The sequence below is a fragment of the Enterovibrio gelatinilyticus genome, from assembly GCF_028683095.1.
In the GTDB taxonomy this organism is placed as follows: domain Bacteria; phylum Pseudomonadota; class Gammaproteobacteria; order Enterobacterales; family Vibrionaceae; genus Enterovibrio; species Enterovibrio gelatinilyticus.
Map to the genome: position 1 here is coordinate 1 of NZ_JAJUBC010000041.1, position 42,105 is coordinate 42,105.

Sequence of the window (42,105 nt, forward strand, 5' to 3'; positions counted from 1 at the left end):
GTTGCAGGCTTTTTTCGTTAGCTTCGCCGTCAGGTAGGCAACTTAAATCTATTTATGAGTGTGCTTTCTCGCACCTCAGAAAGATGAAGTTGGGGTTGTTTTTTAAATGGTTATACGTAGATTCCGATATGGCTTTGGCGCTTTCTTCAACGTTTCCCTCAGAGATATGGGAAATAACTAATCCTGCCGAGGTTACCGCGCTGCAAATCTCAGTAAGAGAGCGTCGATAAAAATGAACCTTAACTGGCACACCAACCGTGTTCCATTCTTCTTCTATCTGTTCACGGCTGAAATAATTACCTGACGGAGAGCACTCAAAATCGGCAAACGGGTGATGGGTTGAAAACACCATATAGCCGCCTCGCTTTAATACGCGAAATACCGCTTCAAACACAGGCACTAAATCTTCCACGTAGTGCAACACCAGCGGACATACGATTACATCTGCGCTCTCATCCGACTCCAAAGGCAAGCCTAGCGAGATGTCTTGAGTATAGGCGCGCATTTGATCGCCGAACCTATTGTTAACCAGCGCAACCATCTCTTCCGATAAATCCGTGCAGACAAGGCTCTTTACAGATTGTTGTAAAAACCATTCTGCATAGGCACCGGGGCCGCAACCAATATCAATAACATTCTTACCCTTTACGCAGTCTAATAAGGCCAACGTTGATGGTCGTTCCAGCATCGCATTGTAAATATTGTTTTTTACCGCTTCTGCATACTTCGTTGCATGCTTTGTGTACATTTCAGACATCACTTTTACCGATTACTGTTTTACTCAAATGCACAGGGGCATTCCGCATGCATTACTTCACCACTTACTGGATGTTCGAAGAACAAATCACTCGCATGAAGTTGAAGCCGATCTGCCAACTGTTCACTCTGCCCGTTTTTATATAAATCACAGCCAAGAATCGGATGCCCTATGCTTTGGCTGTGAATGCGCAACTGATGAGTGCGTCCGGTGACTGGTGTATACAGCACCAAAGTTCGGCGTGGGTTATCCAATCGCTTTATCACTTTATAATGGCTGGTTGCCGATTTTCCTGTTTCATAGCAAACCTTCACACACGGAAAAAGCAGTTTGTCTTTGGCAATTGGCGCAGTCACTTCGCCCTGATCATCGGATACCCAGCCTTCTAACATGGCAACATAACGTTTTTGGATCGTTCTCGCCTGGAACTGCCTGTTAAGGTGCTGGCCAGACGCTGCATTTAAGCCAACAACCATGACACCTGATGTGCCGAAATCTAATCGATGCGGCAGAATGGCATGGGGAAAAGCAGGTGTATGCCCCTCTTGTCCATTCACTAAACGGTAATGCACTGAATCCCAGTTCAACGGATTTTTCCCTGAAAGACTGAACAAACCGCTCGGTTTATTTATCAGTAAGATATCCGCATCTTGATAAAGAATGTCGACGACACCCTCGCAGGCGGGTGCAATAAAATTATCCACGATGGTATGCATTTGTGAGTCTTCTTGGGGCATTTACTCATTTCCGAGGGTGAGATAAGCACAGCATAAACATGTTATTCGAAGCGGCGATAATAACTGTTCCATAAAAGCATCGCATCCAATTCGACGTATTAATTAACCCGTTCACAAGTCACTGCTTTTCGTTGTTGTCTATTTCAACACACCAAGGATGATTTATGCGTTAAATTCACTAAAAACAAAGAAAAGCCCAACATCCCTTTAATGTGTTTGTTATAAATAAGGGTATTCACGTAGTAAGGATCATAACGATGAGCGCAAAACAACGAGACATAACATTACGCTTTCTTGCAGAGCCGAGTGATGTAAATTTTGGCGGCAAAGTACACGGCGGGGCGGCGATGAAGTGGATCGACCTTGCAGCCTACGCGTGTGCCGCAGGTTGGAGCGGAAAGTACTGTATTACTGCCTACGCAGGTGGTATTCGCTTTGTTGCGCCAATCCATGTTGGTAATTTGGTCGAAGTGAGTGCAAAAGTTATTTATACCGGTAATTCCTCCATGCACATTGCCATTGATGTACAAGCGAGTGACCCGAAAGAACTAAAGAACCGCCTCACTACACACTGTATTGTCATCATGGTTGCTGTCGATGAAAACGGCAAAACAACACCCATTCCAAAATGGGTACCCGAAACCGATGAAGACAAAGAATTAGAGCAATCAGCGATTCGCTTGATGAACATGCGAAAACAGATTGGCGAAGAAATGGAAGCGCATGTGAAATTGTATAAATAACCCCAGCGCGATGCCAAAACTCAAAAGGCCGCGGATGCGGCCTTTATTCTTTGTCGTCGATTCAACTCAACACTCAAACAGCATCGCGCTATTTAAAAACAGAGAATGCCAGCTTGAGCACATCTCTCACCTTTTCTGGTGCATCTCCTCTCGCTCGCTGCGCCAACGCTGCGGTGAGTTGAGCATCAATATAAACAGCCGCAAGCTGATTCGACATCGTGCTTGGCATCTCGCCAACTTGTCTGGCTTGCTCCACGCGCTGTTCAATAAAACCTAGAAATTGCTGATGCGCTTGTTCAAGTGCTAATTGCGTGCTCTCACCTAGTAAATGCTTCACCTCATTCATTTTTACCATCATGCAACCAGCAGGCAATTCACATCGCTCTTCAACGGCAAACTCAGCAAGATCATCAAGCACGTCTTTGAAAACTGGTTTATGGCCTAACTCTTTTAGCATTGGCAAAAGCAATGTCTCCAAGTAGACCTTTAGCGCTGCTTTCATCAATCCATCTTCGTTATCAAACTCTCGATATAGACCCGGTTTAGAGACTTGCGCCAATTTACAGATTTCATTGATAGAAACGCCTTTTGCTCCCTGCCTCCAGTAAGCAGACATGGCTACATCAAGGATATGGTCGCGATTAAGGGTTTTTGGTCGTCCTCTTGACGCTTTCACAGTGGTTTGATTTTTCATTTGATACCGCTTGGTATTTTATTGTTGACACACTAACTCGAGACAATTAATGTACCACTTAGTATTTAATTAAACAATCAAGGATGTATACCATGACGGAAGAAACGCGTGGGTTAGTCTTATTAACCGGTGTATCGGGTTTTATCGGGCTTCATTGTGCAAAAGAGATGCTGGAACAGGGTTATAAAGTAAGAGGCTCTGTTCGAAGCAAAGAGAAAGAAGACGAAGTTCTGGCGACACTTAACGCCGCATCCGTTAATACTGCGCATTTGAGCTTTGTCCGTTTAGATCTGACCTCAGACAGTGGTTGGGCGCAAGCGGCAGAAGACTGTGATTTCATCATGCACGTCGCTTCTCCGTTCACGATTGCAAACCCCAAAACAGAAGATGAGATGATTGCTCCTGCGGTTCAGGGCTCTCTTCGGGCGTTAAAAGCAGGCAAAGACGCGGGCGTTAAGCGTGTGGTTTTAACGAGTTCTATCTTATCAATGATGGGGTCAATGAAAACAGGTACATTTGGGCCTGAAGATTGGACAGACACACAATCAAAAGCCATCAACACTTATACCAAAAGTAAAACTCTGGCTGAGCGTGCAGCTTGGGAGTTCATGGCAAGCCAATCTGATAAGAATGAAATGGAACTGGTGGTTGTTAACCCTGGCGCGGTATTTGGTCCGTCATTAGGCAAAAATATGACGGGTCAAACCATGACACTATTCAAGCAAATGTTGCAAGGTAAAATCCCCCTAGTTCCGAACTTCGCCTTTCCAATGGTTGATGTTCGCGATGTCGCCAAACTTCACGTTGAAGCACTGACCAACACTGAGGCAAACGGAAAACGCATTATTGCTGCCACCGCAGAGCCGCACAGCTTTATCGAGATCGCTAAGATCCTCAAAAATGAAGGTTACAAAGGACCAAGCACCAGAAAAGCCCCTGATTTTCTATTGCGTCTTACATCCATTTTTGACCGTGAAGCGAAAGGAATGCTTGGAATGTTAGGGATGAATCTGCATTCAAATAACACTGAAACCCGAACTCTGTTCAACTGGACGCCTCGAACAATGAAAGAGTCAGTGCTAGACACAGCGAAGTCCATTAAAGCCACTGAAAGTTAACATGTTCAAACCAGCTTTAGCTTTAACTTCACTCGACGCTTAGCGTCACTGCTTTTTCTGGTTAGTAACAAAAAGGCCGCAGATGCGGCCTTTTTGCTCTACAACACACGGTCGTTGATACACAATCTGCGCATTAGCCCATGGTCGGCATCGTAAAGTGGCTTGCGTGGGTTTCCAAACGCACACTGGCAGGCCAGCGAGTGGTCACGGTTTTCATGCGGGTATAAAAGCGCACGCCATCGTTGCCGTGAACATTCAGTGGGCCAAAGATGGAACGCTTCCAACCGCCGAAGCTATGAAATGCCATAGGAACTGGAATGGGTACATTCACGCCAACCATACCCGCCAGCACATCTTCACTAAACTGACGTGCGGTTTCGCCGTCACGCGTAAAGATGGCGGAACCATTGCCATATTCATGTTGATTGATGAGTTCGAGCGCTGTTTGATAGTCCGGTACACGAACAACCGACAAAACAGGGCCGAAAATCTCTTCTTGGTAAATGCTCATGTCAGGGGTGACATCATCAAACAAGGTTGGCCCTACATAGAAACCATTGTCGTGACCCTCGACTTGGCATTCTCGCCCATCAACCACCAACGTTGCACCTTGCGCTTCGCCGGCATTGATATAACCAATAATTTTCTCTTTGTGCTGCGCGGAAATCACAGGACCCATGTCGTTTTCGGGGCCTTCTACAATGCCCGGACCAACACGCATTTTGGCTATGCTTTCTGACAGAGACGCAATCAAAGTATCCGCGGTTTCATCACCCACTGCGACAACAACCGACAATGCCATGCAACGCTCCCCTGCTGCTCCAAACCCCGCTCCCATAATCGCACCACTTGCCATATCCATGTCAGCATCTGGCATCAAAATGCAGTGATTTTTCGCACCGCCAAGGGCCTGACAACGCTTTCCATGAGCCGAAGCAGTGGAATAAATGTATTCAGCAATAGGTGTGGAACCGACGAAACTCACGGCCTGAACGCGTGGATCTGTAAGCAATACATCCACCGCTTCTTTGTCACCATTCACCACATTGAACACGCCGTCGGGCAATCCCGCTTCTTTGAGCAATTCAGCCAAAACCAAGCCCAATGACGGGTCTTTCTCTGACGGCTTAAGTATGAAAGTGTTACCGGTAGCAAGGGCAATGGGAAACATCCACATGGGTACCATAGCGGGGAAGTTGAACGGTGTAATCCCTGCACAAACACCCAATGGCTGCATAAGCGAATGACTATCTACCCCGGAACCAACATTGGCTGAACTCTCACCTTTTTGCAGGTGAGGAATGCCGCACGCAAACTCCACCACTTCTAGGCCGCGAGTTAACTCACCCACGGCGTCTGAGTATACTTTGCCGTGCTCGTTACTAATCAAACGCGCAAGCTTATCTTGATTCGCTTCCAGCAAAGCTTTGAACTTGAACATGACGCGAGCTCGGCGCAAAGCAGGCGTCTTCGCCCACTTAGGAAATGCCGCTTGAGCGGCAGCAATGGCTTGCTCCACTTCTTGCGCTTTACTCAAAACAACTTGGCGAGTTTGCTCTCCCGTTGCAGGGTTAAAGATCGCGCCAAAACGGTCTGTGGCGCTATCGACTATCTCGCCATTAATAAAATTATGAACGGTTTCCATGTCTTGGGTCTCCATGCTTAAATTCTGGGTACGTAGATCCTGATTACTTAAAATCTGGCCGCATTACATCTGAATTCATAAGTCAAAATAGGCCAGCCCTGCATCGCGCGCAAATGCCGACCAATTACTATAACCGAGTGTGGCATACGTCAGCAGAGCAGCGATAAAATAGTCTTTCCCTGCCTCAATTGCCTCAATAGCCATAGATTCCTTCCTAGCGTTGACGCCATGTTTCGATAAGCTCAAGGTAGTTCGCTTTAACCGCATCAACAAAGTGCTCGTTATCCAGTTCACCCCTCATCCACTGACGGCTTGGTTCTCCAAATATGGTTCTTCCTACCGCAAACCCTTTCACCGTTTTCGCTTTAGCAGACGCTGAGAAACCAGCTTTAAGTTCGTCGGCTGGCGCATCAAGACCTAACAACACCACCCCACGACAATGCGTGTCACGATCAAGGATTAAGGCATCAACTTCTTGCCAACCATTTGCCGTGAGCGGAGGTAGCTTCCACCAATCAGGTTTGATCCCAAGGTTATAAAGTCGCTTCATAACGCGAAGATAAAGTTCATCCTCCACATCAGCACTTACGGCTTCCCCGTCACGGGGCAATATGACTTCCACCAACAGTTCATTACCGGTGGCACAACATGCTTGGTAAACCTCAAGCAAGGTTTGCTCTTGCTCCAATTGCAGTTCACGTTGGTCGTCCGGGTGATAGAACATCAAACACTTCACAACTTGCTCTCTTGGCCAATTGGCGAGCTGAGTGCCAATGTTGCCATGCTCTAAACGAAGAGGGCGAGAACCCGGCAGTTCAATCGGTCGTCCCACCCAATAACGCTCTCCCACCGAATCACCAAATCCCGTTGCTGCGTTGAGAACTTCCGTTCCAAAAGTAGAGTCACACAATATGCCGGCTTTTCCTTGCAAGCCCGCACTCTCAGCGACTTCTTGCGCCGCGCGCCAAATAAGCTTTTTCAGATAGGGAATGTGGTCGATATCAATGCCTGCTTGTTGCGCCATTTCAACAAATTGAGAACGATGGTCAAAGGCTAACACACACAGTTCTGGCCACTCTTTTTCGCGGGTTGTCACGCGATGTAAGTGATTGAGGTTATGGTCTCTGTCTGGACGTGGAATCTCATGTTCATGAAGAAGATAATAATCGAGTTCTTCTTTGGTTGGCATGGCAGGCGAACAACCGTGACGAGACACAACCAAAGCACCACAGGCATTGGCATAACGGCAACATTGTTCCCAAGGCTCGTCATTCAGATAACCACGAAGTAAACCAGACATAAATGCATCGCCCGCGCCGAGCACATTCAGTACTTCCACGCGTACGCCTTTTACTGTAATCCCATCATCAAGATGGTTACCGATATCATCAGTAAAAACGCTGCATCCAAGAGGACCACGCTTGCACACTAAAGTCGCATCGGTAAGGCCACGCACGACTTTCAGTGCTTGAATGGAATCTTCTGATCCACCAGCAATGTGAAACTCTTCTTCGGTGCCCACAATCAAGTCGAACAAACCAAGCACTTCTTGAAGCTGGTTGGTGACATCCTCAGAGGCGATAAAGCGTGTTTCACCGTCACCCAACGACGTCAACCCCCATAACACGGGGCGGAAATCCACATCCAGCGCCGTACGCACTCCATGCTTTCGCGCATAATTGAGCGCTGTAATAACCGCTTCTCGCGAGCTTGGGTTAGATAAATGGGTACCCGTGATTGCCAGACACTTCGCCGAGGCGATGTAATCTTCGCTAATGTCATCTGGCGTAATGGCTTTGTCTGCACAATTGTCACGATAGAAAATCAGCGGAAAAGTGTCTTCGTCTTTAATGCCTAGCAAGACCAACGCTGTCAGGCGCTCTTTGTCTGTGATGATGTGGCTCGTATCAACACCCACACGCTCAAGTTCTTCACACACAAAACGCCCCATGTGCTCATCACCCACACGAGCCAACATGCCAGATTTAAGCCCTTGTCGTGCCGTTCCATGTGCGACATTACCCGATGAACCACCTAGATATTTCGCAAATGTACGCATGTCTTCCAACCTTGCACCCACCTGCTCGCCATAAAGATCGACGGCGACCCGCCCTAGGCAAATAACATCCAATGTCCTTTCCTGCGTTGTCATGTCTCGCTCCTATCCGATCGTGTGCTTTGTCTCCACAAACACAAAATGAAACATTCATTTCATTTAATGGTAATTGCGAAACGTATTCAGCGCAACCCATGAAACAAACATTTCATTAACGCCCGTCCACATTTTTCATTCATTTCAAACTAGACGACTGGTCTAATCTCTTGTAAGGTTGCGCTCATGAATACAGAATCACACTCTACTCGTCAGCACATCCTTGATGTGGGCTACCAGTTAATTGCAGAAAAGGGCTTCTCTAATGTTGGCCTGTCGCAACTGCTTGCTCAAGCTGGTGTGCCAAAAGGCTCCTTCTATCACTACTTCAAATCTAAAGAAAAATTTGGAGAAGCGCTGATTGAAGACTATTTCGCTGGCTATCGTTCTCGGCTTGACGTTTTATTCAGTGACCCGTCCCTGAATGGATTCGACAAGATGATGACCTATTGGGGCAAATGGATAGAAGCCAGTAACAACAAAAGCGCCAACCAACCGTGCTCGAACCAACGCTGCTTAGTGATAAAACTCAGCGCCGAAGTCTCCGATCTTTCTGATGCTATGCGCGTATCACTACTCAATGGTGCTAATACCGTTATTGATATGCTGGCAAATTGCATTCAGCAAGGTGTAGACGATGGCTCAATTTCTGTGGCCAACAGTCAAAAGGCTGCAGAACAGCTCTATCACATGTGGATTGGCGCAGGCCTGATGAGCAAATTGAATCAAAACACTGAATGCTTATCGCAAGCATTGAACACCACTGAACGTTTACTGAAAGGTGACGTTGCTTTTTAATCTGTCACGTGACAATGCATTACCGATTAACTCGGGAATAAACCTATCTGTGATTGGAAATACCGCCATAATTTGTTGGCGGATTTTTTTACCCAAACACTAGACGACTGGTCTAATTTAAGGAAATAACAATGTCTTCAACCATGGAAAACACGAAAATCGTTCTTGCCTCTCGCCCTGTCGGCGCACCTGTTACCGATAACTTCCGTTTGGAGACGTCAGCGGTTCCAGCCTTAAATGCAGGTCAAGTGCTGCTTCGCACCATTTACCTCTCGCTTGACCCTTACATGCGCGGTCGCATGAGCGATGCCAAGTCCTACGCAGATCCAGTCGAGATTGATGATGTCATGGTGGGTGCAACTGTTTGTCAGGTAGAAGATTCTCAACACACTGACTTTGAAAAAGGTGAATGGGTATTGGCATACACTGGCTGGCAAGGTTACGCCGTGTCTGACGGTGAAGGTCTACTCAAGTTGGGTAAGAATCCTTCACACCCGTCTTTTGCGCTCGGCATCATGGGTATGCCCGGCTTTACCGCATACATGGGCTTGCTAGACATTGGTCAACCTAAGGAAGGTGACACGATCGTGGTTGCCGCGGCTACTGGCCCAGTCGGCGCAACAGTTGGTCAAATTGGCAAGCTGAAAGGCTGCCGGGTTATCGGTATTGCAGGTGGTGAAGAGAAATGTCGTTATGCTGTCGAAACATTAGGGTTTGATGTTTGTATCGACCACAAAGCCGACGATTTCGCGCAACAGCTGGCTGCGGCATGCGACAAGGGCATCGACGTATATTATGAAAACGTTGGCGGCAAAGTATTTGACGCTGTCATGCCATTGCTTAACACCGGAGCACGTATTCCTGTGTGTGGCATGATTTCCCAATACAATGCGACAGCGCTTCCAGAAGGCCCAGACCGCATGGGAATGCTGATGGCAACCCTCCTGATTAAGCGTATCAAGATGCAAGGCTTTATCATTTTTGATGACTACGGACACCGCTATAACGAGTTTGCCGCAGACATGACCAAATGGTTAACCGAAGGGAAAATGCAATATAAAGAACAGGTTGTTGACGGTCTTGCTAGCGCGCCAGAAGCGTTTATGGGTCTCCTTGACGGTAAAAACTTCGGCAAATTAGTGATTAAAGTCGCCGACCCTGTTTCGTTCTAATTTGTAAGAACTCACATAAAAAGCTTGTTGGTGTTTTCACTGGCAAGCTTTTCATTTCACGGTTAACAAATCAGCGTGTTATGGTTAATGAAATAATCTGTTTAGTATGGATACACAAACAGGAGCCATCACAATGAAACCTCATCACCTCCTCTTACTTCTTTTTTCCCATGGTTTGGCCATTGGCGTTGGTTTTGCAGCGGGTATTTACGCACTTCCCATCTTAATTGCGCCCTCAGGACCAAGCACAGAAGAAGTCTCAACGTCAGCCGAGAGTGCTAGTTTTTACGGTGAATTTCGTAAGGATCTCATCTCTAGCGACACCTTTCACTGGGGTGAAGGTGCGGTGGCAATTGGGTCAACAGCCATTTCATTTCAAGGCGAATTGGCACCAGGACCAGACTACAAACTCTATTTGTCACCAGAATTCGTTGAAACCGAGGTGGATTTTGAGCGTCTCAAGTCCAAAATGGCCAAAGTGGGCGATGTTAAAACCTTCGACAATTTTTTAGTGAAAGTTCCCGCTCACATTGACCCAACGCGTTACAACACGGTGATTGTTTGGTGTGAATCCTTTGGGGAGTTCATCACGGCAGCACGCTACCAATAATTGCCTATTTGCGGAGAGTCTTGCCCCAGTGGTTATCCGCTCTCGCTACCATAGCTCCAGCCATTTTGACTTTTCCTAGCACAGCTTTTTCCTTTCATAGAGATAGTCAATAATGGCTATCACTATGATCCTTTCTTGACCTAACCCAACAAATCTCTCCCTATATTTACCGCAACGCTAACAGTTATTCACTATAAAGAGTCGTTGCACATCAAGAACATCTGCGTTAGTTTGGTTGTTCATCCAATAGGAACGTTATTAATCATGTTCACTTTTACGCAATCACTCTGGCTCCTGCTTCTTATGCCCTTCAGTCGGTAGAGTGATTCGTTCCCGGCTGTGAGCAACGCAGCCGGAACTCGTTCTCACAGCCTTGATTTTTCAATACAACATCAAGGAAGTTTCAATGAACGACGCGGCAGTCAGTACACCCTCCACTTCAGATTATCGTCAAGGCATCATTTATGCGTTGATCGGCACAGTGCTATTTTCCATCAAACCTGTGCTCATCAAACTCGCTTACACCGCTGGCGGTGACGCGACTGCGATCATGAGTCTCCGTGCTGTCTCATCACTTCCTCTCTACTTGGTTATGTTGCTCTGGCTTTGCCGCCTCCCCGAACAAAGAAGCAAGCTGCGTCAATTTGGTTTGCAGGCTGCGCTGGTTGGTGTTCTTGGCTACTACTTTGCCTCGCTACTCGACATTTTGGCGCTGGAATTTATTTCAGCTCAGCTTGAACGCTTGTTGATCTTTCTCTTCCCTTCGTTCGTGGTCGCAATCAGTTGGTTTTTCCTCAAAGAGAAGCCCGTTAAAGGCACATTGCTATCCATCTTGCTCGGATACATCGGCGTTGCATTGATTGTCGCCCACGATTTGCAGTCATTCGGCTCTCAAGTCTGGGTCGGTAGCCTAATGGCAATCATTTCCGCATTGGTCTTCGCCATCTATTTGGTTCTCAGTAAAAAAGTCATTGGACAGATTGGACCGCAACTCTTTACCAGTGTGGGAATGGGCAGTGCTGGTGTGGTGATCATGATGCAACACCAACTTAAAGGTGCTGATTTTTCATCTATGCCAAGCGAGTTGGTTTTGATGGGTATTACTATCGGTATTTTCTGTACCGTGTTGCCCTCTTACTTTGTTGCCGCTGCCATGGCGAGACTGACACCGTCAGTGCTCAGCTTAACCAGCAACATTGGCCCCGCCATCACAGCGCTGTTTGCCATCACTTTGCTCGACGAAACGTTTACGATTTTGCACGGTATTGGGATGTGTTTGGTGGTGTATGCAGTGGTTAGGATGAGTAAGAAAAAATAACGCCTAAGGGGACATAGAACTAAGCAGTGGGCTGAAAGCCCGCTGCTTTTATACGTTGGTGGTGAGACTTCTAGAGATTACTTGCCAACATCCACGCCATAACGAAAACACGATGTCATGTGGTCATTGACCATGCCCGTGGCTTGCATGTATGCGTAGCAAATTGTACTTCCGACAAATTTGAAGCCGCGTTTCTTCATTGCCTTGCTCATTGCATCTGACTCTGGCGTTGTTGCAGGTACATCCGCCATGGTTTCCCAATGGTTCACAATGGGCTTTCCGCTGACAAACTGCCAAACATAGGCATCAAAACTGCCGAATTCTTTTTGTACATCGAGTACCAGTTTGGCATTGGTGACAGTGCCGTTCACTTTCAGTTTGTTTCTCACTATCGCGGGATTTAAAAGTAGTTCAGCAATTTTGCTTTCGTCATAAGCGGCCACGGTTTCAATATCAAAGTTATCAAAAGCTTCTCGATATCCTTCTCGCTTTTTCAGGATCGTTGTCCAGCTCAGGCCAGCTTGAGCGCCTTCCAAGATCAGCATTTCGAACAACTCACGATCGTCATGCACAGGCACACCCCATTCTTCATCGTGGTAAACCTGATCGAGCGAACTGGTATTAGCCCAACTACAACGTTCCATATTTCATCCTTAATTAGCGTAAGCCATGATGACCAATATTGGCCCAATCAACCTGATTTCTCAGGTTCCAAGTCAATAACACTGTATATATAACCATGCTTATATTTTGACCACAACTAAAAAAGGGCGCAATGCTGAGATTACGCCCTCTTTCAATATCATTACGTTAAATGTGTGAACTACACATGAACCGTCTGATGCGTTTCCAAAGACTCCAGTGCGGCCTCTGCCAATGTGAGAGCCAGCTCTCCATCGACACCCGTACATTCTGGCTCTGTCTTTCCTTCCAGCACGTCAACAAAATGCTGCCACTCAGCAATGTAAGCCTCTTTATAACGCTCTAAAAAGAAATACTGAGGTTTCGCACTGCTGCAATCATCTTCGCCCCAATGCTCGACCAAGTGTTCACGAACATTGCCTGCTTTCAGCATGCCCTTGCTTCCATGAAGCTCGATACGCTGATCGTAACCATAACCGGAGCGTCGGCTATTGATAATGTTAGCCATAGCCCCTGATGGGAAATGAAGCACGATAACCGCACTGTCGATATCACCTTCTTCTGCAATGGCAGGGTCAACAAGGCATGAACCATGCGCCGAAACGGATACAGGGTCTTCTCCCATGATGTAGCGTGCCATGTCTAAATCATGAATCGACATATCGCGGAAGATCCCCCCAGAGACTCGGACGTATTCTGGAGGTGGTGGTGACGGGTCACGAGACGTTATCACCAAGGTTTCAGCCTTACCAATCGCGCCACTCTCAAACAAATCTTTCAAGGTACGAAATTGCGGGTCGTAACGACGGTTAAAACCTAGCAGGAACTTGGCGTTTGTTTCGCTGACAACCGCTAAACATTCATTCACTCGCGCCAAGCTCAAATCAATGGGCTTTTCGCAAAAGATCGCTTTGCCAGCTTGTGCTGCTAGTTCAATCAAATTCGAATGCGTGTCCGTCGCTGAACAAATACAAACCGCGTGAATATCAGGGTCAGCCAATGCTTCTTCTGTAGTCATCACGTCTGCATGGTATTTTTCTGCTAATTGAGCCGCCCCTTCCGTGAAGGGGTCAATTACTGCACGAATTTGCGTCAGGGGATGTGCATCAATATTAACAGCATGCACCTTACCAATACGCCCACAACCAAATAACGCGATATTAAACATAGCCACTCCTTTTGCTTTTGCTGAACGTCAATCGAGACAACAGTCGCTCTCTTACGTCCACATATACTTACGCTATCAACAACATATAACGATCAATTCGCATGTTTCTCGGCGTACTCTGATGAATTAATCCAAGCATGATCCGCTTCCCAGCTAAACAACCATTTGCGCACAGGGCCTGCCATCACATTCAGGTAGTAGCTGTTATAACCAGCCATGGTCGCAACAGGGTGATAACCTCGCGGCACTTTCACCACATCGCCATCGTAAACAGCCATGCATTCGTCCAGATCACGCTCGTCCGTATAGACTCGTTGTATACAGAAGCCTTGAGAGGGATTGAGTCTGTGATAATAGGTTTCTTCTAACTGCGTTTCTTCAGGCGGTGCATTACGATCATGTTTGTGGCTCGGATACGAACTGGTGCAACCTTCGTCAGTGTAGACTTCAACCACCAGCAAGCTGTCTGCCTCTTTGTTGTCTGGCAGAATATTGTGTACATAGCGCTGATTATTTCCTACGCCTCTCGCTTCTGCGTCAACATGCTCAGGTGCAATCAATCGAGAAGGAAACGTGCCTTTTCCTGGAGCGCGGCACACTGCGAGTTCAAGATCAGTCGTTGCTGTCAGTGACGCAGAATCGCCGGCGGTAACGTACAGAGAAAACGGCTTTTTCCGTTCGAAAGGCCCTGCTCTATCACCAATTTCCCCTAAGGCTTGTTCCACCAAGATAGCGTTAGCTTTGCCACCCACTAAAACGATACAGAGCTCTTCGTCTGATTTTGCGCTGAATGCGAGCGTTTGACCTTGGGGTACTTGAAAGGCATCAAAGCCGACATACTTCCAGCCCGCTGACTCCGGCGTAATGTGTTGATACCGCCCATCCTGATTAGGGGCTTGCCGCTTCGAAAGCAGTTCTGACATAACATCTCCTTGTCATCGTAACTATTCCAACATGGATACTATTTCATGTGTCTGCAAATAATAGAACATTTTTTTCAAATCTCAACAAAATGAAATTTATGTTTCATTTAGTTAGATAATTGAAATAGACTAAATAGCATTCGTTGATGCAAGGAGCAGGGAAATGCAAAGTAATGACCGATCGCTGACGACTTCATTTTTTGGGACATCGGATGTATCACTTAACGCCTTTAAAACCAGTTGTGAACAAACAACCCAAGCTGATAGATACCCACTCGCAGCGGGTATTCAATCAAATGTGGTGATCTATAACGGTGATGACATTCGACGCGATCACGCTGACGTTCGTGCTTTTCAAAGCGAAATGGCCGATGTTCTGCTCAATGGTCCCGGTGTGTTTGCTGTGAAAAAATTCTTTGCCGATAACACCATCATTGACGAAATGAGTCGGGTCTTTGAAAGCATTCTGGCTGCCGAACACGGATTTGGTGCTGGCGACCATTTTGGTAAGACAGGGCCACAGGCCAACGGCAGGATTTGGAACGTATTTCAGAAAAGCGCCGAAGCCGCGCCACCAACTTTTGTTCATTACTACAAGAATCCATTGCTGAGTATTGTGTCCGAAGCATGGCTTGGCCCTCACTATCAAGTCACGGCGCAAGTGAACATTGTTAGACCAGGTGGAGACGCGCAGGTTTCGCATCGTGACTATCACCTAGGGTTTCAGCAACCCAAAGAAACGGCACGATATCCTTTGCACATTCAGAAAATGTCTGCAATGTTGACACTTCAAGGCGCTGTTGCACACACCGACATGCCTCTAGAGAGTGGCCCCACGAAGCTGCTTCCGTTCTCGCAGCACTACCCGCTTGGGTACATCGCTTATCACGACAAAACCTTCCAAGAGTACTTTGAGGCCCATTACGTTCAAGTGGCACTGGAAAAGGGCGATGCGGTGTTTTTCAATCCCGCACTTTTCCATGCAGCGGGCGCGAACAGGACCCAAGATTTCCACCGTTCGGCGAATTTACTTCAAGTTTCCTCGACGTTTGCCAAACCAATGGAAACCGTTCACCTCGCTCACATTAGTCAAATTATCTACCCCTCATTATCTGAGGGCTGGAAACAGAACGCGTTTAGCCATGATGAAAAGAATGCAATCATCACTGCCGCTACCGATGGTTATTCGTTCCCCACTAACTTAGACACCGACCCGCCGATTGGTGGCTTAGCGCCTGAATCAATGGCGTCGCTATTAACACGCGCATTGGACAATGAATGGACCCTCGATCAATACCAAGAGGCATTAACCCAACTTCAAAGCAAACAGCAGGCATAAAAACGCTTGTGTGGTGGAAATATCGGCGTATTCTGTGCGCGAATTTCCATCACAGAAGACAAGCAACGTGTCAAACATCAATACATTCAAACGCGGCCAAGCCATTCCACTGATCGACGGTTACACCATTGCACTCATCCAGCGCAGTGACCTAGACGATATTATCGAGATGCTAGGCGAGCCTAAAGTCACTGAATATCTCTACTTTGCGCCAGCGCCAGAAGACGTTTACCGTGGCTATTTCGGACCAATCATCGAAAGCACGGTTGAAGCAATCGGGCATGGCGAATGGCCTGAAAGCCCAACCAGCGTGATCCGTGATAGCGAAGGTCGCTTCATGGGCATGGTAGGTTTGCATGCAGTGATGTTCTTGAAAGGAAACTATGAGCTTGGTTTCCAATTTACAGAGAAGGCTTGGGGCAAAGGACTCGCAAGCAGTGGAAGCGAATTCCTGCTCTCCATCGCATTCGATGTATTTGGCGCGCATAAAGTGACGGCGGATTGCTATCGCTCTAACGTAGGTTCTTACAAAACCTTATTAAAAGTCGGTTTGGTTGAAGAAGGCTGTCAGGCTGCCTACTACAAAACACAAACAGGCTTTGATGATCGCTTGCATTACGGTATGACAAAAGCGCAATACAGCGCCCTATCTCGCTAACGAGCGCGAACAATCAAAAACCTTAAGCCGTAGGCAGAAAAAAACCCGCTCTTAGCGGGTTTTTTCTTTAGATTTTCTTCATTTAAGCCATGGCTTAGAAAATTTCATTTCCATCTTGATAGACATGCTCTGCATCCGTCCAGATAGTCACCGAACTACCTGAAGACTTAGTGAATACATAAGATTCCAATTCGCCTACTTGGGCATCACTTAAGTTCATGAAGGCAATCATGTCTGCCGACAATTCAGCGGTAGGCGCGGCAGACGCTTCATAAGTCCAGCCGCCAGCTTCCAAATTGAAGGTGTCATCACCCTCGCCTAAGAAAGCCACAAATCCATCCCAATCGCCTGGATCCGTCAGCGTCTCTGTTTGGAACTGATCAGACTGAGCTGCGATAGCAAATGCATTCGCCGTCACCGTTTGGTCACCTTCACCTGCAACAACCGCTTCTACTTGTGCAATCGGCTTAGGCCCAGACGTCACGCCGTAAGATGCCCCCGTCAAATCAACGTTCGCATCACCGTCAACGAGGAGTTTGTCAAAACCGCGGTCACCGATATAGATGGTCTTGTTCTCTTGCAAGAAAGCTAAATCAGAGAAGTCTTCTTGGTCGAAGAACATAGTGTCATTGCCTTCACTGCCTTGATAAAGGTCAAGACCCGTGCCGCCATCCATGATGATGTCGTTATCATAACCCGCCTTTAGAATGTCGTTACCTGCACCACCGTAGAGTGAATCATCACCGCTTGCGCCAATGAGCGTATCATCACCGTCACCACCGTAGATAATGTCATCACCTTGGTTACCGTTGATAACGTCATTGCCGGCGCCACCGTAAATGGTGTCATCGCCTTTACCGCCGTAAAGGCTATCATCGCCAGCATCGCCGTTGATCAAATCGTCGCCGTCACCGCCGTAGATTTTGTCGTTACCTTCACCACCGCTGATGGTGTCATTGTCGCTGACAGTGATCTCTTGGGTGGTTTCAGCAAAGTCTGAATAATCCAGCTCACGAAGGTTTTCGTAAGAGTTCGCCACCAAGGTTAAATCTGTCGCTGCCGTGATCTCCGGTCCTTCAATCTGCAACAGAATCTTGCCGTTCTCACCGAGGTTGTAGTAGTGATGGTTGTTACCATCTAAGTCGACATCAATAATTGCGAACTTATATACGTTGGTGCCATCAGTGTATTTCAAGGTGTAATCTAGGTTTACGGAATACGTGTTCCCGTTAAACGTCACTGTCTGTGTTTTGTCGTCAGAAAACTCGTTACAGTAATTGTCGCCGTTCAAAACACCATCATCATCCTGAAACGTGACTTCAGTTTTTCCGCCGTCAAATGCGAGCTTTTTCGGGAAACACCACGTGTGGAATTCTCCGCCTGATGGCATGCTGAAATCATCACCCATGATGAAAACGCTCGCTGTTGGGTCGGTTTCGATGGTTTCAGTGGCGGTTTTACCACCATAGATCACATCATCACCGTCGCCACCATAAATCTCATCATCGCCCCACTGACCATAAATGGTGTCGTTACCCGCACCGCCATCAATGTAATCGTTGTCGTTAGATTTCTGAGTCTTCGATTCAGCAATATCAGCGTAATTTACGTCGTTGATATTTGCGTATGAGTGCGGAACCAAGGACAAATCAGTTGCGTCAGTGATTTCTGGACCATCAAGCTGGAGCAACAAGTTGCCGTTTTCATTCAAGTTGTTGTAGTGGTGTCCGTTGCCATCTAGATCAACATCAAGGATTGCGAAGGTATAAACGTTACCGTCGGTATCGCAGTACTTAAGCGTGTAATCCAAGTTAACGGAATAGGTGTTGCCGTTGATGGTGACAGTTTGAGATTTGTCATCCGAGTATTCATTACAGTAGTTATCACCGTTTAGGACACCATCATCATCTTGGAAGGTGACTTCGGTTTTACCACCGTCAAACGACAGATCGTTAGGGAAGGACCAAGTGTGGAAGTTACCACCTGAAGGCATTTCAAAATCTTCACCCATCTGAAACACAGTAACTGTGGGGTCGTCATTAAAGTTTGGTGTCGCTGTGTTGCCATAAATAGTGTCATCACCATCACCGCCGAACAGCGTGTCGTTACCGTTTTCACCGGAGATATGGTCATCACCTTTTAGACCATAGATTGTATCGTCGCCATCACCACCAGTAATGGTATCGTTCAGATCTTCTGGGTCGACAACTTCAGGCTCTGTGATGTCTGCGTAGTTGAGGCTGCTTACATTGCTGTAGGAGTTTGGAACCAGAGAAAGATCAGTGTCACCGGTAATTTCAGGGCCATCTATTTGAATGAGAATCTTGCCGTTTTCGCCGATGTTGCAGTAATGGTGGCCATTGCCATCGGTATCAACATCAACCACAGCAAAGGTATAAACGTTGCCATCGCTGTCGCAGTATTTGAGGCTGTAATCAACGTTAGCTGAATATTCTTGACCGTCGATGTCGACAGTTTGTGATTTGTCATCTGAAAATTCATTCCAACGATCATCGCCATTCAACTGACCATCGTCGTCGTTATAGGTAACGGTAGATGTAGAGCCCGTAAAATTCAGCGTAGGAGGAAATGACCAAGTGTGGAAGTTGCCACTGTCCATCGTGAAGTCCGTACCCATGACAAACACTGCACCGGTTTTTTGTGCACTGTCACCGTTACCGATGTCGCCGTATAAGGTATCTGCGTTCGATGTACCGTTTATATCTGCCATTGCCTTTGCCCTCATCATCCGTTTTAAGTGCATACTTGAATGGCGTTACGTTATGAAATACATCGCGTCAATGACATTGACAAAAATACGCTTATATTCGAGATAACTAACATACATCCAGTACATGCTGTGACAATAGCTTTATAGATAAGACACGCATAAACAATGGTTATGCGGCATCTTCATAGCAAAGTCAGTGGCATGGATTAATAAGAAATAATGAGTAAAGCAATGAAGTACCAGTGTACTGATTAGTAAAGCATCAAAATAATACAGTCTGTCGGCACTGTGTATAGGTTCCTGTGATTACAGGTTTTAACCGTCAGGGGGACTAAATTTTGTATCAACATAGGCTGTTTGAAACGAGAGAAAAATGGTCTTGGCATCGCCTGATGTGCAGTAAAGTATGAGACCGATAATTATTTGCTACCAATGAGCAGATGAAATATGGACGGAAATAGAAAAGCCCAGCACTTGGCTGGGCTTAGATGATTCACTTGAACAAGGTTTAGTTCACGTTGAAGATGTCATCACCAACTTCAATACCATTTTGATAGACTTTTTCTGCATCAGTCCAGATGGTCACTGAAGTACCAGAAGAATATGTAAAGACATACGCATCTAATTCGCTAGCCTGAGCAGCAGTTAGATCCATAAACGCAATCATATCCGCAGACAATTCTGCCGTTGGCGTAGCTGACTCATCATAGGTCCAGCCCGACGCATCCAAATTAAAGACATCGTCACCTTCGCCCAAGTAAGCAACAAATCCGTTCCAATCGCCAGGATCAACGAGTGTTTCAGATTGCAGTGGGTCAGACTGAGCCGCAATCGCAAACGCGTTTGCTGTCACTGTTTGTTCGCCCTCACCGGCAACAACCGCTTCAACATTGGCAATGGGTTTAAGGGCATCATCAGCAACACCGTAGGATTCACCCGTTAAGTCAACATTCGCATCGCCTTCAACAATCAATTGGTCAAACCCGCGATTACCAATATAAATGGTGCCGTGTTCTTGCAAGAAGGCGATATCAGAGAAATCTTCTTGGTCGAAGAACATGGTGTCATTACCTTCACTACCTTGATATAGATCGAGACCTGCACCACCATCCATCACGATGTCGTTGTCATAACCTGCTCTCAGCACATCATTACCTGCGCCACCGTACAGCGAGTCATCACCACCTGCTCCAATGAGAAGGTCGTCGCCATCACCACCGTATATGGTGTCATTGCCGTTGCCGCCGTTGATAACATCATCACCCGCATCGCCATACAAAATATCATCGCCGTTTCCGCCTTTGATATTGTCTTCACCAGCGTCGCCGTGTATCACATCGTCACCGCCACCACCGTTGATAACGTCGTTACCTTCGCCACCATTGATAGTGTCATTGTCTGAGTACACTTTCTTTTGCTCAACCGTAATGCTAAAGGTTGTGTCATTGAAGTCACGGTCACCCAAATTCCAAAGGTCTTCCCATGATGACGTGTTGCCGTCTACATTTTCGTGGTCGTTTCCATCGCCATTTTCTGCGGCATTTGATACATAAACCACCGAACTCGCACTACCTTGAGTGATAGTAGAGCTAGACCCAGACAGGTCGATTTCCACGTCTCCTACATCAAAACCTTTACGGTCGCCATTTGGGATAAGGAACATTCCAAATGAAGCGCCTCCAGAGACATCAATGTCAACGCTCACGTCTGTGATATTTTTTACATTATCAACAATTACAGCTGCACGAATAACGTTGCCATTTTCGTCAAATACGTAGTAACCGACACTATTGTTATATGCAGCACTATGGGTAAAATCACTCAATGAAATCGTGACTTCATCTTCGCCTTGAAGTGTATATACAGTGGCATCATCTTGATGAGAGAGTTCAAAAACGCGGGTTGATTCATTACCACCAAAAATGGTGTCATCACCCGCACCGCCATCGATCGTATCGTCGCCTTTCTCACCGTAAATGGTGTCATTACCGGCACCGCCAGAAATGGTGTCATTGTCATCTTCAACGTTTACTTTTTGTTTAAGTGACACATTATCGATCAACGCACCATAGCTATCTGATCGACCTTCCGCTTCAAAACGGATAGTCACAAAGTCTACGCCTTGAGGAATAACAATGTCAGCGTTAAACGATACATAGTGGTCATTGGCTTGCGTGTTATCAAAATACTTCGAGTAGATAACCTTGCCTTCTTGGTCGAACACTTTGACTTCAAATTGGCTGGTTGAATGGTCGCTACCACGATAACGGTTCGCGTGATCAAAGCTCAAGGACAGTACTGCGTCACCATCATCAGCAAGACCCGTAATGTTTACATCCTGCTGCACCCAAGTGTTTCTGTGGCTATCAAGTTCTAGCACAGTGTTGGTCACGTCGTTTTGTGGCGTGCCGCCAAACGTACCTTGCTGAAGCTCGATTTTATTGGTGCCCGGCGTATACCAACCCGTCACTTGGTGGTCATGAAACAAACCCCATTGGTTAGTGGTGTTGTCGCCGTAGCCGTTTTCAAAATCACCATTAATTAATAACTCACGCGTACCGTCGCTAAAGCCATTGTTTCCGTAGATGGTATCGTCGCCTTCACCACCTTTAATGGTGTCGCTTCCTTCACCACCGTATAACGTGTCATTGCCTTGGCCGCCATCAATGTGATCATCGCCTTCAAAGCCGTTGATCGTATCATCAAGGCTACCTGATGCATTGTTGGTCAGGGATACATTGTCGATCAAAGCGCCATAGCTGTCTGATTGGCCTTTACCTTCAAAACGCAAAGTGACGCCCGTTGTTCCCTGAGGAACCGAGAAGTCAACGTCGAAGTTAAGGTAGCTTTCATTAGACTGGGTATTGTCAAAGTACTTGGTGTACAGCACGTTGCCGTCGTTATCCATCACTTTAACTTGGAATTGACTTGTCGAGTGATTATCACCTTTATAGCGGTTGGCATAATCAAAAGACAGCGTCATAGATGCATCGCCGTCCGTAGTCAGGTTAGTGACATCGATATCTTGTTGCACCCAAGTGTTACCAGTTGAGTCCAACTCAAGGACAGTATTTGACGCATCATTGTCTGGTGTACCGCCGAAATCGCCTTGTTGAAGCTCAATTTTCATACTGCCTGGCGTGTACCAACCTGCAACTTGGTGGTCGTGAAACAAACCCCATTGGTCGCTGCTGTCATTACCCCAAGCTTCAAAGTCGCCGTTCATTAACAAATTAGGCGAAGTAGTGTCTGAACCATACAAGAAGTCTGCGCCGCTGGTACCATCAATCGTTGCCATGTCCCTGTCCTCTTTTAACTCTGCTTTATATGGCGCTGAATGCATGACGAATTAAAAAAGCAAAGAGGTACTATGGACATAGGAGCCCAAATCGCAGTCTCAGCATCAAACCCTAATCTCAAATTAGAGATCACTAACATTCATTCAGCGGTGCTTGTGACAAGAGTTTTAATGACAAGACACTCAGCAGCAATACCAAGGGACAATGTTCAGTATAAAGTCATCATTTTTCGTTAATCAAAACTAACCAACTAACTAAGAAAGCATGACTCAACATGAGTCAGCCCTTAATAAATGACAAATTTAGTGGCAGTTTTTGCTTAATAAATGAGAATATTGCGAGGACTGTAAAACATCCAGACAATAAGGCTTTGTGTGTTAATTTTCAGACAAATTGGTTGCGTATACCCAAGCAACGTCAAGATGCTCGGTATACTGATGACTGGCTAAGCACTCGCGGCTTTGTCTTCAGTCAAGTTGTTCACCCACTTATTCCCGAATACTCGTTTGATCGTCGGATAGAGTTTTACAATCTCTTCTGAGGTCATCATCAAAAAGACATACTGCAACGGAAGTTCAAACCACATAGCAGCCAGTGCAGTCATAGGAACCGCCCACATCCATTGACATACCACATCCATATTCATACAAAATTTGGCATCGCCACCTGCGCGTAAAACGCCAACGATAAGCGTAATATTAATATTCCGAACAACAGTGCTCACCGCTAGAACTGGGAAGCAAAGCGCCGCCAAAGCAATCACATCCGCACTAACTTGGGTATATAGCGACAAAATGACACCCTGGGAGAGTAGTACTAGCACAGCACAAAGCGTGCCTACACTCGCGGACGTAGCAAGCGCATAACGCGCATAACGTTCGCTGGTCGCCAACTTATTTGCGCCCAGAGCATTGCCTACAATGATGGCAGTTGCACCAGACAAACCCGAAGCAACGCATAATGTCATCGCTTCAAGAGAAGAAATAATAGCCATTGTTGCGAGTTCAGTCTCGCCCATCCGGCCCATAATAAGTTGATAGGTAAAAATGCCCCCACTCCACATCAAACTCCCTGCAATGATAGGAGCAGTAATATTGAGGTAGCGTTTTACCGTATTAAGACTAAATGCAAAATCTTTAGGCTTTAATATCAAAACGGGATTAAAAAAGTGAATGGTTAAAACGGAAAGTACGACACGCAAAACCCTCGCACTCAAGGTGCCTACGCCCGCCCCCATTAAGCCCATTTCAGGCATGCCAAAGTAACCAAAGATCAAAACGAAACTCAAACCAATGTTTACGCCAATCTCGGCAATAGACATATACAGTGTCACTTTGGTTTTACCCAGTGAACGAAGCGCCGAATCCATAGAAATCGTTGGCCCTGCAAGCAGTAGTGCGATACTGATGATTTGCAGATAATCCGCAGCTAACGTGGCGGTTTCACCTGACACTTTAAACAAAGAAGGAATAGTTGACGGGAAAAACCAACAAAGAGAGAAAATCAAAGCTGAAGCCAATGTGGAAAACGTTGACCCAAGTGCAAAGTTTCTTCTCAGGCCCTGTTCATCTTTCGCTCCCCAATATTGAGCGAGTAGCACTCCCATGCCAGTGCCCATACCCCAAATAAAAATCCCTGCGAACCAGAACACACGCGCACCAATACTAGATGCCGCCACTTCCTGTGTCCCCAATTGACTCACCAGAAGGCTATCGATAAAACCTGCACTACTAAACAACAGGCTTTGCAACACCAGAGGGAAGCCAAGTAGCGCTACTCGCCTTAAAAAATACCCGTAATTCTGCTCGGTTGTCATTTATCCCTCTCCTGCGCATAACGCTAACATAGTAAAGAATTACGTTTACTATATTAGCGCTAACCATAAGGAAATGTGACCTGTAATACATGTAATTAATTGAAAAATAATGCGATTAACAACACATCGATGCTATAGGGCAATCTTTCGATGAGCATTATCGTCCTGTCGTTCTTTTCTATACGGTTACGTGGGCCATTTTTGTAGATTTGCTATTTGAGAGAGTTAAAAGCCCTTTCTGGGCAACGTAGTTTAGCGAGTAACTTCGAGCAGAAATGCACATCCTTATATTTGGATATCCCTGTATGTAAAGTGGTCAATATCTTACTTTTGCGCTATTTGTTAATTAGGTGACAACATACTCAGTAATACTTTCTGTACAAGCTGTGTTTGTTGTAAGAAGCCTTCGCTCTAAGAGCAAATAGCGTTTATCTAAGCCGACAACCGTGATTTCTGCAGCTGAGAACACTCGTGCAGATCAAACCCTTTGCGGCTCTCTATTTTTTACCCCCCTTTTAGCGGGAGACTAAAATGTTAAGCAAACTTAAGCTTGCACAACAACTTACCGTATCTTTTGCTGCAGTATTGGTTCTGTTGCTCGTCGTTTCTGTCATTGGTTATGGTGGCCTATCAGAAGGATTTAAAAACTTTACCGATTATCGCGGGCTCGCTCGAAGTTCTAATGAAGCCAGTGAAGCTCAAGCGACACTTCTTAGCGCTCGACTATCCGCGTTGAAATTTTTGAAAACCCAAGACCCTGCTCAAATAGAGAAGGTTAAGAATGATATCGAACGCATCAATCAAGTGATTGACTCCATGCTTTCGCACGAATCAGATGCCACCCGAATCAATGAACTGAATGAGTCAAAGCAACTTATGGCCACCTACGGTGAGACATTCGCTTTGGTTGTTAAAGATTTTGCCAGTAGAAATACAGTCGTTAGTCAAGACCTGGACCCTAATGGTCTTAAAATGCGTCAAATGATGACCAAAATCATCGAAGACTCCGCAGCAGACCGTGAGGTTGACTCGCTATTCTATGCAGCGAATGCACAGGAAAAACTGTTGTTAGGACGGCTCTTTGCTGCCAAATTTCTGATCAGTAACTCAGACAACGATCTCGCTCGTGCATTGACAGAACTGAATGCGGTCACCGCTCCACTCGATAACTTAAAACGTCTGCTCACTTCAACAGAAGAAACAGCCATGGTCGATGCCTTCGCAAACGCCCACATTTCTTATATTTCGGCGTTACAACAAACTGCAGAGATTGTTCACACAAGAAACGATCGCATATCAGGCACGCTTGACGTCATTGGCCCTCAAGTCACGACAAACCTGAGCGATTTTAAAGCCTCCATAAGAAGCTCACAGGACACTCTCGGGCCTGAAGCTCAATCTGATAGTGAAGCTGCGGTTCAAACTGTTATTACAGTGTCTGGCCTCGCTATCCTTGTCGGTATTTTTCTAAGCCTCTTTGTCACTCGAGCTATTCGTAAGCCGATTGGGGGTGAGCCGAGCCAAATAGAAGAAATTGCTCGTAACATCGCCACAGGAGATTTAACGCAATCTTTTGATAGCAAAGGTGAAGCGACGGGGATCTATGCTGCAATGGGAGAAATGAACGGAAATCTTAAAGAAATAGTGGTTCAACTTTCTGATTCCGTTAACACATTAAACAATGCGTCTGGAACGTTGGTCAATGTAACGGAAGAGACTGCACAAAACACCGAATCTCAAGCAGACCAACTAAGCCAAACCGCAACTGCAATGCATCAATTAACCGCAACGGTTGACGACATTGCTCAGAACGCTCAAAAAGCGTCAGACGTTGCTAATGAAGCGGATCGCTACTCTCAGGAAGGACAAAGTGTGCTAGATGATACCCGCCAAAGTATTGAAAACTTGGTTGGGAATATCGGTGAGGTCAGCCAAGTGATTGAGAATCTAGAAACCGAAACCAAAAATGTGGGTAGCATTCTGGATACAATTAGAGGCATTGCAGAACAAACAAACTTACTCGCTTTGAACGCCGCGATTGAGGCTGCACGAGCTGGTGAACAAGGTCGAGGTTTCGCCGTTGTCGCCGATGAAGTTAGAAGCCTTGCCAGTCGCACCCAGCAAAGCACAGAAGAAATCCAAACGCTGATCACACGACTTCAAAGTGAATCAAAGCGCTCTGTCGAATCAATGCGTAAGAGTGCAACAGAAGCAGAAGAGACATCATCAAAAGCGAACAAAACGCGCGATGCGCTGGTATCTATCACAGAGTCCGTGTCCAACATCCGTGATATGAATCATCAAATTGCTGTCGCAGCAGAAGAACAGAATGGTGTGGTGACCAATATCAATCAGGCGATTGAACAGCTAAACGAACTGGGCAAGAGTACGGCTTCTGGCACTGAGAAGTTATCACGAGAAGCACAAGGCTTAACGACTATCACAACGAGCGTGAATCAAATCGTGGGCAAATTCTCTATTGGATAGCCAGCCAAACTATTCACGATAAATCGCGCTCATATGAGCGCGTTTTTTATCCTTTTTTACTCGATTCCAAGTGAATAAGGTATAAACGAGCATCAAATTCCAATTGATGATAGTCCGGTTCAATATGACAGCAAAGCTGATAAAAAGCTTTGTTGTGTTCTTTCTCTTTAAGGTGTGCCAATTCATGAACCACCAGCATACGCAAGAAAGGTTCAGGCGCTTCCTTAAACATAGAAGCAATGCGAATCTCGTTCTTTGCTTTGAGTTTATTACCATGAACACGCGAAACAAAACTGTGCAGACCTAGCGCATTGTTCACCACGTGGATTTTTCCATCGAAAACCACTTTGCTGATCGGCGAAGACTTTTTGAGGTATTGATTTTTGAACGCCATAACATAGTCATATAACGCTTTCTCTGACGTAATAGCATGCTTGTCAGGGTAACGCTTAGCCAGCCACATCCCCAGCTTCCCGCTCTCTACGAGAGGTTCAACTTGAGAAATTAAATGTTCTGGGTAGCCATTCAAATAACGAAGAGATGGGTTCATTGCTGGTTCATGTCACGCGAATTGGACGCGTATGCTATCAGCATCTTTAACGATCCCCAAGCGTGACAGAAATCGATGAGATGCCGTCACGGATAAATGCACACACAACGGCGTAGACTCAGCGCCCTTTTTTCGTAGAGCCTCGAACCACAGGTTCACAAGGAAGAGTAATCGATTGAGCGGGGAGATTCGGATCAGCAATATGTTGAAACAATGCATCAATGCTCGACAGAATCATCTGATCGTTCGGTTGTCGGATCGTAGACAAGTCATAAGAACGACTTTTTGCTAAGCGAATATCATCGACACCGATAACACCCACGTCGTCTGGGATCTTCACGTTAAGCTCATAACGTAAAGCATCCATACCACCACAAGCCATGATGTCATCGGCATAGAACATGGCATCAGGGCGCTCAGTACCCTTGAAAATACGCAGTGTGGCGTCGTATCCCGCGTCATAACTAAATTCTCCGCCTTCAACCACTTGCCATTGATTGCAACCACGCTCCATCAAACGACTGATAAACCCGCGTTGGCGATCCACGGTTGCTGACGTGCCAATGGGTCCTGCCACAAATGCAGGTCGATCATAACCGGCATCAAGCAGCATGTCTGCCGCCATTCGACCTGCTAACACGTTGTCACAACTCACCACAGTGACACTGTTTTCATGCGAATCACGACCAAAAATCACGACGGGAGTATCTTGGGACTTACATGCTTCCACCAATTGCTCAGGCAATGAAGCAGATGTAATGATGAGCCCGTCCACGTTGTACTCCATCACCAACTCAACGGCTTCTTGAATATCCATGTCACTATTCACATTGATCAGCAAACTGTGGCAGTTTCGGCGTTGAATCTCGGTCGTAAAACTATTGAGGATAGGCAAATAGAAAGGGTTATTGAAGTCCGTCATCAGTATACCGACAAGACTGGAGCGCGATTTAATGCCTCGAGCTAAGCGATTGGGTTTGTAGTTCAGTGAAGCCGCCGCTTTAAACACCTTCTCTCGCAATGGACGAGAAATGCTTGCTTCAGGGTTAAATGCACGGGACACCGCAGACACAGAAACCCCTGCTGCCTCTGCCACTTCAACCACAGTGACTTTTCGCTTTTTGACAGGTGTGCTGTCAACGGTCGAAACAGGCTTACTGAATGTCATATGCTTCCCTGCTGAGCTGTTTAGAGTGTCGGAAAATGGCTCCTTGACGAACGTACTATCATAATGAAATTGTTTTCACTCATACAACGACATTTAATATTTTTGGGCTCTGGGTAACGACAGAGCATGGATTCTTGAAGCAGTGAAGGGGTTAGAAGGGATGAAATAGCACCCCTTCACTGCTCAAGTGGTTAGCGGTACTCGCCAGCCAACTCTTCAACCATTGCAACATTCTCTTTAGTCACAAAACCAGGACCAGAGTTAATGTTGTTTGAAGGTGCTATACCATAGCGGTTATACATGGTGAGAACCATGACAGGTACATAACCTTGCAAGAATGGCTGTTGGTCAATACCCCACTGAATATTGCCATCTTTGATGCCTTGAGCGATTTCTCCACTCAGATCAAACGTACCGAAGTAGATGTCGCCTAGACGACGCGTCTTCTCTAACGCACGAATAGTTGGGTGTGCAGATGTAGGACCAAGCGTTAGAACCGCATCCGTATCTGGGTTTGCACGAAGGTAAGCAGATACTTTCTTCTCAATACCCGTAGGATCCTGACCAACATCGATCATTTGGCTACCAAGCTCTACACCCAATGCATCTGCAAAACCCTGACAGCGCTCAACAGAGGCTGGGTTTGTGATGTAGTGGTTAACACACACAAAAGAGGTTACGCCGTCTTTCTTCGCACGTTTACCTGCGCCATAGCCCGCATCATATTCTGGTTGACCCACGTGAAGAATGGCACCTAAATCTTCACTTTGCTGATGGGTGCCTGAGTTCATGGTAACAATTGGAATGCCTTTCTTACGCGCTTTCTCAAGTGGACCTTTCAGCACTTCATAGTCTGCGATCGTTGTGATAATGCCTTGTGGGTTCGACGCTACCGCTTGTTCGATGATGCGTGCCATATCCGCCAAATCACCTGATGGTGGGTTACGGTATTCCACTTCTACATCTAACTGATCGCCAGCTTGGTTGATCGCCGTTTTAATCGTGTTCCACCATGAATCTGAATCAGGCGCATGGCTAATCATTACGAAACGCTCGCCTTCTGCAAATGCGGTGCCAGGAAGCATTGCACCTACGCTGGCGGCTAAAGCCAAAACAAGTACCGATGCTCTCTTTGCTACAGATCTAAGTAGGGTATTCATCCAGTGTTCTCCAATCTACTTATTATGTCATGGCTAAGGGACAGGTTTTCCTTTTGTCCACTTATCCACGGCGTTTTGGTCGGGCAATATCGCTGCCCTTTTCTTACTCTTTATTGCTTTACTAAAAGCTTAATTCGCTTCGGCAGTATCTGCGCGCTCGAATTCTGCTAATTCTGCTTCCAGCGTTTCTAGCTCCTGTCCACCGGACATCATCTCTAGAATTTGCTCTCGCGTGACATTTTTCTTCAGCCATGTGCCCAAGCTCTTACCACGATTCAGCAAGGTAAAACGGTCGGCAATGGGGAAAGCATGGTGAACGTTGTGCGTGATCAAAATAACCGCAAGCCCTTTACCACGTGCTCGCGCAATCACTTTAAGCACGTTGGCTGACTGCTTCACACCCAACGCGGCGGTTGGCTCATCCAGAATCAGCACTTTTGCGCCAAAATGGATAGCACGTGCAATTGCCAAACATTGGCGTTCACCGCCAGACATAGTGCCAATCGGGTGCTCTGGGTCTCGTACATCGATACCCATGTCTTTCATACCGGCTTTGGCGATTTCATTGGCGCGTGCTGTATCAAACACTTCAAAAGGACCAATACGCTTGGTCAGCTCCCTTCCCATGAAGAAATTGCGCGTAACGCTCATCAAAGGCACTAGAGCCAAGTCCTGATAAACGGTTGCGATACCCGCATCCAGCGCATCACGTGGTGATTTGAATTTCACCGGCACGCCGTTCATTAAGAACTCCCCTTCTGACGGTGTATGCACGCCAGCCAAGGTTTTAATTAGCGTGGATTTACCCGCGCCGTTATCACCGAGCAAGCAATGCACTTCGCCCATTTTGACTTCCATATCGATGTCTTTTAGCGCGATAACAGAGCCAAAATAACGGCTGACTTTTTTTAGTTCGAGAATGTATTCAGACATTGTGTTTCTCCTAAATTCCGTTTTCAGTTCGACAGTCAGATGTATTCACACTCTGCTATCTCGCGCTCGTGACTTTCTTGCGAATGAAGTTGTTGAACAACACTGCAATCAAGAGCATTACACCGAGGAAAACGCGGAACCAATCTGAATCCACACCGGTAAAGAAGATACCCATCTGCACCACACCGAAAATCAATGCGCCAAAGAAAGCACCAATCACTGACCCATAACCACCCGTGAGCAACGCACCACCGATGACCGCCGCTATGATGGCCTCAAACTCTTTCAACAAGCCCCTATCTGCAGCTGCTGAACCAAATTCAAATACCTGACAAGCCGCAAATACCGTGGCGCAAAAAGCGGTAAACATGAACAATATGATTTTCACGCGGTCAGTCGGTACACCGACATTTTTGGCCGCATTAGCATCGCCACCTGAAGCGAAGATCCAGTTACCAAAGCGAGTACGCAGCAACACAAATGAACACACTGCAGTCAACAAGAACCACCACACAACGACCATAGGAATGCCCGTGACCACAGGCGTGCCGTCAGTGTAGGTTTCAATCCAACCAATGTTGCCAAGCCAGGTGAATAACCCCGTTCCGATTTCGCCACCAAACATGGATGCCAACCAATCACCTTGAGCCACATCACCCACACCAGACAGGATGGTTTTGTTAGTTAGCATGATTGACAGTGCAATGGTTAAACCGCGAAGAATAAAGAGGAAAGCAAGTGATACGATAAAAGAAGGGAGCCCCGTTTTCACCACGATGTAACCATTCAAAAAGCCGACTGCCATTGCCCCGGCAAATGCAAAGAGGATCGCAGCCCATGCTGGCCAGCCCCAGTACACGGCCGGAATCGCAATCATCATCCCAGCAAAACCAATCATTGAACCAATAGAGAGGTCAAACTCACCTGCAATCATCAGTAGGCACGCACCCACGGCAATGATCCCTAGCTGTGCTGAAACCGTTGTCCAGTTCATGATGCCGTCGGCATTGAACATGCCTGAATCCCACGCAACCAGTGCGAAGAAAGCAAAAACCAAAATTGCACCTGATACCGAACCCAATTCAGGGCGAGATAGCAGCCCGCTTACAAAGGAAACCTTACGAACTCGTTCATCATTTGCTCCACCTGCTGGTTGAGTCTCCGTTTCTGGCGCGGTTTCTTTTACCGACATACTTGCCTCCTAATTCCTTGCTTCTAATCTGGCCTAAAGCCTAAATTCAGATGAATGCACAACATCCTGTTTCGTCGCATATTCGCTTAATGAATAACCGCTTTTTCAATAAAAGATCGGCTTTTTTCCGCGTCTGTTTTAGCGTCGCTTTTGGCGGTAGGATCCGTGTCCTGTTCAACCGTCACCCAGCCTTTGAAATCAATATCGATCAAGGTTTGGCGAACATCAGAAAAATCGACACATCCTTGCCCAAGCGGGCAAAAAATATTGTTGCCAATAGCGGTATAGAAATCGGTTCCCGCTTTCACTGACGCCGCGAGAACGTCTGCATTGATGTCTTTAAAATGTAGATACTTAACGCGATCTTTGTATGTTCGCAGTATTTCACTCGGATCCATGCCGGCATAAACGCAATGACCCGTATCAACGCACAATGACATCAGTTCAGGTGCAAGGTCTCGCATCGCCTTATCTAACTCGTCGCGATATTCGATATAAGTACCAGCGTGTGCGTGGAGGGTTGGTGTAACCTCATATTGCGCACAGATTTCGCCTACTCCCCTCAACGTCACCATCATGGCTTCCCACTGCTCATCATTGAGTCGTGTTGCCGTGTCGGCTTGCCCAGCTTCGTCTGTTCGCGGTGAAGACACATGGTCAATGACCACCAAAAACTTAGCCCCCTGTTGCTGAAGGATCTGACACGTTGTGTGCGTTTTTTCGAAAATAGCTTCTCTTTCCTCTGCTTTGTGTAAATGCACGAACAATGTCCCAGCCACTAAACCTAACGTTCTTGAAGAGAGCGCCGCGCTCAGCTCATCTTTGTTAGTGGGTAAATAACCAAGCGGCCCCAACTCTGTGGCGCCATAGCCTGCACCCGCAATTTCATCTAGCACTGTCTGCCATGTCGGGTTAGCCGGATTATCGGCAAACTCAATTCCCCATGAACACGGTGCATTGGCGATTTTTAATTCCAAAGCCAGCCTCCTACTCTCTACTCATTCTATTTGGTGTTTCAATGACGCTAGGTTTCCAATACCCCCATCGCCGCGAAAACATTTAAATTGTTGTTAACACTTTTTAAACATTTATGGTATTGATTTCAATTTGTCAACGAAATGGCCGTCTCACATTTGCGCATTAAACGCTCAGTCACTCAAATTGAATATAAAATGTGCGCCATGTCTGATTATTTAATCTTTACCATTTGAAAACATTTTCAATACAAGGCTACTATTTCATCAAAGCAGGGATGTAAGAATCTGAGTGGGAGAACACAGATGGGAACAATTAGACTCACAACGGCACAAGCACTTGTCCGTTACTTGGCTGCACAACAGATTGAAATTGATGGGAAAAATGAATCTTTATTCGGGTGTGCATTCGCAATTTTCGGCCACGGTAATGTCACATGCCTTGGTCAGCAGTTGTATGAAAATCAATCTACCTTTCCAACTTGGCGCGGACAAAACGAGCAATCTATGGCGCTAGCCGCCGTGGCTTATGCACGTGCCAATCAGCGTCGTCGCATCGGCATTGCCACCTCGTCTGTTGGCCCCGGAGCAACCAATATGATCACCGCGGCAGGGGTTGCACATACCAACCGATTACCGCTTTTGTTGTTAGCAGGTGATACCTTTCAGTCGCGTTTGCCTGACCCAGTGCTTCAACAAACGGAGCATTTCGCGAACCCATCACTCACGGTGAATGACGCGTTTAAAACCGTGACGCGCTTTTGGGATCGCATCAATGCACCATCGCAACTCATGGTTGCGCTGCCACAAGCCATTGCGACCATGCTAGATCCAGCGGACTGTGGCCCAGCAATGATTGCCCTGCCACAAGATGTGCAAGGCCAAGCATGGGACTTCCCTGAAAGTTTCTTTGCACCCAAAGTGCACCGTATTCGTCGCCCTCAACCTGAACCCATTGAATTGGATTTAGCCGCCGAAGCCATCAAAAAGGCTAAACGACCGCTGATCATTGCAGGTGGTGGCGTGGCCTATTCTGGCGCACGAAATGCATTGATTCAGTTTGCGGAAAAACACCAGATTCCGGTGGTGGAAACCATTGCGGGTCGTACCTTGCTCAGTGCCGATCACCCGCTTAACTGTGGCCCTATCGGCACAACAGGGTCGAACAGCGCCAATCACATGTGTGAAGACGCCGATGTCGTGATCGCTATCGGCACACGCCTTCAAGATTTCACGACAGGTTCTTGGACCGTCTTCCGCGACCCTGACATGAAGCTCATTAGCATCAATGCGGGACGTTTTGACGCCACAAAACACATGGCGCAATCCATCATCTCTGACGCCAAGGCCGCTATCGTGCCGCTCAGTGAACGCTTAGGAAACTGGCAAACACAGAGCGCTTGGGTAGACAAGGCCGCCGCAGAAACAGCGGAGTGGCGAGCTGTCGTCAAACAGCGCACCGCAGCGACTGAGACAGATCTCCCCTCATACGCGCAAATCATTGGCAAAGTGAATACCCTGGTAAACGAAGGTGATCGCGTTGTCACAGCCGCCGGTGGTTTACCTGCTGAACTCAACATGAACTGGCAAGCAAGCTACCCCTACTCGCTTGATGTCGAGTTTGGCTTCTCGTGTATGGGCTATGAAATTGCAGCAGGCTGGGGCAATAAAATTGCACGTCCAGACCATGAATCCATCGTCCTAGTCGGAGACGGCTCTTACTTGATGATGAACTCTGACATTTACAGCTCCGTGCTCACGGGTCATAAGATGATTGTGCTGGTGTGTGATAACGGCGGCTTCGCGGTGATTCGCAAGCTTCAAACCAACACGGGCAACACCGCATTTAATAACCAACTCGAAGATTGCACCACAGAGCGTGACTACGATTTACCGCGCGTCGATTTCGTCAGCCATGCGCGCGGCTTAGGGGCAAACGCAGAAAAAGTGGAACGTCTCAGTGATTTTGAAGCGGCGTTTGAACGCGCCAAAGCGTCCGACAAAACCTATGTCATCGTCACCGACATTGATGACACCGTGTGGTCTTCTTGTGACGCATGGTGGGAAGTGGGTTTGTCAGAAGTCACCGACAACGAAAACATTGCCAATGCCCGAGACCAATGGGAAGAAGGCCGTAAACATCAACGCCGTGGCGTGTAATTTTTACCTAACGGATTAGATTTTAGGAGAAGCGCACTATGTTCAATGAAGAAATGCACTTTGAGTCCCCGATTCGTTGGGGCATGGTCGGCGGCGGTCGTGGCAGCGAAATAGGTTATTCACACCGTGCCGCCGCGCAGCGTGATCGGTTGTTCAGTTTTGTTGCTGGCGCACTCGATCTCAATGCTGAGCGTGGCAAAGAGTTCGGCATGAATCTCGGGCTCGCCGCCGACCGCTGCTACCCCGATTACAAAACCATGTTTGCGGAAGAAGCAAAGCGCGAAGACGGCATTCAAGCCGTCTCTATCGCCACGCCGAACTCCACTCACTCCGAAATTGCAAAAGCGGCGCTAGAAGCAGGGCTGCACGTAGTGTGTGAAAAACCCGTAACGATCCATGTAGAAGAAGCCATCGAATTAAAAGCGCTGGCAGAAAAGCAAAACAAAATGATCGCCGTCATGTATGGCTACACCGGCTTTCCAATGGTTCAACAAGCCAGAGAAATGGTTCAACGTGGCGACATTGGTGCGGTACGCGTGGTTCAAATGTCTTTCGCTCACGGCTTTCACAACCTCGAAGTTGAAAAAGACAATCCCGGCGCCAAATGGCGCATGAACCCAGCGGTTTCAGGGCCGAGCTTCATCATTGGTGATTGTGGCACCCACCCTTTCTACATGGCAGGTTTGATCACGGGTTTGAAAGTGAAGTCTTTGATGTGTTCGCGCCAGAGCTTCATTGAGTCTCGTGCACCTCTTGAAGATAACGCGCATGTGGTTTTCAACTTTGAAGGCGGTGCGGTTGGCACGTTATGGGCAAGTGCCGTCAATTCAGGGTCTATGCACCAGCAAAAAATTCGAATTGTTGGTGAAAAAGCCAGCCTAGAGTGGTGGGATGAATACCCCAACCAGCTCAGATATGAAGTACAAGGAGAGCCAGTCCGTATTCTCGAACGCGGCATGGGCTATCTTTACAATGACGTTCCAGGCGTGTCTTGCAACCGTCAAGGTGGTGGTCATGCTGAAGGCTTTTTCGAATCATGGGCGAACCTATACCACCGTTATGCACTCGCCATTGATGCATTCGATCGTGGTGATCACGCCTTTCTCGAAAGCCATTGGTACCCCGATATTGATGGCGGTATTGACGGTGTAAAACTGGTCAATGCCTGCGTGAAGTCTGCTGACAATGGCGCGATATGGGTGGACTATGACTGATACACAAATTCATCTCTCTGGCTGGGAAAAAAACATTGAGCGACCACTCGACGTGATCTGTCTGGGTCGCGCGGGTGTCGATTTCTATGGCAACACAGATGGTGCGGATTTCACCACAGAAACCAGCTTCAAAAAATGTGTTGGCGGGTCGCCAGCCAACGTGGCGATTGGTTTAGCCACCTTGGGGGCAAAATCAGGCTTCATTGGCTGCCTATCTAACGATGCCCAAGGTCAGTATGTACGCCATTACATGCACGAGAAAGGCATCGATTTAGCGGGCGTGAAAACCTTGTTTGGCGAATACCGCACGAGTCTTGCCGTTGCAGAATTACGCCCAGAGCCCGAAGTGGTGATTTATCGTAATAACGCAGCAGACCTCGCGCTCATGACAACCGACATCGACGCAGAGTATCTCGCGTCGGCGCATTGCTTGTTTGTCTCCGGCACTGCCCTTTCCACCAGCCCATCGCGAGAAGCCACTCTTTCCGCCATGCAAACGGCGCAGCTGTCAGGCACCTTAGTGGTCTTGGATTTGGATTATCGACCGTACTCATGGGCGTCAGCGGCAGATCCCGCTCATTACTATCGCTTAGCGGCATCGTTAAGTGATGTCGTTATCGGCAATCGCGAAGAATACGAAGTAATGGGTATTCCTCATGATAACGAGGAGAGTCATATCAATGCCGCCTCCGAATTGCTGAGCGGCGGTACGGAACTGGTGGTGATCAAAGCAGGCTCGGAAGGCTGCGATCTGTTCGGCCTTGATGGCAACGGCAATTTACTCAAGCGCTCACAGCCAATTTTCAAAGTCGAGGCGCGAAAACCCTATGGTGCGGGAGATGCCTTCGCCGCAGCGCTCCTTTTTGCTTTGCTCAATCATTACACACTTCGAGACGCCGCCGCCATGGGCGCTGCGAATGCGGCTATCAATGTGACTGGCGATACATGCGGAGATGCCATGTCGACTCTGCCTGCATTGAAAGATTTCATGGAAAGCCACGGATACCAATTTTCAACGCAGCCTTAGTTCCCCAAACCTGTCGGGGAAAGGACGCGGAAAGAAACTGATTAAGGAGTAGATCATGGGAAAACATATCCCACCATTTGATAACAAAAATGAGCCAATTGTTGGTGTCAACGACGACACCACACCACTTTGTTACTTCAACCCTGTTCGCCTGAGCAAAGGCGAAAGCCACAGTTATAAACTGGACGATTATGAATCTGCCGTTGTACTTGCAGGCGGTACTTGTGACATCACGGTAGGCGAAGAAACCTTCTCTGGCATTGGTAAGCGCGCGTCGGTTTGGGACGGTGACCCTTCAGCAGTTTATGCCCCAGTGGGAAGCAATGTGACCGTTACGTGCGTGTCTGACAACGCCGATGTGATGATTGCAGGCGGTCGTTTCGAACAAGAGGCAGGCCAAGCGCTCTCAGCTTTCGCTGTGCAACCTGAAGAGACAGACAAAATCCAATACGGCAGTGACGACACCAAAACACACCGTAAAATCAAACATATCCTTGGGCAGAAAAACGCCGACAAGCGCGGACGTCTCATGGTCAGTGAGCTATTTACAGTAGGCGCTGGCGGTTGGTCGGGTTTCCCTCCTCATAAGCATGACGAAGAGCGTCCGCCCACTGAAACGCGCTACGAGGAAGTCTACCAATTCAGATTCAATCCTGACTTTGGCTTTGGCGCGCAATTTCTCTATGAACATGAAGACGACTGCGGCCCTGTTTACCATGTTCGCACTGGCAGCGTGATAGCCATCGACAAAGGCTACCATCCTTCCGTCGCCGCACCAGGGTACGAAATGTATTACTTCACCATCATCGTCGGTGAAACGAGTAAATCGCTGGTACAGCACTTCGACCCTCATCATGAGTATCAAGTGCACACTATCCCAGGTATCAAAGACATGGTTGCTAAATTTAAGTAGTCGCGATTAATAAAGGACGGTTTGATGCTAGTCAATCTGAATGAGTTACTCCCAAGTGCTGCGGTATCTGACGGCGCAGTGGCCTGCTGTAACGTTTTTGGTATCGAAGAAGCAAAGTCGATTATTGCAGCTGCAGAATCACTGTCATTGCCGGTCATTCTTGCCGTCAACAAAGACATGGTAGATCTGGCTGGTGTAGAAGCCATGGGAGGCCTGTTAGTGCCTATGGCAAAAGCAAGCTCTGTGCCTGTGGTTGTTCACCTTGACCATTGCTACGAAGAAAAAATCGTTTATCGCGCCATTCATTCAGGCTTTAGCTCTGTGATGTTTGATGGCTCACAACTGCCGCTGGAAGAAAACATTCGCCGTACTCGCCAAGTGGTCGATGTTGCGCACGCGGTGGGTGTCTCCGTGGAAGGCGAATTGGGCTCTGTACCCTACGAAGAAGGGCGTGATCACATCAAGTCTATGTCCACTATTCCGGCGGAAGCCACAGTCTACTCACAAGAAAGTGGGATTGATGCGCTCGCTGTCTCTGTGGGTAATGTGCACCGAAAAACAGAAGCGAATAGCCCCATCGACTTCGAGCTGTTAAAGCAAATTGAAATGGCGACAACGCTACCTTTGGTCATTCACGGCACCACAGGTATTGCCGAGCCCGATCTGCTCAAACTCAAGCAGCAGCGAGTTGCAAAATTTAATGTTGGCACCACCCTTCGCATGGCTTTTGGAAATGCGATTCGTGAATGCATGGCGCAAGAGCCCAACAAATACGATAGTCAGTATTTCTCCGGTGAAGCCATGCCTGCGCTGCAAGCCGAAGCAGCCCGTGTCATTGCGCTGCTCGCCGCACGTCGTCGACCACTTATTAAGTAACCAACAGGATAACGCGTTGAATCAATCATTGGTTGGGCGCTGTCTTCAAAAAAGGATTTAACAATGAGTAAGGCACACCGCAAGTTAGGAAGACGATTAAGACTCGGTGTTATTGGTGGCGGCCCTGATTCATTTATCGGTTCCATCCACCGTTCAGCAGCGACCATGCATGAAGAGTTCGATGTGGTCGCTGGCGTGTTCTCATCGAACCCTGAACGTTCAATTGCGGCAGGAAAGGCCATGGGGATCGCCCGCCCATACGGCGACCCAGATGCCCTCTTTGCTGGTGAAGCAAACGTGGATGACCCAATTGATGCGCTTGCCATCATGACACCCAATAACAGCCATTATATCCTGTCAATTCGCGCTTTAGATGCGGGCTTTAATGTCTTCTGTGAAAAGCCTCTTACCATGACGGAAGAGGAATCTGCTGACTTGGTCAAACGCGTTAAGGCCGCAGGAAAACGATATTGTGTCGCCTATGGTTACAGCGGTTACCCCATGGTGAGAGAAGCGAAAGAGCTGGTTGCGCAAGGCGTTATCGGTAACATCACTATGGTGCAAAGTAACTATGTGCAGGGGCATCTGGCGACTCTCACCGACTCAGAGCTATCTGGGTCAAACTGGCACATGAAACCCGAACTGGCTGGCCCTTCCCTGATTCTGGGAGACATCGCTACACACAGCTATCATTTGGCAAGCTATGTCATGGGGATGGAAGCGGCGTCTTTGAGTGCCGATGTCACCGCCGTGGTCGAAGGCCGAACCGCCGATGACTATTGCGGAGTTCTTCTACGCTACCCCAACAACGCCAGAGGTGTTTTTTGGGTAACGCAGGCCGCAGCAGGCGGTGTTCATGGCTTGAACGTCACGCTACATGGCACCAAAGGGGGCATAGAGTGGCATCAGGAACAGCCCAATGAGCTGCGGGTTAAACCGCTAGATCAACCGGCTTATGTCCTCACCAAAGGGGGCGCGGGGCTCACTGCCGCTGGAGAGCGCGTCTCTCATGTCGCCATTGGTCACCCAGAAGGTTACCGCGAAGCGTTTGCCAATCTTTACTACGATTTTGCATCTAACATCGTGGATGACATTTTGGGTGAAACACCCAACCCTTTGACGCTCTGCAACCCCACCGTTGAAGATGGTGCGTATGGAATGGCTTTTGTTTACGCCGCTGTGCGCTCATCAGAAAACGACGGTAAATGGGAGCCACTAAAAAACCTGACCTAATACCAAGTATGACGCGGCTTTGAGCGTTTCAATACGAGACGCCTCTCGTCCAATGATTCTATAGTTACCATGCTTTGCGAGCAGTTAACCGGTCGTCGGCCTGCTCGCCTTTTTCATTCTGATTTTCCTACTTTTGCTTTCCCTGCCTCTTCACGACTTCTACGTAGCAAGTGTCGCGACAACATATTCCTCGTCGCAAATAGATAACCTAAGCTTATAAATCAGACAACAGCCACCACCCAATTAACGATACATTGGGATCGTAAATCAATAGAGATTGGAGGATCTATGAGTGACAAAAAAGTCGCACTTTTCGGTTGGCACCCAGACGTGGTTAACTACGACAAATGGCCTGGAATGAGCGCTGAGAAGCTCCTTGCCGCTCTAGAAGGAGACCGAGACAATTTAGTATCTCTCGGCTACAACGTGGTGCTTCACTATATTCGTGATGGTGAAACGGCATTCGAAACCGCGACAAAAGCGTTGGAAAATCAAGGTTATGACTGTGTGCTAATCGGTGCCGGCGTGCGTCGAGATGACGACCATTTCCTTGTCTTTGAACGTCTGGTCAATGCCGCACACATGGCAGCCCCTGAAGCCGCCATTTGCTTTAATACCAATCCAAGTGACACGGCTGACGCCATCAAGCGTTGGATTTAACGTGTATGCTGCGTTTCAACTCAACGCGCATCACTGACACTATGTCCAGTCTTGTGGGGTTGCTAAGGAAAATAGGAAGATCGTGAATGACGGAGCTGGAAGAAAGAGTCATTGATTGCCCATATTGCGGCGAATCTATTGAAGTGCTTATCGACAGTGAAGACAGCGGACAACAATACATCGAAGACTGCCAAGTATGTTGTCGACCTATTACCTTTTTCATCCAACAAGAAAACGATGGAAACCTATATATCTCAGTGCATCACGAAAATGATGCGTTCTGAGAGACGTCTCTTACAACAGCAACAAAACTTGCACGCTTCAAGGAAGAACAAACAATGAAAGCATCAACAATCGGGTTTAAACCTGATTACGAAGAAGACGCACCATCAGTTGAGGATGTCACTCACCTTACCGGCTTAGCGGTCATCGAATTTGGCGCACCTTGGTGTACTCATTGCCAGGGGGCACAGTCTGCCATCAGGGAAATTCTCGAACCAACGACCATGCTGCACATCAAGGTGTTTGATGGCAAAGGAAAGCGATTGGGGCGTCATTTCAAGGTCAAGCTGTGGCCAACAGTGATTGTGCTAAAAGACGGTGTAGAAGTCGCTCGCGTTGTTCGCCCCACAGAGGCACACGAGGTGCAAGACCTGCTGCAAGCCGCCAACGCTTAGCGACCTGAACAACACATCATGTAGGCCCTCGATGTGGACTTACATAATGTGTTGTGACCATTCACCAAACAAATTCTGCTCCCATCTTTCGTTTAATCGTTAATCACTCGCTCAGCCCTGAGATCAAAATCAAGTATTGCTTTATGCACTTCGTGGTACATTCCCGCCGAATAATTCAGACAGTGATGGCGTGTTGCGTGCCGATAAGTGAAGGGCGGTAGCGTAAGAAGGCTCTGCCCCTTTTTTGAGCCAGAGTAGAAACTCATCAAAATTCTGCGCCACTGAATTTCCCATATCTCGGCTAATGACCGATAGCGTATCTGTCGGGATTTCAAGTACTGGTTAAATATGCAGCCCTGATGGTGACGGTGCATAATCTTCAAAATCACCGATTTGTCACTTTTTAACAACGTGACTTTTTCAGGTCAGATCTTAGTTTTATAAAACAGAACGTTACGCTTAATGGTAGAATGGCAGTTTGTTGTTATTGGACTAAATGGCGTGTTTAAACACACCATTTTTGGGTCTAATACACTGTTATACGCTGTAATTTTACTTACA

At 47.3% G+C, this 42,105-nt stretch carries 37 protein-coding genes; 18 read left to right on the forward strand and 19 right to left on the reverse strand.

The features are described from left to right. Positions 1 to 52: 52 nt before the first annotated feature. A complete protein-coding gene (locus tag LRP50_RS23290) occupies positions 53 to 757 on the reverse strand; it encodes a class I SAM-dependent DNA methyltransferase (RefSeq protein ID WP_274166814.1) in 705 nt (234 codons plus the stop codon). Positions 758 to 777: 20 nt separating this feature from the next. After that, positions 778 to 1,494, reverse strand: coding sequence for an RluA family pseudouridine synthase (locus LRP50_RS23295; RefSeq protein ID WP_274166815.1), 717 nt, complete (start codon positions 1,492 to 1,494; stop codon positions 778 to 780). Positions 1,495 to 1,751: 257 nt separating this feature from the next. On the opposite strand from LRP50_RS23295, the gene LRP50_RS23300 reads away from it, so the two are divergent. Beyond that, complete coding sequence (locus LRP50_RS23300) at positions 1,752 to 2,237, forward strand: acyl-CoA thioesterase (protein WP_274166816.1); 486 nt, start codon at positions 1,752 to 1,754, stop codon at positions 2,235 to 2,237. Positions 2,238 to 2,325: 88 nt separating this feature from the next. Here LRP50_RS23300 and LRP50_RS23305 read toward each other — a convergent pair whose 3' ends face one another. Next, positions 2,326 to 2,931: a TetR/AcrR family transcriptional regulator gene (locus LRP50_RS23305; protein ID WP_274166817.1), complete on the reverse strand. Its 606-nt coding sequence runs from the start codon at positions 2,929 to 2,931 to the stop codon at positions 2,326 to 2,328. Between the two features lie 92 nt (positions 2,932 to 3,023). Between LRP50_RS23305 and LRP50_RS23310 the strand changes: the two genes are divergently transcribed. Then, positions 3,024 to 4,049: an SDR family oxidoreductase gene (locus LRP50_RS23310; protein ID WP_274166818.1), complete on the forward strand. Its 1,026-nt coding sequence runs from the start codon at positions 3,024 to 3,026 to the stop codon at positions 4,047 to 4,049. A gap of 133 nt (positions 4,050 to 4,182) precedes the next feature. Here the strand turns inward: LRP50_RS23310 and LRP50_RS23315 are convergent, their stop codons facing one another. The 3 genes from LRP50_RS23315 to LRP50_RS23325 all read right to left on the reverse strand — a co-directional run bounded on the left by LRP50_RS23315 (position 4,183) and on the right by LRP50_RS23325 (position 7,846). Continuing rightward, on the reverse strand, positions 4,183 to 5,694 hold the full coding sequence (locus LRP50_RS23315; RefSeq protein ID WP_274166819.1) for a CoA-acylating methylmalonate-semialdehyde dehydrogenase: 1,512 nt from the start codon (positions 5,692 to 5,694) through the stop codon (positions 4,183 to 4,185). Positions 5,695 to 5,769: 75 nt separating this feature from the next. Continuing rightward, on the reverse strand, positions 5,770 to 5,898 hold the full coding sequence (locus LRP50_RS23320; RefSeq protein WP_274166820.1) for a hypothetical protein: 129 nt from the start codon (positions 5,896 to 5,898) through the stop codon (positions 5,770 to 5,772). 10 nt (positions 5,899 to 5,908) lie between these two features. Then, entirely contained in the window at positions 5,909 to 7,846 is a 1,938-nt protein-coding gene (locus LRP50_RS23325; protein WP_274166821.1) for a bifunctional 5-dehydro-2-deoxygluconokinase/5-dehydro-2-deoxyphosphogluconate aldolase, read from the reverse strand. 186 nt (positions 7,847 to 8,032) lie between these two features. Between LRP50_RS23325 and LRP50_RS23330 the strand changes: the two genes are divergently transcribed. The 4 genes from LRP50_RS23330 to LRP50_RS23345 all read left to right on the forward strand — a co-directional run bounded on the left by LRP50_RS23330 (position 8,033) and on the right by LRP50_RS23345 (position 11,744). Further along, on the forward strand, positions 8,033 to 8,644 hold the full coding sequence (locus LRP50_RS23330; protein WP_274166822.1) for a TetR/AcrR family transcriptional regulator: 612 nt from the start codon (positions 8,033 to 8,035) through the stop codon (positions 8,642 to 8,644). Between the two features lie 131 nt (positions 8,645 to 8,775). Beyond that, positions 8,776 to 9,816 (forward strand): NADP-dependent oxidoreductase, encoded by a 1,041-nt coding sequence (locus LRP50_RS23335; RefSeq protein ID WP_274166823.1) that lies wholly within the window; start codon positions 8,776 to 8,778, stop codon positions 9,814 to 9,816. A 133-nt stretch (positions 9,817 to 9,949) separates the two neighbouring features. Then, a complete protein-coding gene (locus LRP50_RS23340; RefSeq protein WP_274166824.1) occupies positions 9,950 to 10,426 on the forward strand; it encodes a DM13 domain-containing protein in 477 nt (158 codons plus the stop codon). A gap of 406 nt (positions 10,427 to 10,832) precedes the next feature. Next, on the forward strand, positions 10,833 to 11,744 hold the full coding sequence (locus LRP50_RS23345) for a DMT family transporter (RefSeq protein ID WP_274166825.1): 912 nt from the start codon (positions 10,833 to 10,835) through the stop codon (positions 11,742 to 11,744). 77 nt (positions 11,745 to 11,821) lie between these two features. On the opposite strand, the gene LRP50_RS23350 is transcribed toward LRP50_RS23345, so the two are convergent. The 3 genes from LRP50_RS23350 to iolB form a co-directional block, all read right to left on the reverse strand. After that, positions 11,822 to 12,388 carry a DNA-3-methyladenine glycosylase I gene (locus LRP50_RS23350; RefSeq protein ID WP_274166826.1) on the reverse strand — a complete coding sequence of 189 codons (567 nt, stop codon included), beginning with the start codon at positions 12,386 to 12,388 and terminating at the stop codon, positions 11,822 to 11,824. A 179-nt stretch (positions 12,389 to 12,567) separates the two neighbouring features. Further along, complete coding sequence (gene iolG, locus LRP50_RS23355; RefSeq protein WP_274166827.1) at positions 12,568 to 13,554, reverse strand: inositol 2-dehydrogenase; 987 nt, start codon at positions 13,552 to 13,554, stop codon at positions 12,568 to 12,570. A 92-nt stretch (positions 13,555 to 13,646) separates the two neighbouring features. Next, a complete protein-coding gene (gene iolB, locus LRP50_RS23360; protein ID WP_274166828.1) occupies positions 13,647 to 14,477 on the reverse strand; it encodes a 5-deoxy-glucuronate isomerase in 831 nt (276 codons plus the stop codon). A 163-nt stretch (positions 14,478 to 14,640) separates the two neighbouring features. On the opposite strand from iolB, the gene LRP50_RS23365 reads away from it, so the two are divergent. After that, positions 14,641 to 15,816 carry a phytanoyl-CoA dioxygenase family protein gene (locus LRP50_RS23365; RefSeq protein WP_274166829.1) on the forward strand — a complete coding sequence of 392 codons (1,176 nt, stop codon included), beginning with the start codon at positions 14,641 to 14,643 and terminating at the stop codon, positions 15,814 to 15,816. Positions 15,817 to 15,892: 76 nt separating this feature from the next. Then, a complete protein-coding gene (locus tag LRP50_RS23370) occupies positions 15,893 to 16,474 on the forward strand; it encodes a GNAT family N-acetyltransferase (RefSeq protein ID WP_274166850.1) in 582 nt (193 codons plus the stop codon). 94 nt (positions 16,475 to 16,568) lie between these two features. Here LRP50_RS23370 and LRP50_RS23375 read toward each other — a convergent pair whose 3' ends face one another. The 3 genes from LRP50_RS23375 to LRP50_RS23385 all read right to left on the reverse strand — a co-directional run bounded on the left by LRP50_RS23375 (position 16,569) and on the right by LRP50_RS23385 (position 24,320). Then, entirely contained in the window at positions 16,569 to 19,205 is a 2,637-nt protein-coding gene (locus LRP50_RS23375; RefSeq protein ID WP_274166830.1) for a calcium-binding protein, read from the reverse strand. 508 nt (positions 19,206 to 19,713) lie between these two features. After that, complete coding sequence (locus tag LRP50_RS23380) at positions 19,714 to 22,503, reverse strand: calcium-binding protein (RefSeq protein ID WP_274166831.1); 2,790 nt, start codon at positions 22,501 to 22,503, stop codon at positions 19,714 to 19,716. Between the two features lie 446 nt (positions 22,504 to 22,949). Continuing rightward, positions 22,950 to 24,320 carry an MATE family efflux transporter gene (locus LRP50_RS23385; RefSeq protein WP_274166832.1) on the reverse strand — a complete coding sequence of 457 codons (1,371 nt, stop codon included), beginning with the start codon at positions 24,318 to 24,320 and terminating at the stop codon, positions 22,950 to 22,952. A 531-nt stretch (positions 24,321 to 24,851) separates the two neighbouring features. Here LRP50_RS23385 and LRP50_RS23390 point away from each other — a divergent pair. Then, the gene (locus LRP50_RS23390; protein WP_274166833.1) at positions 24,852 to 26,807 is read left to right on the forward strand and encodes a methyl-accepting chemotaxis protein; all 1,956 of its coding nucleotides are present in this window, start codon (positions 24,852 to 24,854) and stop codon (positions 26,805 to 26,807) included. Between the two features lie 46 nt (positions 26,808 to 26,853). Here the strand turns inward: LRP50_RS23390 and LRP50_RS23395 are convergent, their stop codons facing one another. The 6 genes from LRP50_RS23395 to LRP50_RS23420 form a co-directional block, all read right to left on the reverse strand. Then, on the reverse strand, positions 26,854 to 27,357 hold the full coding sequence (locus LRP50_RS23395) for a M48 metallopeptidase family protein (protein WP_274166834.1): 504 nt from the start codon (positions 27,355 to 27,357) through the stop codon (positions 26,854 to 26,856). Between the two features lie 118 nt (positions 27,358 to 27,475). Continuing rightward, a complete protein-coding gene (locus tag LRP50_RS23400) occupies positions 27,476 to 28,525 on the reverse strand; it encodes a LacI family DNA-binding transcriptional regulator (protein WP_274166835.1) in 1,050 nt (349 codons plus the stop codon). A 191-nt stretch (positions 28,526 to 28,716) separates the two neighbouring features. Further along, complete coding sequence (locus LRP50_RS23405) at positions 28,717 to 29,685, reverse strand: sugar ABC transporter substrate-binding protein (RefSeq protein WP_274166836.1); 969 nt, start codon at positions 29,683 to 29,685, stop codon at positions 28,717 to 28,719. A 129-nt stretch (positions 29,686 to 29,814) separates the two neighbouring features. Then, the gene (locus tag LRP50_RS23410; RefSeq protein ID WP_274166837.1) at positions 29,815 to 30,618 is read right to left on the reverse strand and encodes an ATP-binding cassette domain-containing protein; all 804 of its coding nucleotides are present in this window, start codon (positions 30,616 to 30,618) and stop codon (positions 29,815 to 29,817) included. Positions 30,619 to 30,673: 55 nt separating this feature from the next. Next, positions 30,674 to 31,810 carry an ABC transporter permease gene (locus LRP50_RS23415; protein ID WP_274166838.1) on the reverse strand — a complete coding sequence of 379 codons (1,137 nt, stop codon included), beginning with the start codon at positions 31,808 to 31,810 and terminating at the stop codon, positions 30,674 to 30,676. 86 nt (positions 31,811 to 31,896) lie between these two features. Next, positions 31,897 to 32,787, reverse strand: a complete 891-nt coding sequence (locus tag LRP50_RS23420; protein WP_274166839.1) for a TIM barrel protein — start codon at positions 32,785 to 32,787, stop codon at positions 31,897 to 31,899. A gap of 303 nt (positions 32,788 to 33,090) precedes the next feature. Here LRP50_RS23420 and iolD point away from each other — a divergent pair, with 303 nt between their 5' ends. From iolD to LRP50_RS23465, 9 genes are all read left to right on the forward strand, one after another. Further along, on the forward strand, positions 33,091 to 34,944 hold the full coding sequence (iolD, locus tag LRP50_RS23425; RefSeq protein ID WP_274166840.1) for a 3D-(3,5/4)-trihydroxycyclohexane-1,2-dione acylhydrolase (decyclizing): 1,854 nt from the start codon (positions 33,091 to 33,093) through the stop codon (positions 34,942 to 34,944). Positions 34,945 to 34,982: 38 nt separating this feature from the next. After that, on the forward strand, positions 34,983 to 36,158 hold the full coding sequence (locus tag LRP50_RS23430; protein ID WP_274166841.1) for a Gfo/Idh/MocA family protein: 1,176 nt from the start codon (positions 34,983 to 34,985) through the stop codon (positions 36,156 to 36,158). Beyond that, positions 36,151 to 37,185, forward strand: a complete 1,035-nt coding sequence (gene iolC / locus LRP50_RS23435) for a 5-dehydro-2-deoxygluconokinase (protein ID WP_274166842.1) — start codon at positions 36,151 to 36,153, stop codon at positions 37,183 to 37,185. Before LRP50_RS23430 ends, iolC begins: the two co-directional genes overlap by 8 nt. Positions 37,186 to 37,240: 55 nt before the next feature. Continuing rightward, positions 37,241 to 38,098, forward strand: coding sequence for a 5-deoxy-glucuronate isomerase (locus LRP50_RS23440; RefSeq protein ID WP_274166843.1), 858 nt, complete (start codon positions 37,241 to 37,243; stop codon positions 38,096 to 38,098). A gap of 24 nt (positions 38,099 to 38,122) precedes the next feature. Next, positions 38,123 to 38,974: a class II fructose-bisphosphate aldolase gene (locus LRP50_RS23445; RefSeq protein ID WP_274166844.1), complete on the forward strand. Its 852-nt coding sequence runs from the start codon at positions 38,123 to 38,125 to the stop codon at positions 38,972 to 38,974. Between the two features lie 63 nt (positions 38,975 to 39,037). Then, positions 39,038 to 40,207 carry a Gfo/Idh/MocA family protein gene (locus LRP50_RS23450; protein ID WP_274166845.1) on the forward strand — a complete coding sequence of 390 codons (1,170 nt, stop codon included), beginning with the start codon at positions 39,038 to 39,040 and terminating at the stop codon, positions 40,205 to 40,207. 288 nt (positions 40,208 to 40,495) lie between these two features. Next, on the forward strand, positions 40,496 to 40,867 hold the full coding sequence (locus LRP50_RS23455) for a hypothetical protein (RefSeq protein ID WP_274166846.1): 372 nt from the start codon (positions 40,496 to 40,498) through the stop codon (positions 40,865 to 40,867). Positions 40,868 to 40,953: 86 nt separating this feature from the next. Continuing rightward, positions 40,954 to 41,151, forward strand: a complete 198-nt coding sequence (locus tag LRP50_RS23460; RefSeq protein ID WP_274166847.1) for a CPXCG motif-containing cysteine-rich protein — start codon at positions 40,954 to 40,956, stop codon at positions 41,149 to 41,151. A 54-nt stretch (positions 41,152 to 41,205) separates the two neighbouring features. Beyond that, positions 41,206 to 41,544, forward strand: a complete 339-nt coding sequence (locus LRP50_RS23465; RefSeq protein WP_274166848.1) for a thioredoxin family protein — start codon at positions 41,206 to 41,208, stop codon at positions 41,542 to 41,544. A 141-nt stretch (positions 41,545 to 41,685) separates the two neighbouring features. Here LRP50_RS23465 and LRP50_RS23470 read toward each other — a convergent pair whose 3' ends face one another. Next, a complete protein-coding gene (locus LRP50_RS23470; RefSeq protein WP_274166849.1) occupies positions 41,686 to 41,826 on the reverse strand; it encodes a hypothetical protein in 141 nt (46 codons plus the stop codon). Positions 41,827 to 42,105 lie beyond the last annotated feature (279 nt).

Excerpts from the sequence above, each read along its gene's own strand:
- LRP50_RS23450 (WP_274166845.1), top strand. The coding sequence starts at position 39,038 with ATGAGTAAGGCACACCGCAAGTTAGGAAGACGATTAAGACTCGGTGTT.
- iolG (WP_274166827.1), bottom strand. The coding sequence starts at position 13,554 with ATGTTTAATATCGCGTTATTTGGTTGTGGGCGTATTGGTAAGGTGCAT.
- LRP50_RS23320 (WP_274166820.1), bottom strand. The coding sequence starts at position 5,898 with ATGGCTATTGAGGCAATTGAGGCAGGGAAAGACTATTTTATCGCTGCT.
- LRP50_RS23300 (WP_274166816.1), top strand. The coding sequence starts at position 1,752 with ATGAGCGCAAAACAACGAGACATAACATTACGCTTTCTTGCAGAGCCG.
- LRP50_RS23345 (WP_274166825.1), top strand. The coding sequence starts at position 10,833 with ATGAACGACGCGGCAGTCAGTACACCCTCCACTTCAGATTATCGTCAA.
- iolB (WP_274166828.1), bottom strand. The coding sequence starts at position 14,477 with ATGTCAGAACTGCTTTCGAAGCGGCAAGCCCCTAATCAGGATGGGCGG.
- LRP50_RS23310 (WP_274166818.1), top strand. The coding sequence starts at position 3,024 with ATGACGGAAGAAACGCGTGGGTTAGTCTTATTAACCGGTGTATCGGGT.
- LRP50_RS23430 (WP_274166841.1), top strand. The coding sequence starts at position 34,983 with ATGTTCAATGAAGAAATGCACTTTGAGTCCCCGATTCGTTGGGGCATG.
- LRP50_RS23380 (WP_274166831.1), bottom strand. The coding sequence starts at position 22,503 with ATGGCAACGATTGATGGTACCAGCGGCGCAGACTTCTTGTATGGTTCA.
- LRP50_RS23460 (WP_274166847.1), top strand. The coding sequence starts at position 40,954 with ATGACGGAGCTGGAAGAAAGAGTCATTGATTGCCCATATTGCGGCGAA.
- LRP50_RS23415 (WP_274166838.1), bottom strand. The coding sequence starts at position 31,810 with ATGTCGGTAAAAGAAACCGCGCCAGAAACGGAGACTCAACCAGCAGGT.
- LRP50_RS23390 (WP_274166833.1), top strand. The coding sequence starts at position 24,852 with ATGTTAAGCAAACTTAAGCTTGCACAACAACTTACCGTATCTTTTGCT.
- LRP50_RS23440 (WP_274166843.1), top strand. The coding sequence starts at position 37,241 with ATGGGAAAACATATCCCACCATTTGATAACAAAAATGAGCCAATTGTT.
- LRP50_RS23305 (WP_274166817.1), bottom strand. The coding sequence starts at position 2,931 with ATGAAAAATCAAACCACTGTGAAAGCGTCAAGAGGACGACCAAAAACC.
- LRP50_RS23365 (WP_274166829.1), top strand. The coding sequence starts at position 14,641 with ATGCAAAGTAATGACCGATCGCTGACGACTTCATTTTTTGGGACATCG.
- LRP50_RS23350 (WP_274166826.1), bottom strand. The coding sequence starts at position 12,388 with ATGGAACGTTGTAGTTGGGCTAATACCAGTTCGCTCGATCAGGTTTAC.
- LRP50_RS23330 (WP_274166822.1), top strand. The coding sequence starts at position 8,033 with ATGAATACAGAATCACACTCTACTCGTCAGCACATCCTTGATGTGGGC.
- LRP50_RS23405 (WP_274166836.1), bottom strand. The coding sequence starts at position 29,685 with ATGAATACCCTACTTAGATCTGTAGCAAAGAGAGCATCGGTACTTGTT.
- LRP50_RS23400 (WP_274166835.1), bottom strand. The coding sequence starts at position 28,525 with ATGACATTCAGTAAGCCTGTTTCGACCGTTGACAGCACACCTGTCAAA.
- LRP50_RS23325 (WP_274166821.1), bottom strand. The coding sequence starts at position 7,846 with ATGACAACGCAGGAAAGGACATTGGATGTTATTTGCCTAGGGCGGGTC.
- LRP50_RS23410 (WP_274166837.1), bottom strand. The coding sequence starts at position 30,618 with ATGTCTGAATACATTCTCGAACTAAAAAAAGTCAGCCGTTATTTTGGC.
- iolC (WP_274166842.1), top strand. The coding sequence starts at position 36,151 with ATGACTGATACACAAATTCATCTCTCTGGCTGGGAAAAAAACATTGAG.
- LRP50_RS23395 (WP_274166834.1), bottom strand. The coding sequence starts at position 27,357 with ATGAACCCATCTCTTCGTTATTTGAATGGCTACCCAGAACATTTAATT.
- LRP50_RS23385 (WP_274166832.1), bottom strand. The coding sequence starts at position 24,320 with ATGACAACCGAGCAGAATTACGGGTATTTTTTAAGGCGAGTAGCGCTA.
- LRP50_RS23340 (WP_274166824.1), top strand. The coding sequence starts at position 9,950 with ATGAAACCTCATCACCTCCTCTTACTTCTTTTTTCCCATGGTTTGGCC.
- iolD (WP_274166840.1), top strand. The coding sequence starts at position 33,091 with ATGGGAACAATTAGACTCACAACGGCACAAGCACTTGTCCGTTACTTG.
- LRP50_RS23315 (WP_274166819.1), bottom strand. The coding sequence starts at position 5,694 with ATGGAAACCGTTCATAATTTTATTAATGGCGAGATAGTCGATAGCGCC.
- LRP50_RS23445 (WP_274166844.1), top strand. The coding sequence starts at position 38,123 with ATGCTAGTCAATCTGAATGAGTTACTCCCAAGTGCTGCGGTATCTGAC.
- LRP50_RS23465 (WP_274166848.1), top strand. The coding sequence starts at position 41,206 with ATGAAAGCATCAACAATCGGGTTTAAACCTGATTACGAAGAAGACGCA.
- LRP50_RS23295 (WP_274166815.1), bottom strand. The coding sequence starts at position 1,494 with ATGCCCCAAGAAGACTCACAAATGCATACCATCGTGGATAATTTTATT.
- LRP50_RS23335 (WP_274166823.1), top strand. The coding sequence starts at position 8,776 with ATGTCTTCAACCATGGAAAACACGAAAATCGTTCTTGCCTCTCGCCCT.
- LRP50_RS23375 (WP_274166830.1), bottom strand. The coding sequence starts at position 19,205 with ATGGCAGATATAAACGGTACATCGAACGCAGATACCTTATACGGCGAC.
- LRP50_RS23290 (WP_274166814.1), bottom strand. The coding sequence starts at position 757 with ATGTCTGAAATGTACACAAAGCATGCAACGAAGTATGCAGAAGCGGTA.
- LRP50_RS23455 (WP_274166846.1), top strand. The coding sequence starts at position 40,496 with ATGAGTGACAAAAAAGTCGCACTTTTCGGTTGGCACCCAGACGTGGTT.